Below are 57,671 nucleotides of genomic sequence, written 5' to 3'. Positions count from 1 at the left end.
CAATGCCGGTAAACAGGAACTGAAGGAGTTCTGAATGCAGCAATGGTTTGAACTCAAGCAGGGTAAACGTTTGTTTCTCGGTGGCAACAGCAATCTGCAGGCTGCCCGCGAGGTAGCCATCCAATGTGCTTGTTTTGCCGAAGACGACGAAGACGAGCAGATAGACGATATAACCCGCTCCTGTTACAACTGTCAGTATCGCCGTTGGTTGAGTGAAGGTTTTCAGTGTCTTGGCCCTATACCTGAGTGAGATTGGCATCATAAAGGCAAACTTTACCCCCTTAGGTGCATAGGCATTTCCGGATTTGGCTTCTAGAATACGGCAAAGCCGAGTGACATTTTTTGGAGAGTCGTTAACCCCTGACAAACGTTGTTCGGATGAGGACAGAAGCATTTGCCGGAGTGAAAGAATGACTGATGCGGTTCCGACAGCAGCCCTGTTGAAGTTGCCCGTTACCCGATTGGGGATAGGCATGTATGTGTCGGCCATTGAGAACAATGGCCGGTTAGCTGTCGCCAATGCCGGCCAGATCAGGAGCCGTCAGGCGATCACTCAACTCAGCAACAGCGGCATCCGTTTTGTCTGGGTTGATGTTGAGCGTTCCAGCGACAACTGCGGCCTGAAAAAACAGCGCCCCGTTTGCGATAACCATACTCGTAAAACCTCGGTTAATCCTGAATTGGCAAGAGGTCAGGCCAAACAGCTACTGACAGAAGCCAAGGGCTTGGTGCGTAAAGTCCTCAGTGAAACCTTCGAAGGCAAGGCGATAGAAGTCGAGCCGTTTGCGGCATTGGCAGACAATATGATCGAGTCGGTGATGCTCGACTCTGATGCGATGAAGTGCATATCGGCGCTGAGAACCAAAGATGCCTACTTACTGGAACATTCGGTCAATGTTGCCTTCCTGCTGATCACCTTTGGTAAATATCTCAAGCTGGATCGCGAGATGCTCAGGCAGCTGGCCATCGGCGGTATTCTCCACGATATCGGCAAGATCAAGGTGGATAACAAGATACTGCACAAGCCGGGCAAGCTGACGCCGGAAGAGTTTGAGCACATGAAGCTGCACCAAGTCTACGCCATCGAGATTATGGAACAGGCCAAGGGCTTGTCTCAAGTGAGCAAGGATGTGTGCCTGATGCACCACGAAAAACTCGATGGTCGTGGTTACCCACAGGGCCTGACTGGAGATGCATTGCCGCTGCATGGGCGTATGAGCTGTATCGTGGATATCTATGATGCCCTTACCGCCACCCGCTGCTATAAAGAGGCGATGAGCCCGGCAGCTGCCTTTAAAATTCTGCTCAGTCTGACGCCCTTTCATCTGGATGAGAGCCTGGTGTATGAGTTTATTCGTTGTATCGGTGTCTACCCGGTCGGTTCATTGGTGCAACTGTCCGATGGCCGAGTGGGCATAGTCTGGGAATCCAAAGACAGGGATGTGTTGCACCCCATAGTCAAATGCTTCTATTCATTGAAGTTTAAGCGATATACCGATGTGACCATGGTGGATCTGCAAAAGTCGGATCTCAACATAGACAGAGGTGTATCGCCCAGCTCTTTGGATGTCGACCCCAAGCCCTTCTATTGATCTGGCGGTAAACTGGGTAAACTGATGGGCCCGCCGAGTGGTGGGCCTTTTTGTTGAGTTTGTGGAGTGACCCCGATGCGCCGAATTTTACCTATCATGACCCTATTATTGTCGCTGGCCTTGCTGATCCCCGGGGTGACTCAACCTATTTTGACTGTCAGCGGCACGGTAGAAAAGGCCGAGCTGACCGAAGCCGGGTTGGACATGATTGCCGAAGCCGTCAGTGATGGTTCCGGGCGCGACAGTGCCAGGGGAATGCTGGCGATGATTAGCGGTATGTTGGGGCTTAACAACCTTCAAGGTGAAATGGAGGTGTTCAACAAGACCCGCAGTATCTGGGGCACAGTGACCGAGCTGCATCAACACGGCAATAACCTGGTGGCGGCGCTGGTGATGCTGTTTTCCGTGATAGTGCCGGCCTGCAAGCTGGGGCTGATGCTGCTGGCTCAGGCGCCGCTGTCCAGTAAGGTGCGGCAGATCATCGACAGTATTACCGCGGCCATCGCCAAATGGTCCATGGCCGACGTATTTGTGGTGGCACTTATTATCACTTATATGGCCGGCAACGCCTCGGCCGGCATGGGCGATTTGGTTCACACCCACGCCAGCCTGGAGTCGGGCTTTTGGTTCTTCCTCGGTTATTGCCTGTTGGCTATTGCCGGCCAGTATTGGCTTAAACCCCGTCAGTCCTGACCCAGCACGCCGTCTGTCGCTATCGGTACTATCCAATAGCGGCAGGGGTTGTGGCGGCAGACCTCCGCCAGGGTTTGCAGCAGCGCCTGCTGTGACTCTTGCGGATGCATCACCTCGAACTTGTAGAATTCCCGATAACCTTCCACCTGTTCCTTGAGATTGAAGTGGCTGTGCTCGCGGCTGAAGCCACAGATATTGATCAGGCTGAAGCCGGAGAGGTAGTCCAGCGACATCAGGGTGTCGACCACATCGTCTTTTAGATTGTGCTGCACTATCAGCACCAAGAGTTGTTTCATTGGCGTTTCTCCAGGGTTTGATACAGCAGCGGCAACAAATAGAGGGTGGTGATAGTGGAGGTGATCAGCCCGCCTATGACCACGATTGCCAGCGGCCTTTGAATTTCGGCGCCGGGCCCGGTGGCAAAGGCCAGCGGGATCAGGCCGAACATGGCGGTGGTGGCCGTCATCAGAATCGGCCGCAGTCGGCGGGCGGCACCTTGTTCGACCCGTTCACTGAGGCTGGCAAACAGATGCCGCGACTGTTCATAGTAACTGACCATCACCACGCCGTTGAGCACGGCTACCCCCAGCAGGGCGATAAAGCCCACTGAGGCCGGCACCGACAGGTATTCGCCCGAGATAAACAGGCTGAAGATACCGCCCATCATGGCAAAGGGGACGTTGGCCAGGATTAGCAAGGCTTTGGAAATATTGCCGAAGGTGGTGAACAGGATCAGGTTGATCAGCATCAGCGCCACGGGCACCACCAACAGCAGGTTACGGGTCGCCCGTTGCTGGTTCTCGAATTCGCCGCCGAAATTCAGGCTGTAACCGCTGGGCAGAGATAGCTCAGCGGCCAGCTTGCCCTGTAGTTCTTCGACAAAGCCGACGATATCGCGGCCGCTGACATTGGTGGTGACCACGGCAAAGCGGTTGCCTTGCTCGCGTTCAATCAGTATTGGCCCTTCGCGATAGCTTATTTGCGCCAGTTCACCAAGGGGCCTGAGGCTGGCATCCGGCATCACCAATAGCCTTTGCTCCAGTTGCGGCAGGCTGTTGATGCCATCTGCTGCCTGGGCGATCAGCACGGGAGTTCGCTTCTTGCCCTGGATTATCTCAGTTATGGCCAGGCCTTCCAGTTGGCTCTTGAGATATCGACCAAATTCATCGGCACTCATGTTGTAACTGCGGGCCAAACCCTCCTTGAGACGGAGGTTGATAAAGGGGCTGCCTTCGGTCATGGCGGTTTTGACATCCTGGCTGCCGCGAGTGGCGCTGGTCAGGTGTGCTGTCTCGCTGGCCAATCTTGAAAGCGTCTCAAGATCTTCACCGAAAATTTTAATCGCCACATCGCCTATGCTGCCGGTAAGCATCTCGGAGACCCGCATCTGGATAGGTTGGGTGAAGTTGAAATTGATCCCCGGAAACTTGAGCACTTCGGTGCGTATGGCATCAATAAGCTCCTCCTTGCTGGCAAAGCGCCACTCCTCCACGGGTTTAAGTTCCATGAAAACATCGGTTTCATTCAGTCCCATGGGATCCAGACCCAGCTCATCGGCGCCGGTGCGGGCGACCAACTGGCGTATCTCGGGTACAGTGGTCAGCAGGTGCTGCTCTATCTGAGTATCCAGTGCCAGCGAGGCCTGCAGCGAAATCGACGGGGACTTCTCCAACTGCAGAATAATGTCACCCTCATCCAGGGTCGGCATAAAGGTTTTACCCACCTGAGTAAACAGCCCCAGGCTCAGTACCAGTGCCACCAGTGCCGTGGCGCAAAAAGCCTTACCGTGCAGTAACACCCACTGCAGACTGAGCAGGTAGCGCGCCTTGAGCCAGCCAATGGCCTTGGGTTCGTTGGCCGCTTTTTCATTGACCAGATAGGAGGCCAGCACGGGGATCACCGTCAGCGACAGTGCCAGTGCCGACAGCATGGCAAACACTATGGTGATAGCCACTGGGGTGAACAGCTTGCCTTCGAGGCCGCTGAGGGTCAGTAGCGGTGAGAAGACTATGATCACTATCAGGGTGCCGGACACCACAGGCACGGCCACATCTTTGGTGGCGCGGTAGATGAGGTGCAGCCTGGGCAGGCGTTTGCCGCCGGCAATTTGGTTGACCATGTTCTCCACCACCACCACGGAGGAGTCCACTAACATGCCGATGGCGATCACCAGGCCGCCGAGACTCATCAGGTTGGCCGACAGATTGAAGTAACGCATCAGCATAAAGGTGGCCAGCGCCGCCAGCGGCAGCGACAGTGATACCACCAATGCAGCGCGCAAATTGCCGAGAAACAGCGCTAGCAGCAGAATAACCAATACCACGGCCTGAAACAGGGCATCTGAAATGGTGCCTATGGCTGTATCTATCAGGTTGGCCCTGTCGTAGAACACATTCAGCTGGCTGCCGGGAGGCAGAGTTTTTTCTATCTGGGCCAGCTTTTCCCGTACCAGTTTGATGACCTGATCGGTATTGGCATCCTTGAGGCCGACGATCAAGGCCTCTGTGGTTTCTTCACCATTACGGGTCACGGCGCCGTAGCGGCTGAGATGACCTATTTCGACTTTTGCAAGGTCTTGCAGGCGATAGCTGCCGCCCTGATTGGTGGCAATCACCAGTTGTTGCAGGGCCTCCAGCGAGTCGATGCGCCCTTCGGTGCGAACCGTCAGGTTATCTGTCCCGAGCGTGATGCGTCCGGCACCCGTGTTGCTGTTGTTGCTCTCAATACGGGCTATCAACTCTTCCTGGCTGATACCGGCCTGAGCCAGAGCGACGGGATCCGGGGTGATCTGCAGTGTCTTGGCAAAACCGCCGAGAATGTTGACATCGGCGACTCCGGGCACGGTACGCAGCAGCGGCCTGACTTCCCATTCCAGCAACTGACGGCGCTCCAGTAGCGACAGCGAGGGATTCTCCAGCGAAAACATAAAGATTTCACTGAGCGGGGTGCTCATGGGGGCAACGCCGCCTTCCAGATCGGCGGGCAACTTGTCCCATACCGCCGCCAAGCGTTCACTCACCTGTTGTCTGGCCCAGTAAATATCTGTGCCTTCGTTGAAGTCCAGGGTGATATCGGTAATTGCATACTTGCTGGTGGAACGCAGTATCGCCTGCTTGGGGATCCCCAGTAGCTCAGTCTCAACAGGTACTGTCACCTGGGCTTCTATCTCTTCGGCTGTCATGCCGGGAGCCTTGAGGATGATTTTCACCTGGGTCGGCGAGATATCCGGGAAGGCGTCCAGCGGCAGCCCCAACCAGGAATAGGCGCCGGCACCACAGAGCAGCAGCGCTGTTATCAGGGTAAACAGCCTTTGAGTCAGGGAGAAACGGATAATGGCACTGAGCATGCTATTCGCCCCCCAAACCCAGGAGTATGCCTTTGACGGCCGCCACTGAGTCGCTCAGCACCTCGGCACCGACCAGAGTTTCATTGGGTGCCAGGAAGTAGCTGTCGGCGCTGGCACCTATAACCTGCACGTCGGTTGGTCGCAGTTTATTTTGGCTGTGACTCAGCACCTGGCTGCCAGTGCCCCAGGAATAGAGACTCTGCTTGGGCACCACCAGGGCATTGATGGCCTGCAGCGGAATAACCTGCAACTGCTGCCCGGGTTGCAGGCCGCAGCTTGGGGGAACGGCCTGGCTCCAGGCATCGACAAAGCCCTGTTTGGCCAACTGGTCCTTGCGGCTTATCAGCAGCTGGCACTCTCCGGCCATCACGGCATTGACACTGTCTTTCTGGGCCAGGGGTAAACGCAGCTTAAGCCTGAGTTCGTCGGCGGGTAGTATCCCCAGCAGTGGGGCGCCGCTCATCAGCGGTTCACTGCTATCGCCATATTGCAGCAGTCCGGCCATGGGCGCGTGCAATATCAGAGCCTCGGGATTGTTCCCCGGCTTAAGCAATTCACTGAAATGCTGCAGGTGTTCATATTGCAGCAAAGCGTCGAAATACTGGCGGCTTATCTGCGACCAGGTTTCGGCACCTATGGCGCCGTTGGCCCGCAGCTTTTGGTTGCGATCATAGCGTTGCTTGGCGAGCTTGAATGCCGCTTCGGCGGCGGCAAATTGCAGTTGAAAGTGGGCAATTTCGGCGCCCTTAAGTTGCACCAGTGCTTGACCTTCATCGACCCATTCTCCTTCGGCCACCAACCAGCGTCGCTGTTGGATGGTTTCCGGTGCCGTGAGATAGAAGCTGCTGCCGGGCTGAGCCGCCAATATTGCCGGTACAGGGGCGGCCTCTATCTGTTGTACTTGGTTCACTGAGGTGAAGCTGAGTGTCAGCTTGCCGAGGTCAGCAACCGAAATTTCCTGCGCCCACAGCGGGGAGAAGAACAGGGTCGACACCAGTGTGCCAACCAGGGTTTTAGGGGTCATAGGGTAACTCCGAGCGCTTGCAGTTGTTGGGAATGCAGCTGGGCTTGTGCCAGATGGTTGAGCGACAGCCTGGCTTGGGTATCCAGGGCCTCAAGGTGGCGCCGCAGCCAGGATTCATACTGGGCTGGGCCTTGTTCGGCCGTGGTCAGCAGGGTTTGGCTGAGCTGTTTGCTCAGCTGCACGGCTTGTTCCAGCCCTTGCTGCTGTTGTTGTAGTTGGGCTTGGCGCTGTTTGAGTTGTTGCAACTGCAGTTGGCTCTGCAGTAGCTGCTGTTGTTGCTGTTGCTCCAGTTGCAGTCTTTGTTGCTGCAACTCGCCAAGCTGTTGCTGGTTCAGGCCGTTGCCAACAGGCAAAGGGATCTCCAGTGCCAGACCCAGAGACTGTTCATCTTGTCCCAGAGTTGCAGTGTTTTTGGCCGTGACTGAAACCAACCAAGGAGTGTCATCTCCTTCGAGTTGGGTGTTTGTGGTGAGCTGTTGACGTTGCTGCTGCAGCGCCAGCAATTGCCACATGGGATGCCCGGCACCGGCATCATTCGGCAGTGGGGTGTCACTTTCATCCAGCGATGGCAGCTGTTGCAGCCCGGTCAGGCGCTTGAGTGCCTCATTGGCCTCTTGTCGCTGCTGCTCCAGTGGGAGCTTTGCGAGCGACAACTCCAGCAGTTCACGTTTTAATAGCAGTACCGCAGTTGCCGGCATTTCACCACTTCGGCTCAGGGCTTGTTGCCGCTGCAACAGTTGCTGCAGTACTTGTTGCTTGTGGCGCAGTTGCGCCAGTTCCTGCTCGGCTTGTGCCTGTTGCCACCAATACTGACGCAATAGTCCAGAGAGATAGAGGCGCTGCAATTGGCTCTGCAATTCCAGCATGCGTTCGTTAATGGGCTTGAGTTTGGCGTTCTGGCGCTGCATGGCCGGCGACTGAAAAGGCAGGTTGAGCGAGAGCTCCTGCTCATAGTTGTTGTGGCTTTCCAGGCTGCCAAGATGGCTCAAACTGATGCTTGGCAGCCCTGCCAGCCAGTCCGAGCTGTGATATATTGGAGCCAATTGTGCCGAAGAGGTGTGCAGCCTGTTTTGACTTAGGGACAAAAGGGCGTCTCTGTCTGTTTCCGGGGCCGCTCTCAGCTGAAACACCATTAACAGCAGGCTACAGCCCAGGTAGAGGGGGCGGATTTTCATGGGAGTTTCTCTTGGGGAAATATCTGCCGCCAGCCTGGCACTGATTTGGCTTGTCGTCTTCGGCAACATGTATCATATTTGGGCTTATGGGACATATGTACCATAATTTAACTGTATGTTTTTGAAGATTATTAGTCGGGAGTTGTGCCAATGAAGGATCTGGTGATGATAGGGCTGCTCAGTGTGATCATGACGCTGAATTTGCTGGATGTGTTGTCAGATATGCAGCTCGGAGTGCCGACTTATCATATAGTGCAGGAGAGCATTCTGGTGGCTCTTTCTGCCTGTGGTGCCTTGTATATCAGTTTTGATCTGATCCGCCGTAGCCGCGAGATGCAGCTACTCAAGTCAAAGTTGGCCAATGCCGACGCCAGGATCTGCAACATCTCCAGCCGAATGCAAGCCGCCCGCCAGGAATACACTCAGGCGGTACAGCAACAATTTGAACTCTGGTCGCTGACCCGCAGTGAGCAGGAAGTGGCTTTATTACTGTTGAAAGGCTTGAGTTTCAAGGAGATTGCCAGTGTTCGCAGTACCAAGGAGAAGACGGTGCGACAGCAGGCCTCGGCAATTTACGCCAAGGCGGATGTCGATGGCCGCCATACCTTCTGTGCCTGGTTTATGGAAGATTTTATTCAGCCCGTTGCTAGCACCGATGCTTCACAGGCGGCCTAAGACACAATTGGCATCTGTCGTTTTGAAAGCGGTTTTATCCGCGTTTATTGAAGCCAATCCAGTGGCTGCTGAGCGAGTAGGATTAGGCATTTCCCCGGCAACTTTTCTTATTGCTACCAGACTATCGCTGTCACAGAGAGCAGGTCTTCTGCCATAAAAAGGTATAAAAAATTTTTTCTTAGTGCTTTGGGTTATTTATTATCGAGAATCGATATTGGCACCCAGGCTCCACAGACACCAATAATAGCGGCATTATTTAACTGTGGAGGTGGCGGTGAAGCCTGGCTATATCTTGCTGTTTCTCTTACTGGTGGTACTGGCATCGACCCAGACCCAAGGCTTGTTGCGGGCCCTGATTGAACTCAGCGCCTTCGCAGGCTTTTGTTACCTGTTTTCAACCCTGCCAGAGAATATAACCAAGAGACGAACTGCCGATAAACAGCCAGAGGATCACGCCGATAAGTAAGGGCTTACTACCACTTTGCTGTAGTTTCCTGAAGGTGATACCGCAGCCAATCAGGAACAAACACACCACCAGGGCACGCTTTGCCAGCGCAAATAGCTCCTGATAGATAAATTGGCCTTGCGGCAACAAACTGGTGATGGCGATAGCCAGGCAGTAAAACAGAATAAATCCGGGAATATTGAGTTTACCCTTGCCACCAAATAACAAGGCGCTGATAGCCGCCAGAGGCACTATCCACAAGGCACGTGCCAGTTTGATGGTGGTTGCTGTCTTAAGTGCTTCTTCACCATAGGCGGACGCGGCGCCCACCACGGAAGAGGTGTCATGAATGGCGATGGCGCTCCAAACCCCGAAGTCATGTTGACTTAATTGCAGCAGATGACCTATCACTGGAAAAATGAACAGCGCAACCGAGTTGAGTACAAAGACGCAGGCCAGTGCAATGGCGGTTTGTTCGTTGCGGGCATTGATAGCCGGTGCCACAGCTGCGATGGCGCTGCCACCACAGATGGCGGTGCCACTGGCAATCAAGTGACCGACTCGCCTATCCAACCCCAAAACCCGAGTCAACGCCGTGCCCGCCAGCAGGGTCAGCAATATTGATCCCAGGATTAACGGCAAATTGCCTACAGAGGCGTCGATCGCCTGTTGCAGCGGAATGCCAAAACCCAGGCCGACAATGGAGATGGCCAGCAGTTTTTTGGTCAGTTTCCCCAGATCCCAGTCCGATGGCAACCAGCCGAGATTAGCCAGCACAAATCCCACCAAGAGTGCCAGAGGTGAGGAGATGGCGGGGTGTAGGCAGGCGAGGGCAAGCAGGCAAAACAGCCACTTTTTCTGCAGTTGGCTCATGGATAAGAGATAGTAAAATTCCGGGAGCGTTAGTATAAGTGAGGCAAAATGCTAGGAAAACTAAAATTAACTTAATATCCAGCGTAAGTTTTGCTGAATCTCTGACTAAAACAACAGGACCAGGGAAGCCAGTTCCCCGATCCTGAGTCGATGTTATTTCTGGCACAAGTTTCGGGCCAAGTGCCTATGACGCTCTGTTGCGATTAGACCCGTGAAGACAACTGATATTCATGGCCATCTTTAGTGGTAAAGCGCTTGCAGCACTTATTGCTGCGTGGCTGACCGCCATCATTGTGCAACAGGCTAATCCACTCACGTTTGAGTCTGTTGTCCTGACAGCGGCCATCGATAAGACAGCGTTCCAGCTGAATGTCTTCAATGGCGGCGCAGTCGCGGCTGCCGACACAGCCTTGGCGGTCGAAACTTAGCTCCAGGTGACAGTCGCGATCATCCTTGAGCAATATGGCTTCTGGTTCGCTGCGGTGGCCGCTTAGGGCAACAAACTGTTGTGGCTGTTTGAGGCCACACTGGCTGCCATCGGCAAAGCAGGCCAAGAGATGCTGATAGTAGACTACATAGCAAACCACCTCGGCATGTGAGCCGTTTGCCAGTGGGAACAGCCGGTCAAGCAGTTGCTTGGCATTGGCCATCTTGTCGGCGATATGGCGTTCACCGAGTGCTTCCACGGCAAAGACGGCTTCGGCGATGAAAGGGTTGTGCTCTTGATTGATTTTTTGCTGCATAGTGGAGATGTTCATCGTCTCGCCCTCGTGTTTTGCTTTCCTTGACCAGGTGGCACCTTTGCCTCATGGCCGGACAATTCCGGTGAATTGCTTAATTTGTAGGCTAGCGGTTTTTTGATTACAATTTCACAATAAAAATTTTACAGTGTGAATTTTACAAAATGCGCCAAGACCAAAGCCTGATCCGTAAGTCACATTTTCTGGGAACTAAAATAAGAAACCTCAGAAAACGCAATCACTTAACTATGGAAGATTTGTCGGCACGCTGTGTCAGGGTCGATCCTGAGTCGGCGCCGTCTGTGTCATACTTGTCGATGATCGAAAGGGGCAAGCGTGTTCCCAGTGCAGGTATGCTGGCGGTCATAGCTGCAGTTTTTCAAAAAGAGGTGAGTTGGTTTCTGGACGATGCGCCGGAGGAGCAAGCTATCACCCCGGACAAGGGGCGACGCGGTGGTGTCAGTGGTATGCCGCTGGAGCCCGGCTTCCTGTTTTCCAATGATATTCTGCAGATAGCCATTCCCGAGATGCTGTCACAAACGGGGATCAGCGGCCGCCAGTTTGCCCACCTATTGATCCGCGCCCATCAGGAACATCATCAAAACCATTTCCCCGATCTGGAACGGGCCGCCGAAGAGGTGGGTAAGAAGCGTCTGCCCTTGTCGGTAGAAGAGATGCTGGATCTCGCCGCGGCGCAGGGACTGAAGATCCAATGGTTCGCCCGGCCGGCAAAACAGCTGACGGATGCCCAGGGGATATGTACCGGAGAGTTGGTGACCTCTTACATGGAGCCGCCGGGAACGCTATTTCTCAACGAGATCCTCAAGTCTCAACCAACCAGGCTCAAGTACGATTTGGCGGTGCATATAGGTCACTGTGTGCTGCATAACCGCGATGGGCTGAGCAATGTGTTGACCGTGGGCCGCAGTGGTTTCAGTGAAACCGATCCCCAGATCCAGAGTTCGTCTCTTAATGCCCAGGATATACTCCAGGCCTGGCGTGGCTTTGAGGCCAGTTTCTTTGCCGGGGCCTTGCTCTGCCCCAAGGTGGCATTCAGACAACTGCTGGACAGATATGGCTACGAGATAGATGCTCACCGATTGGCGGGGGTTTCTCCCTCGGTAGCGATGCGGCGTATGACCGGGGTTTCACCTTATCCTCACTGGCACTATTTCGATGCCTATGCTCCGGGCAAGCTAAAAGCTGTGTATCGGGGCAACGGTATTCCGCTACCCTGGGGGAATATGCGGGCGGTGGCCGACCCTTGTCAGCACTGGGCGGTATTTCGAATGATCACCGAGCCCAAGGAGGGCAGTTCGGCGCAGATATCCATTCTGGATGTGGAGCAACAACCCAGGATCTATTGTTGTGAATCGGTCAAGGTCAAAGACTTGGCCGGCAATCACCATGTGCTTTGTGCCGGGATAGATCTCAATCCTGCCATAGAGGCCCAAGGGGAAGATGCCTTGTCATTGGCGCAAGATCTTAAACAGGCTTGTGTCGAGCAGGGCGGAGAAGGCGCCATTCCCAGAAAGATAAAACAGCAACTGCTGACGGTTGCGCGGATCCTCAATATCAATTGGGTCGAGCGTGGGATTGCCGGCGATGCCAGATTGATCTGCTCCAGAGGTGCGGTTTGCCCAAGACGCCCCACCTGTTATGGCGAGCAGCCTGAGGTGAGCTTTCCCTGGCCCAAACAATAACCTTGGAACACTAGCAGAACTTTGGGTTGATAAAACAGACCATAGATAACTTATATTCATCTATGGTCTGTTTTGAATGACGCAGTTACTAACGGGTTTAGCTCACTCGAATATAGCCATTACAAAGCCAATAGTGAGTAAAATGGCCATAATAAGCCTAAGGCTGCTCTGTTGTTTCTGATAGCGAATAATCACAGGATCCTGGCTGTTGGCCAGAGTGCCAGAATCCAGCGACTGTTTGACTCTTATCGCTATATTGGGTGAATCATTTTCATCTGTTTGAACCAGTTCAGGATACTGAACCCGTATATGTTTCAATAGCTGCTGCCAACGCCAAAGCTGCAAGACAAAGAAGAGTCCTGCCAGAATAAACATCAGCCAGGCGATATGTGACAGCGCCCATTCTATCTGTGGTTCCATGAATACTCTTTTATTAGCCGAAAGATAGTTGCGGCTATGTTATACCAATCAGCAGCAAGATTCAGGAGTTGCATGTGTACTCAAGGTTTTGCGGGAATGAGGTTCAGTATTCCCAACGGCAGTTGCAAGGCTGCCGTTGGGGAACCTGAGGCTAAACCTTGAAGCGGGCGACTAAGGTATCCAACCTGTAGGCCAGATTATTGAGCGCGTCACTGGCCGCGGCGGCAGCTTCGGCGGTCTGGGCTGTGCGCTGGGTTATCTCATTGATCTCACTGACGTTACGATTAATATCTTCCACTACAGTGGATTGCTCCTCTGTGGCTGCCGCCACTTGGATATTCATATCGCTTATCTGGGCAATTTGCCCCGAGATACCGCTGAGCGCCTGGCTGGCTTCATCCACGGCCTGAACGCCTTCATGGGATCGATTGCGACTCAGCTCCATGGCACTGACGGCTCTGGCGGCTTCGGCCTGCAGCTTATCTATCATTACCTGCACCTCATCGGTTGAGGCGGCAGTGCGGGAAGCCAGGTTGCGAACTTCATCGGCCACAACTGCAAAACCACGGCCGGCTTCGCCGGCCCGAGCCGCCTCAATGGCGGCATTCAGTGCCAGCAGGTTGGTTTGCTCTGAGATGGCACGGATCACATCCAGAATGCTGCCTATCGACTTGGTATGGGTTGCCAGTGATTCGATCACCTCGCCGACCTGAGCCACATCCTGCGACAACTGGTTAATGGTATTGCGGGCACGGGTCACCACCTGTTGGCCGGTGGCCGATTCGCCGTCGGCATCTTTGGCTGTTACCGCCGCCTGGGCCGCATTGGCGGCAATTTCGTTAACGGTTGCCCCCATTTCGTTGATGGCGGTTACCACCATCATGGTGCGGTCTTTCTGATCCTGGCTGTCGCTCATGGTCTGTTTGGCTTGCGCCGAGACATCCTTGGCGGATAGCCCCAACTGTTCGCTGGTGGCGGCCACTTCGACCACAGAGTCCTGTATTTTGGAGATAAAGCTGTTGAAGCCCTTGGCCAGTTGGGCTATTTCATCCTCACCCTCTACCGGCAGACGTTGGCGCAAGTCGCCTTCGCCTTCGCCTATGTCGCGGAACATTTCTGCCACCTTGCTGATGGGACGGCTAACCGAGCCAGCCACTATCACCGCCAGGAAGATGAAGCCAGCGGCAATCAACACTGTCCATAATAAAATTTGATAGGCTGCCTCTTGCAACAGGGCAAAGATTTCCCCCTGAGGAACCTGGGCTACCAGATACCAATCCATTGATGGAATATAGCTACTGGCAACCAGCATGTCGGTACCATTAACTTTGGTTTCGAGCAGCTGGAAGTCGCTTTTATCAAGCAGCTTGCTAAGATTGCCTGGGTAGAGATCCTGCAGGCTGCGCTTGCCTGTCAGGCTCTTGTCCGGATGCAGTTGGATCTTGCCCTGATTGTCGGTGAGGAACACATAGCCGCTTTGCTCTATCTTGAAGGAGTTGAGCAGGCGCACCATATCGTCGAGTGACTTGGCCAGCCCCACCAGGCCGCGACCGTTGGGCTGTTGATAGTTAATGAAGAGTTTGACCTCGCCGTTGGCTTCGGTGAACACATTCAACATGCGTTCCTGGCGGCTGTCTCTGTAGTTGAAAAACCAGCTGTCCTGCTGTTGATTGAGGATCCGCAAAAAGCCGTCCTGGGTGTAATAGGCCGCTGTTTCCCGATCGGCATAGGAAGCTTGCGCCAAGTGATACTGGCGAGTCATGTCCTTGAGTTGTGAGATGACCAAAGGGAGTTCGGCTTCGGGGCGTCCCTGTTCCAACCAGTGCCTGAGCATTTGACTGTGGGCCAGTTGCTCGGCGCCATTCATCAGCGTGCTGATTTCCAGATCTAATTTATTGCGGATCTGTAGCATTAAGCTGGGCAGTTCGGAGTCGAGCATACGTTGTTCAACGACCTTACGGGCACTGCGTTGACTGAGAACACCGACTAAAATCGTCGACATCAGTACCGCCAGAGTCACTGTCAGTAGAATCTTTTGTTTGATGGTGAGTTTGAGTTTCATAGCGACCGCCTATCCATATCCTTATAGTGTGGACAACAGCATTAACTGATTTAACGTTAATTACACTTGAGCATAGTAATTAACGCATTGGCAGGGATTTCCCCGTAAGTCTTTGTAGAGTATAGGCAGGCCAGCTGTTTTATGGGGCTGGATCTTATTGTAGAACCGGGATTATGACCAAAAAGCCTTAATGTATCAATAGGTGCTAATATTGCTTTTGCGTAAATAAAAAACGCGTCTTAAAAGACGCGTTCTTATGGCTTACAGTCACTAATTACATATTGGGATAGTTAGGGCCACCACCCCCTTCGGGGGTCACCCAGGTGATGTTCTGGCTGGGGTCCTTGATGTCACAGGTCTTGCAGTGAATGCAGTTCTGGCTGTTGATCACAAACTTGGGTTGCCCCTCGTCTTCAACCACCTCATAGACACCCGCAGGGCAATAGCGCTGCGCCGGTTCATCGTATTTCACCAGGTTGACTGCAATAGGGACATTGGCATCTTTCAAGCGCAAATGGCAGGGTTGGTCTTCCTCGTGGAAGGTATTGGACAGATAAACTGAAGAGAGCTTGTCGAAGCTAAGCTTGCCGTCCGGCTTGGGGTAGTCAATCTTGCTGTAGGCGCTGGCTTCAGCCATCTGGGCATAGTCGGGATGCTCGTCTCTCAGGGTCACAGGGAACTTGCCGCCAAACCAGTTTTGATCGATGTAGTTAAAGGCGCCCCCCAGGAAGGTGCCGAACTTGTGCATGGCCGGGCCGAAGTTACGGGAACGGTAAAGCTCATCAAAGAGCCAGCTCTGTTCCAGCCGCTCCTGGAAGCAGTCGAGATCTTTTCCGCCTTCAACTCCGGCGATAAGGCCTTCTGCCAGGGTCTCGGCCGCCAGCATACCGCTCTTGATGGCGGTGTGAGTGCCCTTGATCTTGGCGAAGTTGAGTGTCCCGGCATCACAACCTATTACCAGACCACCTGGGAAGCTCATCTTGGGCAGAGAGTTTAGTCCCCCTTTGGTGATGGCGCGGGCACCATAGCTCAAACGCTCGCCGCCGCTTAAGGTCTTGGCGATGACAGGGTGGGTCTTGTAACGCTGAAATTCATCAAAGGGGCTCAGATGCGGGTTTTTGTAGTTGAGATCGATGATCAGCCCCACGGCAACCTGGTTGTCTTCCATATGGTAGAGGAAACCGCCGCCGCTGGCGCCTTCCTGTAGCGGCCAGCCGCCACTGTGAACCACTTTACCTTGTTGGTGTTGTTCGGCCGGGATCTTCCAAATCTCTTTGAAGCCTATGCCGTAATGTTGTGGTGTCTTGCCGTTATCCAGGTGGAATTTTTCTATCAGCTGCTTGCCCAGATGGCCACGGCAGCCTTCGGCAAACACAGTATATTTGGCGTGTAGCTCCATACCCGGCATATAGCTGTCTTTGGGCTGGCCATCGGCGCCTATGCCCATGTCGCCGATCAATATTCCCTTGACGCTGCCGTCTTCATTGAGCAGCAATTCGCTGGCAGCAAAACCGGGGAATATCTCCACTCCCAGGCCTTCGGCTTGCTCGGCCATCCAGCGGCAGAGATTACCGACGCTGATAATATAGTTGCCATGATTGTGCATGGTCTTGGGTACCAGGCTGTTGGGCAGATGTTTGCCATCTTCGGCCGACTTGAGCAGATAGATTTCATCTTCTGTAACCTGGGTATGCAGGGGGGCTCCCAGTTCTTTCCAGTCACCGAAGAGTTCTTCCAATACGCTGGGTTCAAAGACGGCACCGGAGAGAATATGCGCGCCGACTTCAGAGCCTTTTTCGACCACACAGACACTGATCTCTTTGCCGCTGTCTTTGGAGATCTGCATCAAACGGCAAGCCGTAGCCAGTCCGGCGGGGCCTGCACCAACGATAACAACATCGAATTCCATTGATTCGCGTTCCATCATGTCACCTCTATCCTTCAAAGTCCCCCGATGTAAACGGGTGTTTTATTTTTATCCAGCTCCAACCTTACCTGAAAATCTATTCAGGGCACAGTATTTGATCGGAAAGCAGCCGTTAGTTTTGATGAAATTTATGAGTGAAGCTTGTCACAAAAAGTCCACGCAGATTTGAACCAGATCGGGAAATCCATTTTTAGGGGTATGGTTCACCCCCCTTTTCGTCCTATAATTGGCGCAGACGGTTCTCCGAGCTTTTGGTCCTACGTCAGTGAAGATATGGTCCTTTAGCCGTGGCAATTTTGCCACCGGGGTGAGTAAAGAAATGCTCTCACCTCCCTGACTTGGAAAGGTGATCATGTCCCAATTACAAGACAATTTTGGTCGAAGATTTCACTATTTGCGGATGTCAGTTACTGACGTCTGTAACTTCAAATGCAGTTACTGCCTGCCGGATGGTTATCGCCCGGAGGGCAAGCCCTCTTTTCTGACGCTCAGCGAGATTGAGAATCTGGTTGCTGCCTTTGCCAAAGTAGGTACCCGCAAGGTACGGATCACAGGTGGCGAGCCTACGCTGCGCAAAGACTTTACCGATATCATTCGCGCAGTTGCCGACAACAGCGAAATTCACACTATCGCCACTACCACCAATGGTTATAGGCTCGAGAAGCACGCCAAAGAGTGGTACGACGCCGGACTGAGGCGGATCAACGTGTCTGTGGACAGCCTGGACCCCAGGATGTTTTATCAGATCACCGGCGAGAACAAGTTCGATGAGGTCATGCGCGGTATAGATACGGCGCTGGAAGCCGGCTTTGAGCGGGTCAAGATCAACGCTGTGCTGCTCAAGGATCTCAACGACAAGGACCTGCCACGTTTCCTGCATTGGATCAAACATACCCCCATAGATCTGCGTTTCATCGAGCTGATGGAAACCGGTTTGGGTCACGACTACTTCAAGGCGCATCACCTGGCTGGAGCCGATATCAAGGCCAGACTCGAGGCCGAAGGTTGGCAGTATGATCAGCCCGCGGCCGAAGATGGCCCGGCGCAAAACTTCAGCCACCCTGATTATCGTGGCCGTATTGGGCTGATCATGCCTTATGCCAAAAACTTCTGCGCCAGCTGTAACAGGTTGCGGGTTTCTGCCAAGGGTAAGCTGCACCTGTGTCTGTTCACCGAACATGGTGTCGATCTTCGGGATCTGCTTCAGAGTCCTGAACAGCAGGATGAGTTGATTGCCCGTTTGCATCAGCAGTTGCAACAGAAGAAAGAGACTCACTATCTGCACCAAGGCATTACCGGTGTAACCCAACATCTGGCCTCTATCGGCGGTTGAGGGTGGCGCTCGTCTGGGCGCCAGATACTTATCATCGCCATCTCGGTAGCATTCAGCAGCAGGAACTGACATGGGACATTGCATTCATACCCATTTTGAGCCCTTGAATATCGCCATTCTTACCCTTTCAGACAGCCGGGATCTGCAAACAGATACCTCCGGGCGTTTTCTGGTACAGGCACTGCAGGAGGCTGGGCATAACTTGGTCGAGCGTAAGCTATGCCCGGATGATAAATACCAGATGCGCGCTATCGTCAGCCAATGGATAGCCGCCGCCAATGTCCAGGTGATCATCACCACCGGCGGCACCGGCTTTAGCGGCAGAGACAACACCCCAGAAGCGCTGCGGCCGTTGTTTGATGCTGAAATAGAAGGCTTTGGTGAACTCTTTCGCCACATCACTTACACTGAGCTGGGCACTTCTACTGTGCAGTCGCGGGCATTGGCCGGTATCGCCAATCAAACGGCACTGTTTTGTTTGCCCGGTTCCACCGGCGCATGTCGTACGGCCTGGAGCAAGATCCTCAAAGAGCAGCTGGATGCCCGGCACCGGCCCTGTAACTTCGTATCCAATTTGAAAAAGGTTGCTATAGATGACTAATGCCTTTACCCATATCAATGCCGACGGCAACGCCCATATGGTGGATGTGACCGAAAAGTCGATCACTGAACGCGAAGCCCGTGCCGAGGCTTATATTGAGATGTCAGCCGAGACGCTGCAGATGATCATGAGTGGCAGCCACCATAAGGGCGATGTGTTTGCCACTGCCAGAATCGCCGGCATTATGGCCGCGAAGAAAACCTCAGAGCTGATCCCTCTGTGCCATCCCTTGATGTTGACCAAGGTCGAGGTGGATCTGCAGGCCGAGCCGGAGCAAAACCGGGTCAGGATCACCAGCCTGTGTAAGCTGGCTGGCAAAACCGGGGTTGAAATGGAAGCCCTGACGGCGGCCTCGGTTGCGGCGCTGACTATCTACGATATGTGTAAAGCGGTGCAGAAAGATATGGTGATTACCCAGGTAAGACTGCTGGAGAAACGCGGCGGTAAATCCGGTCATTTTAAGGTGTAACGATATGATTAAAGTGCTGTTTTTTGCTCAAGTACGCGAATTATTGGGAACGGCTGCCATTGAAGTCGAGAGCCAGCCGGGTTTGACGGCCGAGGCGCTGCGTGCCCAACTGGCGGCCACAGACGACAAGTGGGCCAGAGTGATGGCGTCCGACAAGCTGTTGGTAGCCGTCAACCAAACTCTCAGCCCTTGGCATACAGAGATCAAAGCGGGTGATGAGGTGGCCTTCTTCCCACCGGTAACCGGAGGTTGAGATGCAAAGCGATCGTATTTTGGTACAAACCGCCGACTTTGATGTCCCGGCCGAATATGCCCGCATCGCCGCCGATAACAGCGATGGCGCCGTGGTGACCTTTGTCGGCAAGGTACGCGACTTCAACGATGGCAGTGCGGTTACCGACCTGACGCTGGAACACTATCCCGGGATGACAGAAGCCGTTTTGGGGCAAATCGCCACTCAAGCCCGTGAGCGCTGGCCGCTGAATCAGCTGACCATCATTCACCGGGTTGGCACTATGCATCTTGGCGAGCAGATAGTGTTTATCGGTGTCAGCAGTGCCCACCGCAAGGCGGCGTTTGCGGCTTGTGAGTTTCTCATCGATTTCCTCAAGACCAAGGCACCATTCTGGAAGCTGGAGGCCGGTGACAGTGGCCAACACTGGGTTGAGGCCCGCGATGCCGATGAGCAGGCCGCCAAGGCCTGGGAAAAGTAACCGGAGCGTTTGATGGTGCTATTGGAGCGATTGCTGAATTCGACGACCAAGGCCGTGCTGACCGCACTGGCGCTGCTCGGTCTGTGTCTGCCGGCTGCGGCGGCGCAAAGCGTTCATGTGGCTGCGGCGGCCAATATCAAGTTTGCCCTGGATGATATCGCCGAGCGCTATCAGCAACAGACAGGACGCCAACTCAAGATCTCCTACGGTTCTTCCGGTAACTTTGTAGCGCAGATAAAGCATGGTGCGCCGTTCGAGCTGTTTCTCTCGGCCGACGAGCGTTATGTCGAGGCGCTGGCTGACGCCGGCATCACCCGTGACAAGGGTGTGGTCTACGCTTACGGGCGCTTGGCACTGGTGGCTCCCAAGAATTCGCCACTGAAACTGGATCAAGAATTACTGGGGCTGCAACAAGCACTGGCCGCCGGGCAGATCAAGCGCTTTGCCATCGCCAACCCGGATCATGCTCCCTATGGCGAGCGCGCCCGTGCGTTGCTCAAGCAAAAGGGTTTGTGGCAGGAGTTGCAGGCCAACCTCATCTATGGCGAAAACGTTTCCCAGGCGGCGCAGTTTGCCTTGAGTGGCTCGACTCAAGGCGGCATAGTTGCCTTGTCGCTGGCGGTAGCACCGCAGTTTCAGGCGAGAGGTCGCTATCTGGCGTTGCCGGTAGATTCCCATGCCCCGCTGACCCAGCGGATGGTGCTGCTTGAGAAAGCCGGCGACGATGCCAAAGCCTTTTACGACTATCTGCAGGGGCCGGAAGCGCGACAAGTGTTCAGCGCCTATGGCTTTGCCCTGCCCGAGGGAAGCTGAATGGATTGGCAGTCGCTATGGCTCTCGGTCAAACTGGCTGCTATCAGTGTCTTGGTGCTCTTGCCGCTTGCCATCTTGTTGAGCCGCTTGCTGGCCTACCGTGAGTTTCGCGGTAAGTCCTGGATAGAAGCGCTGATCATGGTGCCCCTGGTGTTGCCACCTACAGTGATCGGTTATTACCTTTTGGTAGGGCTTGGCAGTGAAAGCTGGCTGGGCCTATGGCTGCAGCAAACCTTGGGAGTGCAGCTGGTATTTCATTTCTCCGGCCTGGTGGTCGCCTCGGTACTGGTCAATATTCCCTTTGCGGTGCAGCCTATTCAAAGGGCCTTTGAAGCTATTCCACAGGATGTGCGTGATGCCTGTGCCTGTTGTGGCATGAGTCGCACCAAGCAGCTATTCAAGGTGGAGTTGCCCTTGGTATGGCCGGGGATCCTGACGGCCCTGGTGCTGTGTTTCTCCCATGTACTCGGCGAGTTTGGTGTCGTCCTGATGATGGGGGGCTCCATCGCGGGAGAGACCAAGACGATTTCCATCGCCATCTATGACAGTGTCCAGGCATTTGACTTCGCCTCGGCCGGTACCATGTCGCTGGTACTCTTGCTGTTTGCCATCACCACATTGGCATTGACCACAGGGTTGTCGCGGCGGCTCGGGAGATTGAAATGACCCCGACAGATCTGCATGTCAGCGTCCATCAAACCAAGGGGATCCCACTGCAGGCAGACTTTGTTTGCCGAGCCGGTGAAGTCCTGGCCGTGGTGGGGCCCTCCGGTGGCGGCAAGACCACGCTGCTGAGGATGATTGCCGGTCTCAATAAGCCGCAATCCGGCAGCATCCGCTATGGTGATAAACCCTGGTTTTCCGAGACGGTGAACCTGAGCCCACAGCAGCGCCATCTGGGGTTTGTGCCGCAACACTTTGGCCTGTTTCCCAATCTGAGTGCGGTCGACAATGTTATCGCCGGGCTTGACCATCTGCCCAAGGCCGAACGCCGGGCCAGGGCGCTGGATTGGCTGGAGCGGGTTAATCTGCAAGGTTTGCCGGATCGTTTGCCTGAGCAGTTGTCCGGTGGTCAGAGACAGAGAGTGGCACTGGCCAGAGCGCTGGCGCGTGAGCCTTCGGTATTGCTGCTGGATGAGCCTTTTTCTGCCGTCGATCGCGAAACCCGTGAGCGCCTGTATCTGGAGCTGGCACGACTTAAATCGCAGCTGCATATTCCGGTGATCATGGTGACCCATGATCTCAACGAAGCCTTGTTGCTGGCCGACCGCATGGTGCTTATCAGCCAAGGGCAGTTGCTGCAACAGGGTGTGCCCCATGAAGTGTTGGCTAAACCTCGTAACGAGGCGGTTGCCCGGCAGATGGGTCTTAGAAACCTGTTTGACTCCGAAGTGGTGGCCCTGGAGCAGGAGCGGCAACTCACCTGGCTTAAGTTTGGCGAGCAACTGATTGCCTGTGACTATGATGCGCGCCTGAATCCGGGAGATAAGGTGCGTTGGGTCGTGCCTAATCAAGGCGTCAGATTCAACTCCATCAGTCGTGGCCGCCTGTGCCGCAGCTTCAACAAACTCAATGTCAGGCTCGAATCCCTACTGGTGATGGGCGAGTCTGTGCGCTTGCTGGCAGTAATCGAAGGCGTGGATCAGACTCTCAGCGCCGAAGTGCCGTTACATCTGGCACGTAAGCTGGAGTTGGTTGCCGGTATGCAGACTGAAGTAGCCCTCAAATCCGAACAAATTCATATTCTCGAACACTGATAAAGACGGTCTTTATGCCTGTTGTCGGTTAGATGATCAAAACTTAATTTAGCTTCAATCCTGAGTTCAAGCGCTGAAATCTATACTGCAGCCATTGAAACAACCTCAGGAGAGAAACAAGATGCAAAAGTTGGCATATTTACTGGTATTATCCTCACTCTGCAGTGGTGCTGCTCTTGCGGCCTATAGCGGGCCGGGAGTCGAAAATCGGGTCATTACAGCGTCTCAGGTCGAGCAGGCCAAGGACGATACCCTGGTTGAGCTGACAGGTTACCTGGTGAAGAGTCTGGGCGACGAAACTTATCTGTTCCGTGATGATTCCGGCGAGGTTAAAGTCGAAATCGACCATAAGCTGTGGCGCAATATCAATGCCGATGTGAAAGAAAGCACTCTGGTGAAACTGACCGGCGAGGTTGACAAGGAGTGGAACGGCAATGAAGTTGAAATTGAAAGTATCACTTTGATTGGTGACACTGCGAAATGAATCTTGGCTTGTATGAGTAGCTGGCCTTCGGTGCCAGCGCTCGGATGGAGGCAAAATGAGACGTTTATTGGCGGGGCTGGTGCTGTTTTCTTCGGTGGCAGTCGCGGCTCCCTCGCTGCTGGAATTGTTGAATGATAATGACCGTATTCAACCTATAGAGCTGATGCAGCGTATTGAGTCCCAGTTTCCCGGGGTGATCGTCGAGTTTGAAACCGATGTGGATAATGGGGTCCTGGTCTATGAAATTGACTTAATAAACCCGGATGATCACACTACCACTGAGCTGGATATACTCGCCGGTAGCGGCGAGATCCTCAAACGCAAAGTCGATCGTCTGGAGGCTGACGATATGGCCGAGTTGGCCGCGGTCAAACTCTTGGTGCAGAAAAAGCTCAGTTTTTCCCAACTGGTGGCAATGGCGATGCAAAACAGTAAGGCTCATCTGCTGGAGGCTCAGTTGGACAAAGATCTGGGGATTGCTTACCTGGAGCTGAAAGTAATGGATGAACGAGGCAAGCATAAGCTGGCGTTTGATATTGAAAAACAGCGGCCATTGCCTCTACTGAAATGGGACTGACAATGAAGATATTACTGGTCGAAGATGACGTAACCACTCAGGATTATATCGTCAAGGGCTTTCTGGAGCAGGGACACAACATTGAAACTGCGGCCGATGGCCATCAGGGGTTGCTGCTGGCGACCAGTAGTCAATACGACTTGGTGATCCTGGATCGTATGTTACCCGGGCTCGATGGTCTCAAGGTTTTGGCGGCACTTCGGGCCACCGGTAATCAAACCCCGGTGTTGATCCTCTCGGCACTCAGTCACGTTGACGAGAGGGTCAAGGGACTGCGAGCCGGTGGTGACGACTATATGACCAAGCCGTTCGCCTTCTCCGAGCTGCTGGTACGGGCTGAGAAACTGATGTTGCGTGGCCAGTCACTGCCGGCTAAAACAGAGCTCAAGGTGGGTTTATTGGAGATGGAGTTACTGACCCGTAAAGTGACCCTGGACGGCACTGAACTAATGCTGCAACCCAAGGAGTTCCAGCTGCTCAAGTACCTGATGGAACATGCCAATCAGGTGATCAGCCGCACCCTGCTGTTTGAAGCCGTATGGGACTACCACTTTGACCCCAGAACCAATGTTATTGATGTGCATATCGCCAAGCTGAGACGTAAGTTCGAAGAGTTGGGGCATGGCGAGCTGATTGAAACCATAAGAGGGGCTGGTTATCGTCTCCGCCAAAGCCATTAAGCCGTATCAGAGCAGCGTATGGCGTATCACCATCTTCTTCTCTGTGCTGGTGACTCTGATCATCGGCGCGTTACTGTTTGCCCTCTATCAACAGCTGGTAACCGAACAACAGTCTCAGGTTGAGAAGCATCTGGCATCGGAGGCGCAGCGTTACCAGCAACTGGCCTTGAGCGTAGATAAGCGTAGCTTTGCGGCGCAAATTCATGCCGCTGATCCGCAAACGGCACTGATTGCCTGGCAGGGTAGCCCGGATATGGTCGGGGCGTTGACCTTTATGCCGGACAATATGCCGCTGCTGCCGAAAACCCGCGATTTCCCCATCCTTACCGGTGGCCCGGATAAGCTGCATATTCTCACCGGCGGCGTGGTAATGACACGCTATGGCCCTGTGCTGATCGCCACCCGTACCGACCACTTGGCGACCTTGATCGAAAAGTTTCTCAGCGCGGCAGCCACCGCTGTGATGCTGACAGTGGTACTGACGCTGGCTATGGGGTATCTGTTTTCCAAGGCGCTGCTCAGGCGTCTGGTGCAATACAACCGCTTGAGTGAACGCATAGAGCGAGGTTACTACAACACCCGCTTGCCTGTGAGTCGCAACAGTGATGAATTCGATATGCTGGCGCGCCAATTCAACCGAGTGTTGGATACCCTGGAACGCAACCTTGCCGCCGTGCGCGGGGTGACAGACAATATCGCCCATGACCTGCGAACTCCTCTTTCGCACCTGAGGATAGGGTTGGAGCAGTTGCCGCAGTATCCGGCAGAGGAACTCCCTGAACGCAGCGCCATCTTGATCGAAAAGCTGGATCACTGCTTGGCGACCTTCAACGCCATGTTGTCGCTGACCCGTATTGAAGAAGGGCAACAACAACTGGAGCTGGAGCGCTTCAGCTTGCAGCAGATGTGTCACGATCTGCTGGATATGGCCGATGTATTGGCCGAGGCACAAGAGCAACAACTCAAGCTGGAAACCAGTGAGGATTGCCCTATCACAGGCGACAAGCACCTCTTGTTCCAGGCGCTGTTCAACCTGGTCGACAACGCCATTCGCTATGCAGGCGAGGGAGCCTGTATCACCATTTTGCAGCAAGCCAACCAAGTCATCATCAGCGACAATGGCCCCGGGATCCCGGAAGCGGAGCGTGAGCGGGTCTTCGAGCGGCTGGTGCGGCTGGATCCCAGCCGTCATAAGCAAGGCACCGGCTTGGGGCTTTCTATGGTCAAGGCGATTCTTTCGCGGCATAACGCCAGTATTTCGCTGCAGGATAACCACCCCGGCCTTAGGGTCATAGTCACATTTCAGGTTTAACCCATGTATTCAGTGATAGCCACAGAGCCCGACTTTATCCTGCTGGACAAGCGGCCCGGGGTTCATTTTCACAGCCAGCACGGTGAGACAGGTTTAGTGGCCAGTGCCGAGCGAGAATTGGGCTATAAGCTCTATCCTGTACATAGGCTAGATACCTTGACCTCCGGCCTATTGCTGTTGGCCCGTTCATCCGAGGCGGCGGCCGAATTTACCCGCATGTTCAGTGAACACAAGGTGCAGAAATATTATTTGGCGTTGGCCAAGGGTAAACCGGGTAAGAAACAGGGTTGGATCATAGGTGATATGGCCAAGTCCCGCCGTAGCCAGTATAAACTGCTGCGTTCCACCGATAACCCGGCCGTTACCCAGTTCTTTTCCTGGTCGGTCGCCGAAGGGCTGCGCTTGTATCTGCTCAAGCCTCACAGCGGCAAGACCCATCAGCTGAGGGTGGCGCTTTCCAGCCTGGGAGTGCCGATTCTGGGGGATACTCTCTATGGCGGCAGCGCTGTTGATGCCGACCGTGGCTACCTGCACGCTTATGCGCTGGAGTTTGTATGGCGCGGGCAAGTGCTCAGATACCTGAGTTTACCATCGCAGGGCGAGGCTTTTATGCAGCCGGGCGTTTTGAGTCAGTTGCAAACGCTTAAGCAACCCTGGGATTTGCACTGGCCCAAGCGCAAATAAATACTGGTAGCTGACATTTAGGTTCACTCTCGGTGGAAGGGAAAAGGTTGCAAGCTGGGCATCATGCTGCCAAGTTAAATGGGTTGTCCCTTTAATTCCTCGCCAGGAGTCATACCATGGATACCAACAAACTCTTGCTCGTCATCATCGCCATTTTATTGCCGCCGGTGGCGGTATTTCTCAAAGCGGGTGCCGGTAAAGACCTGCTGATCAATATCATTCTCTGTCTGTTCTTCTGGTTCCCCGGGCTGCTGCATGCGCTCTGGGTCGTAACCAAGGACTGAGAACAAGCGCTGAGACTGCGGCATTGGCCGGTCTTTGTTCGCGGCCAATCCGGGGTTTGGTTTCTCAAACGCAGTGGTTTGATTGCTAAATTTTTAGGGCCAGCTCCGTCAGTGAGGCGCTGGCCGCTTTGATGGAAGCCTGATGGCGCTCGTCGGCAAACTCCTGGTATTCGCTGCGCACTTCATAAAACTGCTCCACCCCAAGATAGTGGCTCAGGGTCTTGATATGGGGACCCAGGTGATTCATTCCGGCGCGAATGCCTTTCTCACTAAAGCCAAATTCGCCGCAGGAGTAAACCAAAACCAGTTTTTTGCCGCTGAGTATCGGCCGCAGCGGAAAATCGCCGCGCTTTAAGTCGAAGCTGAATGTGCGGTTGCTGCGTATGACCTGATCAAACCAGGCCTTGAGTGCCGCCGGCATGCCATAGTTGTACATGGGCGTTGAGATCAGAATGATATCGGCCCGCTGCAGCTCGTCGATAAGGCAGTCCGACAGTGCCAGCAGCCGTTGCTGCTCTGTACTTTGGTGTTCCTCCGGAGTGAATACGGCGGCAATCCAATCTTGGGTGATGGCCGGCGGTACTTGGTCACCCAGATCACGATAGATGAATTCTGATAGATTATTTTGGGCTTGCCAGTGATCGCAAAATAGCTGCGCCAACGACTTGGAAATCGAATTATAGCTGGGCTTGTCATTGTCGGTTCTTCTCGCGCTGGCATCTATTCTTAAAAGGGTTTTCATCACTTTCTCCGTTTGTTTGCTCAGGGCATAACTATCTGGAATACCGCTCGAGTTGACAAAGGGTCATTTCTCACTTATAGATGAGTAAAATTCACTTATTTGATCGCAATGTTTGCCCATTTACCCACACTGAATAACTTGAGAGTGTTCGAAGCCGCCGCCAGGCATCTGAGCTTCAAGCTGGCTGCGGAGGAGTTGAGCCTGACTCCGACTGCCGTTTCCCATCAGATAAGAAATCTCGAGACTCAGCTGGACACCCGCTTGTTTATCCGCCAGACCCGGGCGGTATCACTGACACCGGCCGGAGCCGAGTTGGCAGAATCCTGCCGCCAGGCCTTGCTCGGTATAGCCCAGGGGATTGAACGTTTGGGAGTGACACCAAACCAGCTGAGAGTTTCCACCACCCATGGCTTTGCCGCCCTATGGCTGGCGCAGCGATTGCCGGACTTTCAGCAGCGTTTCCCCGATATTCGGGTGTCGGTCAGCAGCGATGAGGGGCTGCAGCCTAGCGACCCTCTGGGTGAGACAGATCTCTGCATACGCTACGGCAAAGCGGCAGAAGGCGAAGAGGTGCTGTTCAGTGAGACCTTCGGCATTTACGCCAGTCCCGGTTATCTCAAGAGCAAGCAACCTCAGGTGACGCTGTTGCAGACCCGCTGGCAGAACCCGGCTCTCGACGGGCTCGATTGGCAGCAATGGCAACAGACCTATCACGAGTTCAAGGGTGCCAGATTGCTGGAGTTTACCCAGGAGGATCACCTGGTGCAGGCCGCTCTGGCCGGTGAAGGCCTGGCGCTTGCCAGTTCTGTGCTGGTGGCCTCTTTGGTGGAGCGGGGTTGGTTGAAACCTTGCTTGCCGGGCAAGGTGTTGCCTGGACTCAGTTATCGGCTGCTGCCGGCTCCCGGCCGCGAGCAGAGCCACAGAGTCAGGGTGTTTCTCGAATGGCTCAGGCAGCAGGCACTCAGCGGGGCGCCAGATAGGTCACAGGATTGAGATAAAACGCCTTCTTGTATCCCTGGGGCGCGTCATCCATCAACCAAGGCATGGGCATCAGGCTGACTATGCTGTAGTGCAGATGGGGCGGCTTGCCTTTGGCATTGCCCGAGTCGCCGACTGTGCCCAGTTTGCTGCCCTGAGGTAGATATAGACCGTTCGGCTCCAGGCTGTCCAGATGGGCGAAATAATGCAACTTCCAGCCTGGCCCCAAGGCCAGCACCACCTTGCCGCCGAGACGCCACTCCCCTTGATAGAGGCGCAGCATGGGCGTCGGGGCCTGCACTTGAGTGCCGCGGGCGGCGAAGATGTCTATGCCCTTGTGTACCCCTGAGGTGCCCCAGGGATAATACCAGAAACTGTCTTTATGCCAGTCTTTGGCGCTGGCTTGGTGAACCGGCACCTGTGGGGTTTCCGGGATCAGGGCACCGACAAAGATCAGCAGTAGCAGCAGGATAAAGCCATAACGTTTCTTCATTGCCGACACCTTCCTTAGCTTCAAAATTGAAAGCAGATCGTTATTCGCGCTATCGAGCTTTGGTTCATCACGAACCGAACAAGATAGCGCTTAGATGCAAAACCTATCCTGGTTCTGGAGCTTTACACTTGGCTTGCGTCCGGGAATTCTATCACCGTTCAGAGAGCAAAAAGCCATAGACAGCAGCAACAGCAAGAGTAAACGCATGGGTTAATTTCTTCTTCCCAGAATGCTCAGGATCCGCAGGAACAGGTTGATGATATCCATATAAAGCGCGGCGGCGCTGTCGATGGCGTTGTCGACCGTCTTTTCCTTGGCGTTGGCTCGGCCCCAGTCATAGCCAATGTAGCCGCAGAAGATCAATACCACTATCCAGTCGGTAATGCCGTGATGGCTCTTGAAGATAAATAGTTCCACCAGTTCGACAATGATCACCAACAGCAGGGCTATGGCCAGGGCGCCGGCTATGCGGGCAAAAAAGGCGGGAAATAGGGTGCCCAATATCATCATTGCCAGAGTCACGATAGTCGTTATCCGCAGTGCCTCCAACACCAGAGTTGGGTCATAGCTGCTGACCACCAGGTTAATTATCAGGCCGAAGGGAACAACGACCAGGTTGTAGCCGAGAAAGCTGACGGCAGGCATCTTTGACGTTTCAAACAGATAGACGCCTGCCATACAGCAGACGAAGTAGCCGATAAAGAACAACCAGATTGGAATCGTGGCGATGATTTCGGGATCGATATTCAACACCATCAGATAGTTGACCACAAAACCCCAGATCAGAGTCAGGCCAACGACCAGGTTGTATTTGCCGGCACTGATCTGGCCCTTATCTGTGCCAAAGTTGCGTCGCAGGCTATTGTCCATAGTGGGAAATTTCCTTGTTTGTGGATGTCAGGCGAGATGAAAGCGCCACACAATATAGAAAAATATTAAGCTCAACAAGCCGCTATCACCCAAAACTCTGTACGACATTTTCCAACCATCAAGCACTTGCTGCAATAGTGACTTATGTTGCCAATATGTTTATTTTGGTGTTTTGTTGTAACTTAATGATTTTGAAATAAAAGTATTTATTTTGCTTCATCTGTCCTTGTTTAAATTCAGACTTTCTTACTAGCCTGAACTGGAGAGATTTAATGCGTTACTCAATTGGAGCACTGGTTCTGGGCGCCGTGCTTGGCCTGACCGGGTGTAACTCAGATAGCGACAGTGGCACTCAAGCCGCAGCCGAGAGTTATACTCTGGTGGTCATGCCCGATACCCAGAAGTACTCCCGCTATAATCCCGAGCGCTACAATGCTCAAACTCAATGGATTGCCGATAACTACCAGCAACAAAATATCGTTTTTACGGCGCATCTGGGGGATGTGGTTGACCTGCCTGACTCAGAGCAGGAATGGCTCAATGCCCGCGCGGCCATGAGCATTTTGGAGGCCAATCCAGCCACTCCATACAGCATATTGGCGGGTAACCATGATGTGCTGGCTTACCGTCAGTCCGGGGTTGATATCAACAGTAACCTCGACAGCGACAGAACCCTGGCGGCAGAGCCTTTCCTCAAGCATTTCCCGGCGTCTTTGCAGCAAAATAACTTTGCCAGTTTCCAGGGGGCGGATGCCACCGGCTTCAACAGTTATCACCTCTTCAAGGGCGGTGAGCGCGAGTATCTGTTGCTGGCGCTCGATTGGCGTACCTCGGCGGCCAGCATCGCCTGGGCACAGTCGGTATTGGATGCTCACCCGGAAACACCAACCATACTCACTACCCATCAGTTATTAAATGTGGCCGATGATGGCAACAACGCCATATTTACCGACAATGGCGCCATGCTGTGGGACAAGTTGATCAAAGACAATGACCAGATCTTCCTCACCTTTAACGGCCATCACCATGGTGAGGCCAAGATGGTGGCCAAGAACCGCTATGGCCGCGATGTGGTCATGATCTTGGTGGACTATCAATCGGGATTCTGGGGTGGCAACGGTATGCTGCAACTGGTGAGTTTCGATGAAGCCAACAAGCGGTTGCAGTTCCGTTCATTCTCACCTTGGGTAGCTGCCATCCCGGAGGCAGAGAGGCAGCCGCAGGATGTGCTGCAACGCTGGGAATTTGAACAGCCGCTGGACTTTGAAAAACGTTTTGCCAAGCTGAATCAGGAAGTGGAAACCGAAGGCCCGGGTAAGCTTGAAGGAACACTCGCTTACTGGATATTCGATGCTGAGCACAAGTTAACCAGCACAGATCCGACCAAGGTGCTGTTTATGGATCTATCCGGGCGCGGCAATACCTTGAGCCTCAAGGCCAAGGGGGGCAGCAGTGGCACTCAGGAGCAATTGTTTGAACTGCTCGATGAAGCTCCTGGCTTTGGCCACGCCACTGGGGCGGCTCGTTTCAAGGGCGGCAATACCCAGGGCGGCTATTACCTCTCCAGCCAGGCACCGACGCTGGTTTCTGCCGATGGTCAGGCGGGTGTTCTGCCGCAGTATACGGTAGAGATGATAGTGCGCCTGGCACCAGAATGGCAGGCATCGGAAAATGCCTGGGGCGCAGTCTTTGCTCATAAACCCAGCCAGAGCCAGGTGTGTGAACACCATAAGCTGGATTGTGGCGGCGGCGATCCTTCGCTGGCGTTGACTGCTTCCAGTCTCAAGGAGTTTCAGTGGATCTCCACCTCCAGCAATGGCGTGGGGCCCAGCAATTGGTCATGGGAAGTGGACAGGGATTATTGGTATCACGTGGCTATAGTCAATGACGGCCAATACGCCACCATGTATGTGGATAACTCCAGGGTAATGCGTACCGCCGAAGCCGAGCAGCATGGGCTGGTGAGTATTCCCGGCGGTGAATGGATGGTGGGGGCCTCCAGTTGGGACGGTGAGGTGGCCGATCTGTTCCGCGGTGATATTGCCGAGATCCGGATTGTCGACAGGGTATTGCCTGAGTCTGACTGGCTTAACGCCAAGTAAAAATACTGAAAATTAAAGAGGCTGCCCAGGCAGCCTCTTGTTATATCTGTTCAACCGCAGACGGGACAGTTGGAGATCTGCGGCAGCTTCATCTCGCGAAACTCCATGGTCATGGCATCGAACATCAGCAAACGACCATAGAGTGGTTTGCCAATACCACTGATCACCTTGATGGCTTCTACTGCTTGCAGGCAGCCCATCATACCAACTACCGGCGCTAAAATGCCCGACTCGACACAGCTGAGCTGCTGCTCGCCGAACAGGCTGCTGAAACAGTGGTAACAAGGCATTTGTTGCTGATAGCCGAAGACGGAGATCACCCCTTCCATACGGATGGCAGCGGCAGACACTAAGGGCACCTTATGCCGAAAACAGCTGCGATTGAGCTGTTCGCGCACCGCAACATTGTCGGTGCAGTCCAGCACCAGATGGTGCTCGACAACCAGTTGATCCAATTCGGGATCATCCAACACCCCATTGATGGCATTTATCTGCACATGGGGATTGAGCGCACTCAGGCTCTCTTTGGCCGATTCCACCTTGGGCTGGCCTATATTGTCATCCTGGTGCAGTACCTGGCGCTGCAGATTGGACAGTTCGACAGTATCGAAGTCCACCAGGGTCAACTTGCCGACCCCGGCTACAGTCAGATACTGACCGGCAGCGCAGCCTAGGCCACCGGCACCTATCATTAGCACCTTGGCCTGTTTGAGCTTCTCCTGCCCTTCAATGTCCATTGCCTTGATGGAGATCTGCCGGCTGTAGCGCAACATCTCGGCATCTGTGAGTATCTCGTCGCTCATATCGGCCTCAGCACAGCACGCTGTTAAAGGGTTCAACCGTGACTCTGGTACCAGCAGGTGTGTCGCCCTGCATCTGCTCCAGAATAATAAAACAGTTAGCCAGGCTCATGGAGGTCAGCATGCCTGAACCCTGTGAGCCGGTGACCGCCACTTCCAGTTCTCCATCCTGGTTGCGGCTCAGAATACCGCGCTGGTATTCCACCCGTCCTGGCTGTTTACGTATAGGGGCGGTCAATTTAGCATCCAATAGTAGCGGGGTTGGTTGTGGCAGCCCCTGCAGTTTATGCAGTAAAGGCCACACCAGCTTGTAGAAAGTCACCATGGATGAAACCGGGTTGCCCGGCAGACCGCAGAACACTGCCTTGCCTATGTGGCCGAGGGCAAAGGGTTTGCCCGGCTTGATCGCCAGTTTCCAGAAGCTTATTTTGCCTTCCTCATCGAGGATCTGCTTGGTGAAGTCGGCCTCACCGACCGAGACACCACCTGAGGTGATCACCATATCGGCGCTGGCTGAGGCGTTGCGAAACGCCTGACGGATAGCCTCAGGATCATCCGCAATCACCCCAAGATCCTGCCACTCGACACCGGCGCGGCTGAGCAGGCCCTGAATCGAGTAGCGATTGGAGTCATAGATCTGACCGGGCGCCAACTCTGAACCCACGGGGCGTAATTCATCACCGGTGGAGAAGAAAGCGATTTTAACCTTGCGGATCACTCTAAGGCTGCTGATACCTATGGTGGCCATCACCCCCATTTCGGCAGCACCTATCAGAGTGCCGGCCCTGAGGACCTTGGTGCCGGCCAGCAGCTCTTCGCCGCGGCCACGCACATTGTCTCCGGCCTGCTTGCAAGGTTCTATGGTGATCTGCTCGCCATTGGCTTCGGTTTTCTCCTGCATCTGCACTGTATCGAAACCCGCAGGCACAGGAGCGCCAGTCATGATGCGAACACAGCCGCCTGGCTGATATTGGCCTTCAAAAGGGTGGCCGGCAAAGGAGCTACCCAGTAATTTCAGGCTGGCCTTCTCGGGCAGGTCGGCATAACGATAGGCGTAGCCGTCCATCGCCGAGTTATCGAACGGCGGCAAGTCTATGCTGCTGGCCAAGTCTTCTGCCAATACTCGTCCCAGAGAATCCGACAGTTGCACGGTTTCGGTATCTTCCAACGGGGTGACCTGCTCGAGTAGCAGGGGCAGAGCGAGATCCGGATGCATCAGCCCTGGATGGGCACAGACGTCTTGCGGCTTGGACATAGAGCAACCTTATTTGAGCTATTACTGAACCTGGTTGGCTATTATGCCACGCTGAAAGTGGATGACTATGATCTGCATGCCAGTTTTCGTGCACTGGGTGCAGGCTTTTCCTTTTACAGTCAGCGGATTGCGCCAAATAGCAAATGAGAATTCAAGTTAAATGAAAAGTGTTTTCATTATAAATCATTGCGTTAGGTAAAGATTCTTGCATTTGTTGTGTCCCTTGATAACAATAGCGCCCATGAAACAGATACCCGAAATGAGAGGCAAGGATATGTTGGCACAAGCCATGATTGATAAGTTGAACGAGCAGATCAATATGGAGTTTTTCTCCTCTAACCTGTATCTGCAGATGAGCGCCTGGTGTGAAGACAAAGGCTTTGAAGGCGCGGCCAAGTTCCTGCGGGATCACGCCGATGAAGAGATGCAGCATATGCGCCGTCTGTTCACCTATGTGAGTGAAACCGGTGGCATGCCTCTGCTGGGCGCCATTGAAGCTCCAAAGGCCAATTTTGAATCCCTGCTGTCCCTGTTCGAGTACACTTACGAGCACGAGCAGCTGATCACCAGCAAGATCAATGCTTTGGCTCATACCGCCTTCACGACTCAAGATTATTCTACCTTCAACTTCCTGCAGTGGTATGTGGCCGAGCAGCACGAAGAAGAGAAGCTATTCAAGTCGATTGTCGACAAGATCCGCCTGGTGGGCGAGGATGGCAAGGCGCTGTTCCTGGTGGACAAGGACCTGATGCAACTGGCGAGCGAAGGTGGCGAGACAGTGATGAATGCACAGATGGCTTAAGGCTATCCGCTGATGACAAGAGCAGCCTTAAGGCTGCTTTTTTATGCCAGAAGCTGACGAATGAAAGTTTCACCCTGAGCGAGGATCGGAGTCAGGCTCTTGGCCGGCAGCGGTCTTGAAAGCAGATAGCCCTGGCCAAAATCACAGCCCATGGACTTGAGCAAGATCCATTGCGCGCGGGTCTCTATGCCTTCTGCCACCAGTTGTAAGTCCAGGCTCTTGCCCATCATGACTATTGCCCGCACTAGGCTGGCATCGGCCTCATTCACCAAGGCATTATCGACAAAACTTTTGTCGATTTTGATCACTGAGATAGGGAACTTACGCAGATAGCTCAAGGAGGAGAAGCCGGTTCCAAAATCATCCATATGAATCGTCACCCCGAGTTGGCGAATGCTGTTGAGCACCTCCAAACAATGGGGACTGTCGTCCAGCAACATGGATTCGGTGATTTCTATGTGCAGTCTCTCGGCGGCTATGCCGTGACGTTTGATGGCGTCGGCCAGCAAGGTGTCGAAGCGTACCCCACTGACATTGATACACTGGCGGCTGGAGACGTTGATCGCCATATCCAGCTTTATTCCCTTGGCATGCCAATGGCTTAGGTCTTTCAGTGCTTGTTCCAGTACCCATTCGCCTATCGGCTCTATTAGGCCGTTGTTCTCTGCGATAGGAATGAATTTCTCCGGCGAAACCCAGCCATATTCGGGGTCATTCCAGCGTATCAACGCCTCGACAGAGGTGATTTGGCCGGTTTCCATAGAAACTATGGGTTGATAATGCAAGCAAAACGCTTGATGCAACACGGCGCTTCTTAGATGTTGCTCCAACTGCAAGCGCTCCAGCATGCTGGCGTTCATGCTGGGAGTGAAATACTGGTAGTTGTCGCGGCCGTTGTCTTTGGCGCTGTACATGGCGGTTTCTGTGTTGCGGGTCAAGGCATCTATGTCATCGCCGTCCTCGGGATAGACACCTATACCAAAGCTGACCGAGATCAGGGTGTCCTGACCATCGATATCGAAGCTATTGCCGAACAGGGCTTTTACTCTGTCGGCTACTGCTGTCAGGGCGGCATCATTCTTATAGTGTGGCAAGATCACGGCAAATTCATCGCCCCCTATGCGGGCGACAAACTTCTGTTCATCCGGGAGTGACTCCAATCTTCTCGCCACCTGTTGTAACAGTAGATCACCGCGTTTGTGGCCCAGTACATCATTGATATATTTGAACCTGTCGAGATCGATCAACAGAATTGCCAGTTTGTGACCATGAATACGGGCCTGTAACAGCTCGTGGTGCAGCCGCTCGTTGAACATCTTGCGGTTAGGCAGCTTGGTCAGAATATCGAAATGAGCCTGATACCAGATGTCCTGCTCGTATTTTTTACGGTGGCTGATATCGACAAACAAACCTATGTGTTTGAGTATATTGTTGTTATCGTCTCTAACCAGGGTGATGGCCAAGTACTCAGGATAAATTTCACCGTCTTTGCGCTTATTCCAGATCTCGCCTTCCCATTTGTTATTGGTCAGCAGGCTATCCCACATATTACTGAAGAAGGCATCATCGTGGCGATAGGAGTTGAGTATTGAAGGATTCTTGCCCTTGACCTCTTCCAGCTTGTAACCGGTAATGCGGCTGAATGCCGGGTTGACCAGTTCAATACGGTTATTGGCATCTGTGATGACAATCCCCTCGCCTGAGTAGTCGAATACCGCAGCGGCCTGTTTCAACTGTTGATAGGATTTTTGCCTTTCATTAAGCATTTGTCCCAGAGCCTTGGCCATGTCGGCCAATTCATCCTTACCCTCGACCTTGATATCCAGATCCAGATTAGGATCCTTGGTCATCAAGCGCATGTTGTTGGCTATAGCATAGATACGCCTGAGCAGATTGTGACTCAGGGCCCGGCCAAGAAACAACAGCAGGCCGATAGTGACGGCGGCTGAAAGGAGATAGAGGGCAATAAGGCGCAGCGACTGACTGCGCTGAGCGTTGGAAAGATTGAGAATATCATCGGAAACACTGTCGGCAATGGCATCCATTTGGCGGATCCTTTCACTGGTCAACTGCCACCAGACTTCGGGAGTCACAGGTGGCTTGGGTTGGGTCAGGGCCTTCAGAGCATTGAGCATCTGATCGTCGGAAATTTGCACCAGGGAGTCTATCTCTTTCACCTTGGCCCCCCGGCTTTGCATGGATGCTATCAGCTGCATCTTGTGGCGATATTCGTTGAGTTTGTCCCTGATTTGGGCAATCGCCAGTTGCTGAGTACTGCTGATCACCCAGTTTGAGCTTAGTTTATTGAGGATCTGCTCCAGTGATTCAAGTTTGATATAGAAGTCTTGTTGGTATCTGCTTTCTCCCCGAAGAAGAAAGTTTTTAAATTCATGCAATAGGCCACCATAACCCAGCTGGGAGCTGAACTTGTGCGCCTGACGCGTTATGGCATCTTGTTGGCGCAGTTGTTCCCTGACGTTATTCAATGTCTGACTCTTACTGTCCAGCAGCATAGCTTCCAGGCGTTGTTTGTGTTCCGCTATGGCACTGGCGCGGAACAGATCTATGCTCTGATCTTGCTCTGTTATTAATGCCAACAGCTGTTCATAACTGTCGGTATCAAACTGACGTTTCAGCAGCATGCCGTTGATCAGGCCGCGCTCACGCACCGCCAACTCCTGAATCCGCAACAGTGCAGCCAGATCGGCATAGGCTCTGGCCTGTTGCACATTGCTCGACAGGGATTGCAGATTGGCAATACCCAACAGGAGTTCGTAGTTGAAGTCGGAATAGAAATTCAGTGCGTCGCTTTCATTGCGACTCAAGAGTTCGCGCCGGTTATTTTCCAGCGCCTGCTTGCCGAGCCGCAGAGCTTCCAGCTTGGTTTGTAGCAGGTGCTGGGCTGCAGAAGACAGTTGTTCAGTGAGTTGCAATAAGTGGGGAGAGTTTTGCAGGGCGGTTATCTGTGCCGATACTCGCTGCTGCTGCACCTGGAGACTATCGGCAAAGCACTTACCATCGCAGGCGATATAGGCGGCGCTGAGACCCCGTTCCTGCTGCAATTCATAGATGAGATCGGCCAGACGACGTCCTACCTCGACGGCATGATAACTTTGGTTGGCCAAACGATAGTTATGCAGCAGTTCAAATAAACGTACACAACCCAGTAGGCTGAGAACCAAAACAGGCACTAAGGCAAACAAGAGTAATTTGCGCTTTAGGCTCAGTTGGCTTAACACCTATGGCTCTCCTCGAAATCCTAACTGATAAAGACCTGCCTGTAAGCTATTGGGATACAGGCAATAACTCTCGATAAGTAACACATTGCCTATCAGGGGGCGACCCGTTATTCAAGGATTTCTAATCTAGGTCACGAAAATAAACCTTAAAAAGAGGAGGGTTAATGTAAGCCTTGTTGTAACCTAGTTTGCCGGTTTGTTTAAAACAAAAGCGGCTATGTAGCCGCTTTTGATCAAATAGTTAGGGAGTGCTGGTTTATTAGCCTGCGTTGGCCAGCAGAGATTCGCGATAACTGACAATATCCTCGATGGAGAGAACCGGCAGGTTGTGTTGGGCGCCAAAAGCGATGATTTGTGGCAGTCTGGCCATGGTGCCATCCGGATTGGTCACTTCGCACAGCACTCCGGCGGGTTTTAGGCCTGCCAGTTGCATCAAGTCCACAGTGCCCTCTGTGTGACCGCGGCGGGTCATCACACCACCGGGCTGAGCCCGCAGCGGATAGACGTGCCCAGGGCGGGCCAGGTCTTCCGGTTTGGCGTTGTCGGCAATGGCGGTCTTGATAGTGGTCACCCGGTCGGCAGCGGAAACCCCGGTCGTGACTCCGACTTTGGCCTCAATGCTTACGGTAAAGGCGGTGCCGAATTGGCTGGAGTTGTTTTCCACCATGGGCGGCAACTGCAGCGCCTTGATTTTCTCGTCGGTAAGGCAGAGACAGACAATGCCGCTGCATTCGCGGATCAGCATCGCCATCTGGGCGTTGGTCAAGCTCTCGGCGGCAAAGATTAGGTCGCCTTCGTTTTCTCTGTCTTCATCGTCGACCACTAAAACACCGCGGCCTTGACGCAATGCTTCGAGGGCGGTTTCGACTCTTTCAATCGGGGTACCAAAAGGCGCTAATAATGACTGATTCATGGTAAAAATCCTTAAATTACGGCTTGGGTTTTCCAGAATCAGGGCAAAGAAAGGAATAGCGGTGTCTCTGCCACTGGCAGATACATATCACTAAGCGGATCGCCTGGCGGCAATCTGATTCTCTTTCATCCGGACTGAGCCATCTAAATGGCAACACCGTCGGCTCTGGAATAGTCACGCTAGGATGTGATGACACCAGATCTGCTGACCCCGCCAGAATCTGGCGGGCGCTCGCGGGCTTTCATGTCGCTGACACGATTTACCGCCGGTGGGGAATTTCACCCCGCCCTGAGAATTGACCTGTCACTTGTATGTGGCAGGCGGCACCAGCATGCGCCTGTTACATACAAATGACAAGCGGATAGGGTCACATTTTCTGCGGGTGAAGGGGAGCCTTAGAGATCCGGACTCGGGCGCCAGGGCTTGCCGTTGGCGCCGGTCGGCGTCACTATATGCAGACGGCCTGTAGTCGAGGGAGTAGGCCGTTGATATTAACGCTTCTCAGGCTAAGGAAGAGTGATGAGTCGAGCAGGATCCCTGATGTTGGTTTTAGGCACAGCCTTGTGGCTGTGCGGATGCAGTGGAATGAATTCAGAAAATAAGCTGGTGGCACCGGTTGCCGAAAAACGTCCCCACACCATGAGCCTTCACGGTGTGACCAGGACAGACGACTATTATTGGCTGCGTGACGATGAGCGTCAGGCCCCGGACGTTATCGATTATCTGGAACGGGAAAACGCCTATACCGCCGCACGTCTTAAGCCTTGGGAGCCGCTGAAACAGAAACTGTTTAAAGAGCTGATCTCCAGGCTGGAGCAGGATGAGAGCAGTGTGCCATATCGCTGGCATAACCATTGGTATTACCGCCGTTTCGAGGCCGGGCTGGAGTATCCGGTGATCGCCAGAAGCCGTGAGCTCAATGGTGAAGAGCAGTTGCTGCTAGATGTTAACCGGCGCGCCGAGGGGCAGGAGTTTTACGCCCTGGGCGGAGTGTCTGTCAGCCCGGATGAGCAGATACTGGCCTTTGCCGAGGATACCCTCAGCCGTCGTATTTACAGCGTTTATTTTAAAGATCTTGCCACCGGGGAACTGCTTGCCGACAAGCTGACGGGCGTCGATGGCCGGGTGGTCTGGAGCAATGACAACCGTTATGTGTTCTATATCGCTAAAGACCCACAGACTCTGCTGGGATACCAGGTTTTCCGGCACAAGCTGGGAAGCCCCCAGAGCGAGGATCTGCTGGTTTATGAAGAGCAGGACGATACCTTCTATATCTCCCTCGGCAAGAGTCTGGATGAATCCCTGATTGTATTGCACCACGAGAGCACCACGACCAGTGAAGTTTCCCTGCTCGATGCCAACGCCCCGCTCGGCGAATTCCGGGCGTTTCTGCCGCGGGAAGAGGGCCACGAATACAGCATCGCCAAGCGTGGAGATGAATTCTTCATCCTCAGCAACTGGCAGGCGACCAATTTCAGGCTGATGAAAACCACGGCTGCCGATGCCGGCGACAAGCGCAAGTGGCAGCAGGTACTGGCCCATGATCCCGAGGTGCGCCTCGAAGATCTGTTATTGCTGGACGATTATCTGATAGTACAGAGCCGCAGCCAGGGGCTGAGCCATATCAAGGTCTATCCCCATACCGATCTCAGCCGCGGCTATGAATTGGCCTTTGATGACCCGGCCTATGTGGTTGGTCTGGATATCAATCCCAGCCAGCACAGTCGCGAACTGAGGTTATATTACTCGAGCCCGACTACCCCCGAGAGTATTTACAGTTATCAACTGGATAAGCCGGGTGAGCGTAAACTGCTCAAACAGGAAAAGGTATTGGGGGATTTCGAGCCCGGCAACTATCAGGCCGAGCGCTTGCTGATCCCGGCCCGTGATGGTGCCCAGGTGCCCGTGACTCTGGTGTATCGCAAGGACAAGTTCCGTAAAGACGGTAGTAACCCACTGTATCAATACGGTTATGGTGCCTACGGCCATATCATAGAGCCGGATTTCGATGCCTCAGTTCTAAGCCTGCTGGATCGCGGCGTGGTTTATGCCATTGCCCATGTCCGGGGCGGAGAGATGCTCGGCAGGCCTTGGTATGATGATGGCAGGCTGTTTAATAAACGAAACAGTTTCAATGACTTTGAAGACACTACCCGGGCACTTTTGGATCTGGGTTATGCCGCACCCGGCAAAGTGGTTGCCGCCGGGGGCAGTGCCGGTGGTTTATTGATGGGCGCCGTGGTCAATCAGGCTCCGGGTCTTTACCTGGCGGTGGCCGCCCATGTGCCCTTTGTGGATATAGTCACCACCATGCTCGATGAGTCGATTCCACTGACGACCAATGAATATGATGAGTGGGGCAACCCCAATGACAAGCCCTACTTTGACTACATGCTGAGCTACTCGCCTTATGACAACATTCGCCATCAGGCCTACCCGCATCTGTTGGTGACCACAGGGCTGCACGATTCTCAGGTGCAGTATTTTGAGCCAGCCAAGTGGGTGGCCAAACTCAGGGATTACAAGACGGACGACAATCTGCTGCTGTTACAGACGGATATGGAGGCCGGCCATGGCGGCAAGAGCGGACGTTTCCGGCAATTTGAAGATACCGCGCTGGAATATGCCTTCTTCCTCGGCCTGTTGGGACTGGAATGAGTGGTGATAACTGGCAGCTGTATATCCTGCGCTGCGCCGGGGGCGAGCTGTACACAGGGATCACCAAGGATGTGCCCCGGCGCCTGCAGGAGCATCAGAGTGGCGGCCCCAAAGCCGCCAAATATCTGCGTGGTCGCGGGCCTTTGCAACTCGTTTATCGTGAAGAGATTGGTGGCCACGGTGATGCCCTGCGGCGGGAGATGGCGGTAAAAAAGCTGAGCAAGCGCGCCAAACTGAGTTTGATTGCCAAGTCCGCAGCTATGCCGGGGTGAGTGACCTTAAAAAAGAAAAAGGAGCAGGAGCGCCAATGGCCGGGCCAATACAGCGGGCGCTTCCTGCGGTCGGGAAGAGGGTCCCCAAGGAGGGGGTGATGGCGCATCAGCGATGGCCCATCAGCAAGATAGTGACAAAGAACCGCGGTCGGCGAGTTTCACAACGCCAGTCGACGACTGTTTCGCTACTCAGCTAGATAAAGCAGAAAACATGCCAAAGCAATAACTCATTGTTTATATTTGTTATTCTTGCGCTCGCCTTGCAGTAAGTGTCCGCACTAGTGTCCTCTTTTCTTAAAAAGTGACCGATTTGGCTATTCAGGTGTCCGCTGGACACTCAAACCGGCTCTTAAAGTGGTCCATTTAAAGGTGGGCTATTGAGGCGAACAGGAAACCAGGCGCATGCTTGATGTCACACTCTCAAACAGATAGAAAACTCGGTAGGTTATTGTTTCCGAGCGGACGAATTGATTTTCGAGCCTTTTTGGGAAAAGTATTGGTCCTGGATTTGGTTCTTGGCATCAAGGCGCTTAACTGTGCTTTTTGGTTAACTGACACAAAGAGTCCGTCTTTCTCTTGGTTTCGCCCTGTGTATCCTTGATAACAAAGTTGATTAAGAATACAATCTATGGCCGATTTTTGTGCCCTGAGCCGGAGAATTCTCGTCAGGGGCGAGTTCGAAAGCGGGCTGGCGCTGAATTAAGCCTTAAACTTACTCAGCTGTCCCTAGGCTCAGGTCGTAATGAGTAACGGAATTAACCGATGACAACAAATACTGAAAACCAGGGCAACTCTCTGGATATCGTAAAGTGGGTAGTAGCTATACTACTGGTGGCTGCAGCGATTGTTGGCAACCAGATGTACAACGACAGTGAAATCTTCACTCTGCCAATCCGCGCAGCGGGTGTGGTTGTCGTATTTGCGATTGCAGGTTTTATAGCCCTGCAAACGATTAAGGGTAAGCAAGCCTTGGCCTTTGCCCGTGAGTCACAAATCGAAGTGCGCAAAGTTGTATGGCCTACTCGCCAAGAGGCGTTGAATACCACCTTTATCGTACTGGCTGCGACAGGTATCCTGGCCTTGATCCTTTGGGGATTGGATGCGGTATTGCTGCGCATTGTCAACTTTATTACTGGCGTATAGGCACTAGAATGACTGAAGCTAAAGAAGCTAAGAAAAGATGGTATGTGGTTCAGGCTTTTTCCGGTTATGAAGGCCGTGTATGTAAGTCTTTGCTTGAACACATCAAGATGCATGGTATGGAAGAGTTCTTCGGCGAAGTACTGGTTCCTACCGAAGAAGTCGTGGAAATGCGTGCCGGCCAACGCCGCAAGAGTGAGCGTAAGTTTTTCCCCGGTTATGTGCTGGTACAGATGGAAATGAACGATCAAAGCTGGCACTTGGTGAAGAGTATTCCTCGAGTGATGGGCTTTATTGGTGGCACATCTGATCGCCCAGCACCTATTTCTGATAAGGAAGCCGAGGCTATCCTGCGTCGCTTGCAGGAGACGACTGATTCTCCGACTCATCGCGTTATGTTCGAACCCGGCGAAGTGGTTCGGGTTACCGATGGTCCATTTGCCGACTTCAACGGTACTGTTGAGGAAGTGGATTATGACAAGAACCGCGTTAAGGTGTCTGTGATGATCTTCGGCCGCTCAACTCCGGTTGAGTTGGACTTTAATCAGGTTGAAAAATCCTGATTAAATAAAATACAAAATCCGTTTGGCAACGGGTGCGGATTTCTATATAATCCGCACCCGTTGTTTTCGGGGAGCTCAAGGCATGTTGCCTGAGCGTTTGAACCCAAACTGAGGAAATGTCAGATGGCAAAGAAAATTGAAGCTTACATCAAGCTGCAAGTAGCAGCCGGTGCTGCAAACCCGTCTCCACCAGTTGGTCCAGCTCTGGGTCAGAAAGGTGTGAACATCATGGAATTCTGTAAAGCATTCAACGCTCGTACTGAAAAGTTCGAAAAAGGTATGCCAATTCCAGTAGTGATCACTGTTTACAATGATCGCTCATTCACTTTCGAAACCAAGACTCCACCTGCAGCCTTCTTGCTGAAGAAAGCCGCTGGCCTGAAGTCAGGTTCTGCCCGTCCTAACACTCAGAAAGTGGGTACTATCAAGCGTAGCCAGGTTCAGGAAATTGCTGAAACCAAGGCAACCGATATGACTGGTGCTGACATTGAAGCGATGATTCGCTCAATCGAAGGTACTGCGCGTTCCATGGGTTTGGTAGTAGAGGACTAATATAATGGCAAAGCTGACTAAGCGCATGCGCACCATCCGCGAGAAAGTGGACGTAACCAAAGCATACGACATCAACGAAGCTGTAGCTCTGCTGAAAGAACTGGCTACTGCCAAGTTCGTTGAGAGCGTAGACGTTGCCGTTAACCTGGGTGTTGATCCTCGTAAATCAGACCAAAACGTTCGTGGTGCCACTGTGCTGCCACACGGTACCGGTCGTGAAGTACGTGTTGCTGTATTCACTCAAGGTGCCAATGCCGAAGCTGCGAAAGAAGCTGGTGCTGAACTGGTAGGTATGGAAGATCTGGCTGAGCAGGTGAAAGCCGGCGAAATGAACTTCGACGTAGTTATCGCATCTCCTGATGCAATGCGCGTTGTTGGTATGCTGGGTCAAATCCTGGGCCCACGCGGCCTGATGCCTAACCCTAAAACCGGTACTGTAACTCCTAACGTTGCCGAAGCTGTTAAGAACGCCAAGGCAGGTCAGGTTCGTTACCGTAACGACAAGAACGGCATCATCCACACTACTATCGGTAAAGTGGACTTCGAAACTGTTCAACTGAAAGAAAACCTGGAAGCACTGCTGTCTGCACTGAGAAAGGCTAAGCCTGCTGCAGCCAAAGGTCAGTATGTGAAGAAGGTAAGCATCTCCACCACTATGGGTGCAGGTGTAGCTGTCGACCAGAACACTCTGGACGCTGCTAGCTAATTTTACAAAATGCGCGTGTTAGCCTATAATGCGCGCACTTTTGTGGGTTGGAACCTATGACGGGTGTTTTCACTCTGATGGGTTTCCGTCCAAGACCGCAGGTGTTGACCGTCTGGAATACTTAATTTCCTGCGTAGACGGTGTCAGGCCCCAGATAGATTTATTTCTGCTGGATTATCTGCACCGTAAGTAACTGAGTACGTTTGTATTCAGTATGGTAAACACTGGGGGAACCCCCAGGTAGAATCCAGGAGTAAAGCCAATGGCATTAAGACTCGAAGACAAAAAAGCGATTGTTGCTGAAGTCAACGAAGCTGCCAAAGGTGCGCTTTCTGCAGTTGTCGCCGATTCACGCGGTGTAACTGTAGGTGCTATGACAGTTCTGCGTAAGACTGCTCGCGCAAACGGTGTGTATGTACGTGTAGTACGTAACACTCTGGCTCGCCGCGCAGTAGAAGGCACTGCTTTTGAGTGTCTGACAGAGGTGTTCTCTGGCCCAACTTTGATTGCTTTCTCTAACGAGCACCCAGGTGCTGCAGCTCGTCTGTTAAAAGACTTTGCTAAAGAGCAAGCCGCTTTCGAAGTTAAAGGTGCAGCTTTTGAAGGGGAATTCATCCCTGCAGCTGACATTGATCGTTTGGCAAAACTGCCAACTTACGAAGAAGCACTGGCACAGCTGATGATGACTATGAAAGAAGCATCTGCTGGCAAGTTCGTTCGTACTCTGGCCGCTCTGCGCGATCAAAAACAAGAAGCCGCTTAATCTCAAGCTGGCTGCTTAACAGAATTGAATTCAGAACAATAGGAAACATTTGTTATGTCTATCACTAAAGACCAAATCCTTGAAGCCTTTGCAGCTATGTCTGTAATGGAAGTTGTTGAACTGATCGAAGCTATGGAAGAGAAGTTCGGCGTATCTGCTGCTGCTGCAGTAGTTGCTGGCGGCGCTGGTGAAGCTGCTGCTGCTGAAGAGAAAACCGAGTTCGACGTAGTTATGACTTCTCACGGTGACAACAAAGTTGCTGTGATCAAGGCTGTACGTGGTGCCACAGGTCTGGGTCTGAAAGAAGCCAAAGCTATGGCTGAATCTGCTCCAGTAGCTGTTAAAGAAGGCGTCTCTAAAGAAGAAGCTGAAGCTCTGAAGAAAGATCTTGAAGAAGCTGGTGCTCAAGTAGAGATCAAGTAAGTCATACTGACTTACAATCACCCAAGCCAATTGGGTGGAGGCTGGCGGTTTTTTGACCGTCGGCCTTTTTTGCGCTGTAAGCGTTGGCGATTTTTTTCACCGTTTGTCGCCAGATTTTGCAGTCCCTAGCAGTGATTATTGGTTAGGTTCTTGCCATCAACGGTGATGGGCAAACGTGCTGGATTAACTGTGTTGATTCAGTCTTGGTCACATCTCGCAAGCAGAGGAAACCCATGGTTTACTCCTATTCTGAAAAGAAGCGTATTCGCAAAGACTTCGGTAAGCGTCCACAGGTATTGGACATCCCTTACTTGTTGTCTATTCAGTTAGACTCTTTTAAGAAGTTCACCGATCAAGATCCTACCGGTGAGCGTGGCCTAGAGGCCGCCTTCCGTAGCGTTTTTCCCATCAAGAGCTTTTCTGGTAATTCAGAACTGCAGTACGTCAGCTATAAGCTGGGCGAGCCTGTTTTTGATGTGAAAGAGTGTCAAATCCGCGGTGTGACATACTCCGCTCCACTGCGCGTTAAGCTGCGCATGGTGCTGTATGATCGTGAAGCTGCCGCCGGCACTGTAAAAGATATAAAAGAACAAGAAGTCTACATGGGGGATATCCCTCTGATGACTGAAAACGGTACCTTTGTCATCAATGGTACTGAGCGTGTTATCGTATCTCAGTTGCACCGTAGCCCAGGTGTGTTCTTCGACCACGACCGTGGTAAGACACACTCCTCAGGTAAAGTGCTGTATAACGCGCGTATTATTCCTTACCGCGGTTCATGGCTCGACTTCGAGTTCGACCCTAAAGATGCGTTGTTTGTACGTATTGACCGTCGCCGTAAGCTGCCTGCCAGCATCATTCTGCGTGCCCTGGAATATTCTACTCAGGATATCCTCGACATCTTCTTCGAGCGTATTGACTTCAAGATCAAGAAAGATTCTCTGGTCATGACACTGGTTCCTGAGCGTCTGCGTGGTGAAACTGCCAGTTATGACATCAAGGACTCTGAAGGCACTGTGCTGGTAGAGAAGGGCCGTCGTATCACTGCCCGTCATATCCGCCAACTGGAAAAAACCAACACCACTGAACTGGAAGTACCGGTTGAGTATATTGTTGGTAAAGTGGCGGCTCAGGACTATATCGATCCTGACACAGGTGAAGTACTGGTTACCGCCAACAACGAGATCAGCCTGGAAGACCTGGCCAATCTGTCACTGGCCGGTATCAAAGAGGTCAGCACCCTGTACATCAACGAGCTGGATCACGGTGCTTACATCTCTGACACCCTGCGTATTGACTCAACCACCAACCGTTTGGAAGCGCTGGTTGAAATCTATCGCATGATGCGTCCTGGCGAGCCACCAACCAAGGATGCCGCCGAAGCTCTGTTCCAGAATCTGTTCTTCAGCGAAGAGCGCTATGATCTGTCTAAAGTGGGCCGGATGAAGTTCAACCGTCGTCTTGAAATCGACGAGAACGAAGGTACCGGTGTACTGACCAAAGAAGACATAGTTGCCGTAATGAAGAAGATCATCGAAATCCGTAACGGTTTTGATGAAGTCGATGATATCGACCACCTGGGTAACCGTCGTATCCGTAGCGTTGGCGAAATGGCCGAGAACCAGTTCCGTGTCGGTCTGGTACGTGTTGAGCGCGCAGTACGTGAACGTCTGTCTCTGGGCGATCTGAACGAGCTGATGCCTCAGGATCTGATCAACGCCAAGCCAATCTCTGCAGCAGTGAAAGAGTTCTTCGGTTCTTCTCAGCTGTCGCAGTTTATGGATCAGAACAACCCACTGTCAGAAGTGACTCACAAGCGCCGTATTTCGGCTCTTGGTCCTGGCGGTCTGACCCGTGAGCGTGCCGGCTTCGAAGTTCGAGACGTGCACCCAACTCACTATGGTCGTCTGTGTCCAATTGAGACCCCTGAAGGTCCAAACATTGGTCTGATCAACTCACTGTCTACCTTTGCCCGTACCAACTCATACGGCTTCCTGGAAACACCTTACCGCAAGGTGATCGACAGTGTGGTTACTGATGAAGTGGAATATCTGTCAGCCATCGAAGAAGGCCGCTATGTGATTGCACAGGCCAACATCGAGCTCGACAACGAAGGTCGCATTGTGGAAGAGCAGGTTGCCTGTCGCCACAAGGGTGAATCCACCTTTATGCGCGCTTCCGATATCCAGTATATGGACGTATCTCCACAGCAGATCATCTCTGTGGCGGCATCTTTGATCCCATTCCTTGAGCACGACGACGCTAACCGTGCATTGATGGGTGCAAACATGCAACGTCAGGCAGTACCAACACTCAAGTCAGAGAAGCCTCTGGTGGGTACAGGTATTGAACGTACACTGGCTGTTGACTCAGGCGTGGTTGTGGCTGCCAAGCGTGGCGGTGTGATCGACTATGTTGATGCCAGCCGCATCGTGGTTAAGGTTAACGAAGATGAGCTGCGCCCAGGCGAAGCCGGTATCGATATCTACAACCTGACCAAGTACACCCGCTCCAACCAGAACACCTGCATCAACCAGCGTCCATGCTGTAGCGTAGGTGAGCCTGTGGTGCGTGGTGACGTGCTGGCCGATGGTCCGTCAACCGACTTGGGCGACCTGGCTCTGGGTCAGAACATGCGCGTGGCGTTCATGCCATGGAACGGTTACAACTTTGAGGATTCCATCCTTATTTCCGAGCGCGTAGCGCAGGAAGACCGTTTCACGACTATCCACATTCAGGAACTGTCCTGTATCGCTCGTGACACCAAGCTGGGTAGCGAAGAGATCACTGCCGATATCCCTAACGTAGGTGAGTCTGCACTGAGCAAGCTGGATGAATCCGGTATCGTTTACATCGGCGCCGAAGTTAAAGGCGGTGACATTCTGGTTGGTAAGGTAACGCCTAAGGGTGAAACTCAGCTGACTCCGGAAGAGAAACTGCTGCGGGCTATTTTCGGTGAGAAAGCGTCTGACGTTAAAGACAGCTCTCTGCGTGTACCTAACTCAGTGAAGGGTACCGTTATCGATGTGCAAGTCTTCACCCGTGATGGTGTTGAAAAAGACAAGCGCGCCATCGAAATCGAAGAGATGCACATTGCTCAAGCCCGTAAGGACTTGACAGAAGAGTTCAAGATCCTTGAAGAAGGTGTTCTGAGCCGTGCCCGTAACTTGCTGCTGAGCGCTGGTTTCAGTGAAGCCAAACTGGCTGAACTGCCACGCAAAGACGTATTGGTTCAGGTTATCGACGATGAAGCCAAGCAAACCGAATTGGAACAGCTGGCTGAACAGCACGAAGAGCTGAAAGCCGACTTTGACAAGAAGTTCGAAATCAAGCGTCGCAAGATCACCCAAGGTGATGATCTGGCTCCAGGCGTACTGAAGATCGTTAAGGTTTACCTGGCGGTTAAGCGTACCATCCAGCCTGGTGACAAGATGGCGGGTCGTCACGGTAACAAGGGTGTGATCTCCAAGATCTGTCCTATCGAAGATATGCCATACGACGAGCAGGGTAACCCTGTCGACATCGTACTGAACCCTCTGGGTGTACCTTCGCGGATGAACATAGGTCAGGTACTGGAAGTTCACTTGGGTGCTGCGGCTAAAGGTATTGGTAATCGCATCAATGCCATGCTGGAAGAACAGCGTGAGCTGGCCGAACTGCGTGGCTACATCAAACAGGTCTATGAACTGGGCGATGAAGTGAAGCAGCGCGTGGATATCGATTCATTTACCGATGATGAAGTTCTGCGTCTGGCCAAACACCTGAAGGATGGTCTGCCAACGGCAACCCCAGCCTTCGACGGTGCCAAAGAGAAAGAGATCAAGCAGATGCTTGAGCTTGCAGGTCTGCCGACTTCTGGTCAGCTGAATCTGTTTGATGGTCGTACCGGTAACCAGTTCGAGCGTCCTGTGACCGTAGGTTACATGTACATGCTCAAACTGAACCACTTGGTTGATGACAAGATGCACGCCCGTTCTACCGGTTCGTACAGCTTGGTTACTCAGCAGCCTCTGGGCGGTAAAGCTCAGTTCGGTGGTCAGCGTTTCGGTGAGATGGAAGTGTGGGCCCTGGAGGCATACGGTGCTGCGTATACTCTGCAGGAAATGCTCACAGTGAAATCGGATGACGTTAACGGTCGTACTCAGATGTACAAGAACATCGTTGACGGTAACCATCAGATGCAGCCTGGAATGCCAGAGTCCTTCAACGTATTGCTGAAGGAGATCCGTTCTCTCGGTATCAACATCGAGTTGGATCAAGAGTAAGACGCGGTTTAAAGCCTGCGTTTGGCAACGAATTGGTGCTCCGCGAGAGCGGGGCACCGGGTTTAACTCCTTCAGGAGAGAAACGTGAAAGACTTATTAAAGTTTCTGAAACAGCAAAGCAAGACTGAAGAATTTGAAGGCATCAAGATCGGCCTGGCGTCGCCTGATCTGATCCGTTCTTGGTCATTTGGTGAAGTTAAGAAGCCTGAAACCATCAACTACCGTACATTCAAGCCTGAGCGTGAAGGCCTGTTCTGTGCCCGTATCTTTGGCCCGGTCAAAGACTACGAGTGTCTGTGCGGTAAGTACAAGCGTCTCAAGCACCGCGGTGTGATCTGTGAGAAGTGTGGCGTTGAAGTGACCCAGACCAAAGTACGTCGTGAGCGTATGGGCCACATCGAACTGGCCAGCCCAGTTGCCCACATCTGGTTCCTCAAGTCACTGCCATCCCGTATCGGTCTGATGCTGGACATGACTCTGCGTGATATTGAGCGGGTACTCTACTTCGAATCTTATGTGGTTATCGAGCCAGGCATGACCAGCCTGGAGCGCGGTCAAATGCTGACCGAAGAAACCTACCTGGATGCGCTGGAAGAGTATGGTGACGAGTTTGAAGCCAAGATGGGTGCCGAAGCGGTTCTGGAACTGCTGCGCGCTATCGATCTGGAGAAAGAAGTTGAGCAGATGCGCGAAGAGCTGCCATCTATTAACTCTGAGACCCGTCGCAAGAAAGTCACCAAGCGTTTGAAGCTGGTTGAGGCCTTCTACCATTCAGGCAACAAGCCAGAGTGGATGATCCTCAAGGTGCTGCCGGTTCTGCCACCTGATCTGCGTCCTCTGGTTCCATTGGACGGCGGTCGTTTCGCGACTTCAGATCTGAACGATCTGTATCGCCGCGTGATCAACCGTAACAACCGTTTGAAGCGTCTGCTGGATCTGGCCGCTCCGGATATCATAGTTCGCAACGAAAAGCGTATGCTGCAGGAATCTGTTGATGCCCTGCTGGATAACGGTCGTCGCGGTCGTGCCATTACCGGTTCCAACAAGCGTCCTCTGAAGTCCTTGGCCGATATGATCAAGGGTAAGCAAGGTCGTTTCCGTCAGAACCTGCTGGGTAAGCGTGTTGACTACTCAGGCCGTTCGGTAATTACCGTGGGCCCAACTCTGCGTCTGCACCAGTGTGGTCTGCCGAAGAAAATGGCGCTGGAACTGTTCAAACCATTCATCTACGGCAAGCTGGAAGGTCGTGGCCTGGCCACTACCATCAAAGCCGCCAAGAAGATGGTTGAGCGTGAAGTTGCCGAGGTTTGGGACGTACTGGATGAAGTGATCCGCGAACACCCTGTGATGCTGAACCGTGCACCAACACTGCACCGTTTGGGTATCCAGGCGTTCGAACCTGTACTGATCGAAGGTAAAGCGATTCAACTGCACCCACTGGTGTGTGCGGCCTATAACGCCGACTTCGACGGTGACCAAATGGCGGTACACGTGCCTCTGACGCTGGAAGCCCAGCTGGAAGCCCGTGCGTTGATGATGTCAACCAACAACATTTTGTCACCTGCCAACGGTGAGCCGGTTATCACTCCTTCTCAGGACGTGGTACTGGGTCTGTACTACATGAGCCGTGAACGCGTAAATGGCCGCGGTGAAGGTATGGCCTTTGAGTCTGTTGCCGAAGCCGAGAAAGCCTATCGCACTGGTGCCGCCGAGCTGCACGCCCGGGTTAAAGTTCGTATCACCGAAACTCATATCGATGAGAACGGTGAGCGCACCCAGCAGCGCCGCATTGTCGACACCACAGTAGGTCGTGCTCTGTTGTCACTGATCCTGCCAGCCGGTATGTCTTTTGATCTGGTTAACCAGAACATGGGCAAGAAGCAGATCTCCCGTTTGCTGAACACCTGCTACCGTCAGCTGGGTCTGAAAGATACTGTTATCTTTGCTGACCAACTGATGTACACAGGTTTCCAATACGCCACTATCTCTGGTGCCTCTGTCGGTATCAACGATATGGAAATCCCGGAAGCCAAGTACAAGCTGGTTGCCGACGCAGAAGCCGAAGTTCTGGAAATCCAGGAACAGTTCCAGTCTGGTCTGGTTACTGCCGGTGAGCGTTACAACAAGGTTATCGATATCTGGGCCAGCGCCAACGAGAAAGTCTCCAAGGCGATGATGGAAAACCTGTCTTCCGAAGTGGTTATCAACCGCGACGGTGAAGAAGAGAAACAGGCTTCCTTCAACAGCATCTACATGATGGCCGACTCAGGCGCTCGTGGTAGTGCCGCTCAGATCCGTCAGTTGGCGGGTATGCGTGGTCTGATGGCCAAGCCAGACGGCTCTATCATCGAAACGCCCATCGTGGCGAACTTCCGTGAAGGTCTGAACGTACTGCAGTACTTTATTTCAACCCACGGTGCTCGTAAGGGTCTGGCGGATACCGCACTTAAGACAGCAAACTCAGGTTACCTGACTCGTCGTCTGGTGGATGTTGCCCAGGATCTGGTCGTTATCGAAGATGACTGTGGTACTCACGAAGGTCTGATCATGAAACCGCTGATTGAAGGTGGTGACGTGGTTGAGCCACTGCGTGAGCGCGTACTGGGTCGTGTTGTTGCCGAGGATGTTTACTATCCTGGTTCCGACGAAGTCCTGGCGCCACGTAACACTTTGCTGGATGAGGCATGGTGTGACAAGCTGGAAGAGTACAGCGTTGACGAAGTTAAAGTTCGCTCTGTGATCTCCTGTGATACCGACTTCGGTGTTTGTGCCAAGTGTTATGGTCGCGACCTGGCCCGTGGTCACCTGATCAACCAAGGTGAAGCAATCGGTGTTGTTGCTGCTCAGTCAATCGGTGAGCCTGGTACACAGCTGACGATGCGTACCTTCCACATCGGTGGTGCGGCATCCAGGGCTTCTGCAGAAAACAACGTTCAGGTGAAGAACGCCGGTAACCTGAAGCTGCATAACGCCAAGTTCGTTAAGAACAGCGATGGCAAGTTGGTTATCGTATCGCGCTCGTCTGAGCTGGCGATTATCGATGAACTGGGCCGTGAGAAAGAGCGCTACAAAGTGCCTTACGGTACTGTGCTCGAAACGCTGGAAGGCGCTGAAGTTAACGCTGGCCAGACCATCGCTAACTGGGATCCACATACTCACCCAATCATCACTGAAGTGGCGGGTTATGTGAAGTTTGAGCAGATGATTGACGGTGTCACCATCTCGCGTCAAACCGACGAGCTGACCGGTCTGTCTTCCATCGTGGTATTGGATGTGGCCCAGCGCCCAAGCGCCGGCAAAGAAATGCGTCCAATGATCCGCTTGGTGGATGAAAACGGTAATGACCTGACTATTCCTGGTACCGACGTACCTGCGCAGTACTTCCTGCCCAGCAATGCGATCGTAAACCTGGAAGATAATGCTCAGATCAGCGTCGGTGATGCACTGGCTCGTATTCCTCAGGAATCGTCCAAGACACGCGATATTACCGGTGGTCTGCCAAGGGTTGCTGACCTGTTCGAAGCCCGTAAGCCGAAAGAGCCTGCGATTCTGGCTGAGATCAGCGGTACCATCTCCTTCGGTAAAGAGACCAAAGGTAAGCGTCGTCTGGTTATTACTCCTGCCGAGGGCGGTAACCCATACGAAGAGATGATCCCTAAGTGGCGTAACCTGAACGTGTTCGAAGGTGAAAAAGTCGAACGCGGTGAAGTGATCGCCGATGGTCCAGAGTCTGCTCACGATATTCTGCGTCTGCGCGGTATCCACAACGTAGCCAACTACATTGTGAATGAAGTACAGGACGTATATCGTCTGCAGGGTGTGAAGATTAACGACAAGCACATCGAGGTGATCATTCGCCAGATGCTGCGTAAGTGTCTGATCACTGAAGCCGGTGATTCTGAGTTCCTCGAAGGGGAGCAGGTTGAGGTGTCCCGCGTCAAGATCGCTAACCGCGAACTGGAAGAGCAGGGCAAGATTCCGGCCAAGTTCGAACGTGAACTGCTGGGTATCACCAAAGCCTCTCTGGCGACTGAGTCCTTCATCTCTGCGGCCTCGTTCCAGGAAACCACTCGCGTACTGACCGAAGCGGCAGTAGGTGGTAAGAGTGATAACCTGCGCGGTCTGAAAGAGAACGTGATCGTAGGTCGTCTGATCCCGGCTGGTACGGGTTATGCTTACCACAACAACCGTAACCAGGCTCGCGGTGAAGTAGCGACTGAAGCACCTAGCATCAGCGCCAGCGAAGCCGAACAGAACCTGGCCGATCTGTTGAACCTGGCTGGCAGTCAGGAATAAGTAGCATAGATGTTACAAAAGGCGCCGAAAGGCGCCTTTTTCATTGGAATACGCTGCAAAAGTTGGCTATTTCTTGACAGCCAAGCCTTACCTTTCTAAAATTCCGCGTCCCACTATTGTGGGATTAGATTTTTCACACCTTATTGTTGAGTTGAAATCAACTGATTCGGAGCTATACATGGCAACTGTAAACCAGTTGGTACGTAAGCCTCGCGCACCTAAAGTCGAAAAGACTAACGTGCCTGCGTTGAACGCGTGCCCACAAAAGCGTGGTGTTTGTACTCGTGTGTACACCACTACTCCAAAAAAACCTAACTCTGCACTACGTAAAGTAGCTCGTGTGCGTCTGACCAACGGTTTCGAAGTATCTTCGTACATCGGCGGTGAAGGCCACAACCTGCAGGAACACAGTGTAATCCTGATCCGTGGTGGTCGTGTTAAAGACTTACCTGGTGTGCGTTATCACACTGTTCGTGGCGCCCTGGACTGTGCTGGTGTGACTTCACGTCGCCAAGCTCGTTCTAAGTACGGTGCTAAGCGTCCTAAGTCTTAATGGTTTTCCGTTAAGTAAGGCCAAGCTAAATATAAATTCCAGTTTTGGAAATACCTGAAGCATACGGAGAATAGTTATGCCAAGACGTCGCGTAGTAGGACAACGTAAAATCCTACCTGATCCAAAGTTTCAAAGTGAGTTGCTGGCTAAGTTCATCAACGTCATTATGCAGGACGGCAAAAAGTCGACTGCTGAAAAAATTATCTACAAAGCACTGGATGTTGTCGCCGATAAGAAAGGCGAAGAGCATCTGGTTATCCTTGAAGCAGCCCTGGAAAACGTTCGCCCAGCGGTAGAGGTTAAGTCTCGCCGTGTTGGTGGTTCTACTTACCAGGTTCCATGTGAAGTTCGTCCAGTTCGTCGTAACGCACTGGCGATGCGCTGGTTGGTTGAAGCTGCTCGTAAGCGTGGTGAAAAATCTATGGCTCTGCGCCTGGCAGGTGAACTGCTGGACGCTTCCGAAAACAAAGGTACTGCCGTTAAGAAGCGCGAAGACGTGCATCGTATGGCAGAAGCCAACAAAGCGTTTGCTCATTACCGTTGGTAATATCGGGCGCGGGCTTGCCCGCGCTTTCTCTGACATTGCTAAGATTTTTATCTTAGTCAAGAGGGTATAATCGTGGCTCGTACAACTCCAATTGAGCGTTATCGCAACATAGGTATTTGTGCTCACGTTGACGCAGGTAAAACCACTACCACAGAGCGAGTCCTGTTCTATACAGGGGTAAACCACAAGATGGGTGAAACCCATGACGGTGCGTCTACCACTGACTGGATGGTTCAGGAGCAGGAGCGGGGTATTACTATTACCTCAGCGGCTGTTACCACGTTCTGGCGCGGTATGGATGCCCAGTTTACTGAGCATCGTATCAATATCATCGATACCCCAGGTCACGTCGATTTTACTATTGAGGTAGAGCGTTCTCTGCGCGTACTTGACGGTGCTGTAGTGGTCTTTTGTGGTTCTTCTGGTGTGGAACCTCAGTCTGAGACCGTATGGCGTCAGGCCGACAAGTATCATGTCCCCCGTCTGGTGTTCGTCAATAAGATGGACCGTGCCGGTGCCGACTTTGATCGCGTAGTAGGACAGATCCGTAACCGTCTCGGTGCAACTTGTGTGCCTATTCAATTGAATATTGGTGCAGAAGAAAACTTTAGCGGGGTTATCGATCTCATCAAGATGAAAGCCATCAACTGGAATGAAGAAGACCAGGGCCTGACTTTCACTCACGAAGAGATCCCAGAGCATTTGCTTGCCAAGGCAACCGAAATGCGCGAATACCTGGTAGAGAGTGCCGCAGAGGCTTCTGATGAGCTGATGGACAAATACCTTGAAGAAGGTGAGCTCACAGAAGAAGAGATCAAAAAAGCGCTTCGTCAACGTACTATCAACAACGAAATTGTGCTGGCTACCTGTGGTAGTGCCTTTAAAAATAAAGGCGTACAGGCAGTTCTCGATGCTGTTGTTGAATACCTTCCTGCTCCGGTTGATGTTCCTGCGATTAAGGGCATCGATGACAGAGAACAGGAAGTTGAGCGTGTTTCTGATGACAATGCACCTTTCTCTGCGTTGGCATTCAAAATCGCAACAGACCCATTTGTGGGTACTTTGACCTTTATCCGGGTTTACTCAGGTGTCCTGGAGTCAGGTTCAGCCGTTTACAACTCTGTAAAAGAGAAGCGTGAGCGTATCGGCCGTATCGTGCAGATGCACGCCAACGACCGTAAAGAACTGAAAGAAGTGCGCGCAGGTGATATAGCTGCTGCTATCGGCCTGAAAGATGTGACAACCGGTGACACCCTGTGTGACCCAGACCATAAGGTAATTCTGGAGCGGATGGAATTTCCCGAGCCGGTCATTACCATTGCTGTGGAACCTCGTTCCAAAGCCGACCAGGAAAAGATGGGCATTGCGCTGCAGAAGCTGGCAATGGAAGATCCTTCTTTCCGGGTTGAGACTGATGAGGAGTCGGGTCAGACTCTGATTTCAGGTATGGGTGAGCTACACTTGGACATTATCATCGACCGTATGCGCCGTGAGTTCAGCGTTGAATGTAACGTTGGTAAACCTCAGGTGGCTTATCGTGAAACTATCCGCAGTGCTGTGGAAGTGGAAGGTAAGTTTGTGCGTCAGTCTGGTGGTCGTGGTCAATTCGGTCATGTCTGGCTGAAACTGGAGCCTCGTGAAGAGGGTGCCGGTTATGAGTTTGTCAACGAAATCGTTGGTGGTGTCGTTCCTAGGGAATACATCCCTGCGGTTGACAAAGGGATCCAAGAACAGATGAAGAACGGTGTTGTCGCCGGCTTCCCTGTATTGGACGTGAAGGTCACTCTGTTCGATGGTTCATATCATGATGTGGACTCGAACGAAATGGCGTTCAAAGTTGCAGGTTCTATGGGCTTCAAGAAGGGGGCGCTGCAAGCTAACCCTGTGTTGCTCGAGCCTTGCATGAAGGTTGAAGTGACAACCCCAGAAGACTACATGGGTGACGTAGTAGGTGATCTGAACCGTCGTCGTGGTCTTATCGAAGGTATGGATGACGGCGTCGCCGGTATCAAGATTATTCGAGCTGTGGTACCTTTGGCTGAAATGTTTGGTTATGCAACAGATTTGCGCTCAGCGACTCAGGGCCGGGCTTCATACTCCATGGAGTTTTTGAAGTACTCTGAAGCGCCGCAAAACGTTGCTAAAGCAGTTATCGAAGCTCGTACCTGATTTAGGTAACGGCATTAACTGTTATTTTGATTGATGGTGTCCGGCAAAGCCGGACTCTTCTGAAAAGAAAGGAATATATCGTGTCTAAAGCTAAATTTGAACGTTCCAAGCCCCACGTTAACGTGGGCACCATTGGTCACGTTGACCATGGTAAAACCACTCTGACTGCTGCTATCTCAACTGTACTG

Annotated in this window: 53 protein-coding genes and 2 riboswitches (1 of these 55 running past the window's edge); of the genes, 37 read left to right on the top strand and 16 right to left on the bottom strand. The window is 52.9% G+C overall.

Going from position 1 to position 57,671, the window contains the following annotated elements:
- From CX650_RS04075 to CX650_RS04060, 4 genes are all read left to right on the top strand, one after another.
- Window positions 1-34: the 3' end of a DNA-binding protein gene (locus CX650_RS04075; RefSeq protein WP_039034600.1), read on the top strand. 698 nt of this gene lie to the left of the window's left edge; only the last 34 of its 732 coding nucleotides appear in the window; its start codon lies off the left edge, out of view; its stop codon occupies window positions 32-34.
- On the top strand, window positions 35-250 hold the full coding sequence (locus tag CX650_RS04070; RefSeq protein WP_039034601.1) for a hypothetical protein: 216 nt from the start codon (window positions 35-37) through the stop codon (window positions 248-250).
- 160 nt (window positions 251-410) lie between these two features.
- Window positions 411-1,592: a cyclic di-GMP phosphodiesterase gene (locus tag CX650_RS04065; protein WP_101095086.1), complete on the top strand. Its 1,182-nt coding sequence runs from the start codon at window positions 411-413 to the stop codon at window positions 1,590-1,592.
- A gap of 75 nt (window positions 1,593-1,667) precedes the next feature.
- Window positions 1,668-2,285, top strand: a complete 618-nt coding sequence (locus CX650_RS04060; RefSeq protein ID WP_101095085.1) for a paraquat-inducible protein A — start codon at window positions 1,668-1,670, stop codon at window positions 2,283-2,285.
- Here CX650_RS04060 and CX650_RS04055 read toward each other — a convergent pair.
- Genes CX650_RS04055 through CX650_RS04040 form a run of 4 tightly spaced genes read right to left on the bottom strand, consistent with a single transcriptional unit; the run spans window position 2,276 to window position 7,830 of the window.
- Window positions 2,276-2,581, bottom strand: a complete 306-nt coding sequence (locus CX650_RS04055) for a DUF3240 family protein (RefSeq protein WP_025009174.1) — start codon at window positions 2,579-2,581, stop codon at window positions 2,276-2,278. The two genes, CX650_RS04060 and CX650_RS04055, sit on opposite strands and share 10 nt — an antisense overlap.
- Window positions 2,578-5,631, bottom strand: coding sequence for an efflux RND transporter permease subunit (locus CX650_RS04050; RefSeq protein WP_101095084.1), 3,054 nt, complete (start codon window positions 5,629-5,631; stop codon window positions 2,578-2,580). Before CX650_RS04050 ends, CX650_RS04055 begins: the two co-directional genes overlap by 4 nt.
- A gap of 1 nt (window position 5,632) precedes the next feature.
- Window positions 5,633-6,655, bottom strand: coding sequence for an efflux RND transporter periplasmic adaptor subunit (locus tag CX650_RS04045; protein WP_101095083.1), 1,023 nt, complete (start codon window positions 6,653-6,655; stop codon window positions 5,633-5,635).
- Window positions 6,652-7,830: a TolC family protein gene (locus CX650_RS04040; protein ID WP_157822988.1), complete on the bottom strand. Its 1,179-nt coding sequence runs from the start codon at window positions 7,828-7,830 to the stop codon at window positions 6,652-6,654. Before CX650_RS04040 ends, CX650_RS04045 begins: the two co-directional genes overlap by 4 nt.
- Before the next feature lie 150 nt (window positions 7,831-7,980).
- Here CX650_RS04040 and CX650_RS04035 point away from each other — a divergent pair, with 150 nt between their 5' ends.
- Complete coding sequence (locus CX650_RS04035; protein WP_039034606.1) at window positions 7,981-8,505, top strand: helix-turn-helix transcriptional regulator; 525 nt, start codon at window positions 7,981-7,983, stop codon at window positions 8,503-8,505.
- A 394-nt stretch (window positions 8,506-8,899) separates the two neighbouring features.
- Here the strand turns inward: CX650_RS04035 and CX650_RS04025 are convergent, their stop codons facing one another.
- Together CX650_RS04025 and CX650_RS04020 are read right to left on the bottom strand one after the other, a co-directional pair.
- The gene (locus CX650_RS04025) at window positions 8,900-9,823 is read right to left on the bottom strand and encodes a YeiH family protein (RefSeq protein WP_101095080.1); all 924 of its coding nucleotides are present in this window, start codon (window positions 9,821-9,823) and stop codon (window positions 8,900-8,902) included.
- Window positions 9,824-10,026: 203 nt separating this feature from the next.
- The gene (locus CX650_RS04020) at window positions 10,027-10,581 is read right to left on the bottom strand and encodes an aldolase/citrate lyase/malate synthase family protein (protein ID WP_071476330.1); all 555 of its coding nucleotides are present in this window, start codon (window positions 10,579-10,581) and stop codon (window positions 10,027-10,029) included.
- Window positions 10,582-10,727: 146 nt separating this feature from the next.
- On the opposite strand from CX650_RS04020, the gene CX650_RS04015 reads away from it, so the two are divergent.
- Window positions 10,728-12,266, top strand: coding sequence for a DUF3612 domain-containing protein (locus tag CX650_RS04015; protein ID WP_101095079.1), 1,539 nt, complete (start codon window positions 10,728-10,730; stop codon window positions 12,264-12,266).
- A gap of 102 nt (window positions 12,267-12,368) precedes the next feature.
- Here the strand turns inward: CX650_RS04015 and CX650_RS04010 are convergent, their stop codons facing one another.
- From CX650_RS04010 to CX650_RS04000, 3 genes are all read right to left on the bottom strand, one after another.
- Window positions 12,369-12,686 carry a hypothetical protein gene (locus tag CX650_RS04010; protein ID WP_101095078.1) on the bottom strand — a complete coding sequence of 106 codons (318 nt, stop codon included), beginning with the start codon at window positions 12,684-12,686 and terminating at the stop codon, window positions 12,369-12,371.
- 151 nt (window positions 12,687-12,837) lie between these two features.
- The gene (locus CX650_RS04005; protein ID WP_039034609.1) at window positions 12,838-14,748 is read right to left on the bottom strand and encodes a methyl-accepting chemotaxis protein; all 1,911 of its coding nucleotides are present in this window, start codon (window positions 14,746-14,748) and stop codon (window positions 12,838-12,840) included.
- A gap of 274 nt (window positions 14,749-15,022) precedes the next feature.
- A complete protein-coding gene (locus tag CX650_RS04000; protein WP_071476346.1) occupies window positions 15,023-16,672 on the bottom strand; it encodes an electron transfer flavoprotein-ubiquinone oxidoreductase in 1,650 nt (549 codons plus the stop codon).
- Window positions 16,673-16,904: 232 nt separating this feature from the next.
- Window positions 16,905-17,040, top strand: a riboswitch (molybdenum cofactor riboswitch).
- 35 nt (window positions 17,041-17,075) lie between these two features.
- On the opposite strand from CX650_RS04000, the gene moaA reads away from it, so the two are divergent.
- The 14 genes from moaA (at window position 17,076) to CX650_RS03930 (ending at window position 26,382) form a co-directional block, all read left to right on the top strand.
- Window positions 17,076-18,008, top strand: coding sequence for a GTP 3',8-cyclase MoaA (gene moaA, locus CX650_RS03995; protein ID WP_229800075.1), 933 nt, complete (start codon window positions 17,076-17,078; stop codon window positions 18,006-18,008).
- 70 nt (window positions 18,009-18,078) lie between these two features.
- Window positions 18,079-18,609, top strand: a complete 531-nt coding sequence (moaB, locus tag CX650_RS03990; RefSeq protein WP_101095077.1) for a molybdenum cofactor biosynthesis protein B — start codon at window positions 18,079-18,081, stop codon at window positions 18,607-18,609.
- Window positions 18,602-19,078, top strand: a complete 477-nt coding sequence (gene moaC / locus CX650_RS03985; RefSeq protein ID WP_025889198.1) for a cyclic pyranopterin monophosphate synthase MoaC — start codon at window positions 18,602-18,604, stop codon at window positions 19,076-19,078. The genes moaB and moaC overlap by 8 nt, the downstream gene beginning before the upstream one ends.
- A gap of 4 nt (window positions 19,079-19,082) precedes the next feature.
- Entirely contained in the window at window positions 19,083-19,331 is a 249-nt protein-coding gene (gene moaD, locus CX650_RS03980) for a molybdopterin synthase sulfur carrier subunit (RefSeq protein WP_025889200.1), read from the top strand.
- 1 nt (window position 19,332) lies between these two features.
- Window positions 19,333-19,791, top strand: a complete 459-nt coding sequence (moaE, locus tag CX650_RS03975; RefSeq protein WP_039034613.1) for a molybdopterin synthase catalytic subunit MoaE — start codon at window positions 19,333-19,335, stop codon at window positions 19,789-19,791.
- 12 nt (window positions 19,792-19,803) lie between these two features.
- Window positions 19,804-20,604, top strand: a complete 801-nt coding sequence (gene modA / locus CX650_RS03970) for a molybdate ABC transporter substrate-binding protein (RefSeq protein ID WP_039034614.1) — start codon at window positions 19,804-19,806, stop codon at window positions 20,602-20,604.
- Window positions 20,605-21,270: a molybdate ABC transporter permease subunit gene (gene modB / locus CX650_RS03965; protein ID WP_039034615.1), complete on the top strand. Its 666-nt coding sequence runs from the start codon at window positions 20,605-20,607 to the stop codon at window positions 21,268-21,270. It abuts the gene before it with no gap.
- Complete coding sequence (locus CX650_RS03960; RefSeq protein ID WP_052248137.1) at window positions 21,267-22,361, top strand: ABC transporter ATP-binding protein; 1,095 nt, start codon at window positions 21,267-21,269, stop codon at window positions 22,359-22,361. The genes modB and CX650_RS03960 overlap by 4 nt, the downstream gene beginning before the upstream one ends.
- Before the next feature lie 121 nt (window positions 22,362-22,482).
- On the top strand, window positions 22,483-22,845 hold the full coding sequence (locus CX650_RS03955) for a YgiW/YdeI family stress tolerance OB fold protein (RefSeq protein WP_101095076.1): 363 nt from the start codon (window positions 22,483-22,485) through the stop codon (window positions 22,843-22,845).
- 55 nt (window positions 22,846-22,900) lie between these two features.
- A complete protein-coding gene (locus CX650_RS03950) occupies window positions 22,901-23,422 on the top strand; it encodes a PepSY domain-containing protein (protein ID WP_039034617.1) in 522 nt (173 codons plus the stop codon).
- A 2-nt stretch (window positions 23,423-23,424) separates the two neighbouring features.
- Window positions 23,425-24,102 (top strand): response regulator transcription factor, encoded by a 678-nt coding sequence (locus tag CX650_RS03945; RefSeq protein WP_039034618.1) that lies wholly within the window; start codon window positions 23,425-23,427, stop codon window positions 24,100-24,102.
- A gap of 49 nt (window positions 24,103-24,151) precedes the next feature.
- Complete coding sequence (locus CX650_RS03940; RefSeq protein WP_101095104.1) at window positions 24,152-25,414, top strand: sensor histidine kinase; 1,263 nt, start codon at window positions 24,152-24,154, stop codon at window positions 25,412-25,414.
- Between the two features lie 3 nt (window positions 25,415-25,417).
- On the top strand, window positions 25,418-26,098 hold the full coding sequence (locus tag CX650_RS03935; RefSeq protein WP_101095075.1) for a TIGR01621 family pseudouridine synthase: 681 nt from the start codon (window positions 25,418-25,420) through the stop codon (window positions 26,096-26,098).
- 116 nt (window positions 26,099-26,214) lie between these two features.
- Window positions 26,215-26,382 carry a YqaE/Pmp3 family membrane protein gene (locus CX650_RS03930; protein ID WP_039034620.1) on the top strand — a complete coding sequence of 56 codons (168 nt, stop codon included), beginning with the start codon at window positions 26,215-26,217 and terminating at the stop codon, window positions 26,380-26,382.
- An 85-nt stretch (window positions 26,383-26,467) separates the two neighbouring features.
- Here the strand turns inward: CX650_RS03930 and CX650_RS03925 are convergent, their stop codons facing one another.
- Window positions 26,468-27,124, bottom strand: coding sequence for an FMN-dependent NADH-azoreductase (locus tag CX650_RS03925; protein WP_101095074.1), 657 nt, complete (start codon window positions 27,122-27,124; stop codon window positions 26,468-26,470).
- 108 nt (window positions 27,125-27,232) lie between these two features.
- Between CX650_RS03925 and CX650_RS03920 the strand changes: the two genes are divergently transcribed.
- On the top strand, window positions 27,233-28,117 hold the full coding sequence (locus CX650_RS03920) for a LysR substrate-binding domain-containing protein (protein WP_071476339.1): 885 nt from the start codon (window positions 27,233-27,235) through the stop codon (window positions 28,115-28,117).
- Here the strand turns inward: CX650_RS03920 and CX650_RS03915 are convergent.
- Together CX650_RS03915 and CX650_RS03910 are read right to left on the bottom strand one after the other, a co-directional pair.
- Complete coding sequence (locus tag CX650_RS03915; protein WP_101095073.1) at window positions 28,086-28,595, bottom strand: M23 family metallopeptidase; 510 nt, start codon at window positions 28,593-28,595, stop codon at window positions 28,086-28,088. The genes CX650_RS03920 and CX650_RS03915 overlap by 32 nt on opposite strands.
- A gap of 210 nt (window positions 28,596-28,805) precedes the next feature.
- Entirely contained in the window at window positions 28,806-29,465 is a 660-nt protein-coding gene (locus CX650_RS03910) for a Bax inhibitor-1 family protein (RefSeq protein WP_039034623.1), read from the bottom strand.
- Window positions 29,466-29,737: 272 nt separating this feature from the next.
- On the opposite strand from CX650_RS03910, the gene CX650_RS03905 reads away from it, so the two are divergent.
- A complete protein-coding gene (locus CX650_RS03905; protein ID WP_101095072.1) occupies window positions 29,738-31,567 on the top strand; it encodes a LamG-like jellyroll fold domain-containing protein in 1,830 nt (609 codons plus the stop codon).
- Between the two features lie 50 nt (window positions 31,568-31,617).
- Here CX650_RS03905 and moeB read toward each other — a convergent pair whose 3' ends face one another.
- Both moeB and moeA read right to left on the bottom strand, forming a co-directional pair.
- Window positions 31,618-32,370 (bottom strand): molybdopterin-synthase adenylyltransferase MoeB, encoded by a 753-nt coding sequence (gene moeB / locus CX650_RS03900; protein ID WP_101095071.1) that lies wholly within the window; start codon window positions 32,368-32,370, stop codon window positions 31,618-31,620.
- 7 nt (window positions 32,371-32,377) lie between these two features.
- A complete protein-coding gene (moeA, locus tag CX650_RS03895; RefSeq protein WP_039034625.1) occupies window positions 32,378-33,622 on the bottom strand; it encodes a molybdopterin molybdotransferase MoeA in 1,245 nt (414 codons plus the stop codon).
- A gap of 274 nt (window positions 33,623-33,896) precedes the next feature.
- Between moeA and ftnA the strand changes: the two genes are divergently transcribed.
- Window positions 33,897-34,424, top strand: coding sequence for a non-heme ferritin (gene ftnA / locus CX650_RS03890; RefSeq protein ID WP_028780740.1), 528 nt, complete (start codon window positions 33,897-33,899; stop codon window positions 34,422-34,424).
- 41 nt (window positions 34,425-34,465) lie between these two features.
- On the opposite strand, the gene CX650_RS03885 is transcribed toward ftnA, so the two are convergent.
- Window positions 34,466-37,663, bottom strand: a complete 3,198-nt coding sequence (locus CX650_RS03885) for an EAL domain-containing protein (RefSeq protein ID WP_101095070.1) — start codon at window positions 37,661-37,663, stop codon at window positions 34,466-34,468.
- A gap of 259 nt (window positions 37,664-37,922) precedes the next feature.
- Window positions 37,923-38,576 (bottom strand): 3,4-dihydroxy-2-butanone-4-phosphate synthase, encoded by a 654-nt coding sequence (gene ribB / locus CX650_RS03880; RefSeq protein WP_101095069.1) that lies wholly within the window; start codon window positions 38,574-38,576, stop codon window positions 37,923-37,925.
- 113 nt (window positions 38,577-38,689) lie between these two features.
- Window positions 38,690-38,876: riboswitch (FMN riboswitch) on the bottom strand.
- Window positions 38,877-39,095: 219 nt separating this feature from the next.
- On the opposite strand from ribB, the gene CX650_RS03875 reads away from it, so the two are divergent.
- The 14 genes from CX650_RS03875 to CX650_RS03810 all read left to right on the top strand — a co-directional run.
- Window positions 39,096-41,234: a S9 family peptidase gene (locus CX650_RS03875; protein WP_373297539.1), complete on the top strand. Its 2,139-nt coding sequence runs from the start codon at window positions 39,096-39,098 to the stop codon at window positions 41,232-41,234.
- On the top strand, window positions 41,231-41,506 hold the full coding sequence (locus tag CX650_RS03870; RefSeq protein ID WP_101095067.1) for a GIY-YIG nuclease family protein: 276 nt from the start codon (window positions 41,231-41,233) through the stop codon (window positions 41,504-41,506). Before CX650_RS03875 ends, CX650_RS03870 begins: the two co-directional genes overlap by 4 nt.
- Before the next feature lie 762 nt (window positions 41,507-42,268).
- The gene (secE, locus tag CX650_RS03865) at window positions 42,269-42,649 is read left to right on the top strand and encodes a preprotein translocase subunit SecE (protein WP_039034630.1); all 381 of its coding nucleotides are present in this window, start codon (window positions 42,269-42,271) and stop codon (window positions 42,647-42,649) included.
- Between the two features lie 8 nt (window positions 42,650-42,657).
- Window positions 42,658-43,209 carry a transcription termination/antitermination protein NusG gene (nusG, locus tag CX650_RS03860; protein WP_025012047.1) on the top strand — a complete coding sequence of 184 codons (552 nt, stop codon included), beginning with the start codon at window positions 42,658-42,660 and terminating at the stop codon, window positions 43,207-43,209.
- Between the two features lie 123 nt (window positions 43,210-43,332).
- A complete protein-coding gene (gene rplK, locus CX650_RS03855) occupies window positions 43,333-43,761 on the top strand; it encodes a 50S ribosomal protein L11 (RefSeq protein ID WP_101095066.1) in 429 nt (142 codons plus the stop codon).
- 4 nt (window positions 43,762-43,765) lie between these two features.
- Complete coding sequence (rplA, locus tag CX650_RS03850) at window positions 43,766-44,467, top strand: 50S ribosomal protein L1 (RefSeq protein ID WP_039034632.1); 702 nt, start codon at window positions 43,766-43,768, stop codon at window positions 44,465-44,467.
- Between the two features lie 262 nt (window positions 44,468-44,729).
- On the top strand, window positions 44,730-45,230 hold the full coding sequence (gene rplJ / locus CX650_RS03845; protein WP_039034633.1) for a 50S ribosomal protein L10: 501 nt from the start codon (window positions 44,730-44,732) through the stop codon (window positions 45,228-45,230).
- Window positions 45,231-45,284: 54 nt separating this feature from the next.
- A complete protein-coding gene (rplL, locus tag CX650_RS03840; RefSeq protein ID WP_039034634.1) occupies window positions 45,285-45,653 on the top strand; it encodes a 50S ribosomal protein L7/L12 in 369 nt (122 codons plus the stop codon).
- A 233-nt stretch (window positions 45,654-45,886) separates the two neighbouring features.
- Window positions 45,887-49,918, top strand: coding sequence for a DNA-directed RNA polymerase subunit beta (gene rpoB / locus CX650_RS03835; protein WP_071476345.1), 4,032 nt, complete (start codon window positions 45,887-45,889; stop codon window positions 49,916-49,918).
- 84 nt (window positions 49,919-50,002) lie between these two features.
- A complete protein-coding gene (gene rpoC / locus CX650_RS03830; protein WP_039034636.1) occupies window positions 50,003-54,214 on the top strand; it encodes a DNA-directed RNA polymerase subunit beta' in 4,212 nt (1,403 codons plus the stop codon).
- Between the two features lie 178 nt (window positions 54,215-54,392).
- Window positions 54,393-54,767, top strand: coding sequence for a 30S ribosomal protein S12 (gene rpsL, locus CX650_RS03825; RefSeq protein ID WP_039034652.1), 375 nt, complete (start codon window positions 54,393-54,395; stop codon window positions 54,765-54,767).
- Window positions 54,768-54,843: 76 nt separating this feature from the next.
- The gene (gene rpsG, locus CX650_RS03820) at window positions 54,844-55,314 is read left to right on the top strand and encodes a 30S ribosomal protein S7 (RefSeq protein ID WP_025012041.1); all 471 of its coding nucleotides are present in this window, start codon (window positions 54,844-54,846) and stop codon (window positions 55,312-55,314) included.
- Window positions 55,315-55,386: 72 nt separating this feature from the next.
- Window positions 55,387-57,483 carry an elongation factor G gene (gene fusA / locus CX650_RS03815; RefSeq protein WP_039034637.1) on the top strand — a complete coding sequence of 699 codons (2,097 nt, stop codon included), beginning with the start codon at window positions 55,387-55,389 and terminating at the stop codon, window positions 57,481-57,483.
- 80 nt (window positions 57,484-57,563) lie between these two features.
- Window positions 57,564-57,671: GTP-binding protein (locus CX650_RS03810; RefSeq protein ID WP_157822971.1), on the top strand; the 108-nt coding region annotated here is incomplete at its 3' end.

It is taken from the genome of Shewanella indica (genome assembly GCF_002836975.1).
GTDB classification, from domain to species: domain Bacteria; phylum Pseudomonadota; class Gammaproteobacteria; order Enterobacterales; family Shewanellaceae; genus Shewanella; species Shewanella indica.
Note: the sequence above shows the minus strand (reverse complement) of the source record. Positions and strands in the feature narration are given on the sequence as shown.

Coding starts and splice junctions, on each gene's coding strand:
- CX650_RS04005 (WP_039034609.1), bottom strand. CDS start 14,748: ATGAAACTCAAACTCACCATCAAACAAAAGATTCTACTGACAGTGACT.
- ftnA (WP_028780740.1), top strand. CDS start 33,897: ATGTTGGCACAAGCCATGATTGATAAGTTGAACGAGCAGATCAATATG.
- modB (WP_039034615.1), top strand. CDS start 20,605: ATGGATTGGCAGTCGCTATGGCTCTCGGTCAAACTGGCTGCTATCAGT.
- CX650_RS04055 (WP_025009174.1), bottom strand. CDS start 2,581: ATGAAACAACTCTTGGTGCTGATAGTGCAGCACAATCTAAAAGACGAT.
- moeB (WP_101095071.1), bottom strand. CDS start 32,370: ATGAGCGACGAGATACTCACAGATGCCGAGATGTTGCGCTACAGCCGG.
- CX650_RS03930 (WP_039034620.1), top strand. CDS start 26,215: ATGGATACCAACAAACTCTTGCTCGTCATCATCGCCATTTTATTGCCG.
- CX650_RS03950 (WP_039034617.1), top strand. CDS start 22,901: ATGAGACGTTTATTGGCGGGGCTGGTGCTGTTTTCTTCGGTGGCAGTC.
- rpsG (WP_025012041.1), top strand. CDS start 54,844: ATGCCAAGACGTCGCGTAGTAGGACAACGTAAAATCCTACCTGATCCA.
- modA (WP_039034614.1), top strand. CDS start 19,804: ATGGTGCTATTGGAGCGATTGCTGAATTCGACGACCAAGGCCGTGCTG.
- CX650_RS03870 (WP_101095067.1), top strand. CDS start 41,231: ATGAGTGGTGATAACTGGCAGCTGTATATCCTGCGCTGCGCCGGGGGC.
- CX650_RS03925 (WP_101095074.1), bottom strand. CDS start 27,124: ATGAAAACCCTTTTAAGAATAGATGCCAGCGCGAGAAGAACCGACAAT.
- CX650_RS04050 (WP_101095084.1), bottom strand. CDS start 5,631: ATGCTCAGTGCCATTATCCGTTTCTCCCTGACTCAAAGGCTGTTTACC.
- moaD (WP_025889200.1), top strand. CDS start 19,083: ATGATTAAAGTGCTGTTTTTTGCTCAAGTACGCGAATTATTGGGAACG.
- CX650_RS03920 (WP_071476339.1), top strand. CDS start 27,233: ATGTTTGCCCATTTACCCACACTGAATAACTTGAGAGTGTTCGAAGCC.
- CX650_RS03910 (WP_039034623.1), bottom strand. CDS start 29,465: ATGGACAATAGCCTGCGACGCAACTTTGGCACAGATAAGGGCCAGATC.
- CX650_RS04025 (WP_101095080.1), bottom strand. CDS start 9,823: ATGAGCCAACTGCAGAAAAAGTGGCTGTTTTGCCTGCTTGCCCTCGCC.
- ribB (WP_101095069.1), bottom strand. CDS start 38,576: ATGAATCAGTCATTATTAGCGCCTTTTGGTACCCCGATTGAAAGAGTC.
- CX650_RS03955 (WP_101095076.1), top strand. CDS start 22,483: ATGCAAAAGTTGGCATATTTACTGGTATTATCCTCACTCTGCAGTGGT.
- CX650_RS04070 (WP_039034601.1), top strand. CDS start 35: ATGCAGCAATGGTTTGAACTCAAGCAGGGTAAACGTTTGTTTCTCGGT.
- CX650_RS03875 (WP_373297539.1), top strand. CDS start 39,096: ATGAGTCGAGCAGGATCCCTGATGTTGGTTTTAGGCACAGCCTTGTGG.
- CX650_RS04060 (WP_101095085.1), top strand. CDS start 1,668: ATGCGCCGAATTTTACCTATCATGACCCTATTATTGTCGCTGGCCTTG.
- CX650_RS04000 (WP_071476346.1), bottom strand. CDS start 16,672: ATGGAACGCGAATCAATGGAATTCGATGTTGTTATCGTTGGTGCAGGC.
- moaC (WP_025889198.1), top strand. CDS start 18,602: ATGACTAATGCCTTTACCCATATCAATGCCGACGGCAACGCCCATATG.
- CX650_RS04065 (WP_101095086.1), top strand. CDS start 411: ATGACTGATGCGGTTCCGACAGCAGCCCTGTTGAAGTTGCCCGTTACC.
- CX650_RS03960 (WP_052248137.1), top strand. CDS start 21,267: ATGACCCCGACAGATCTGCATGTCAGCGTCCATCAAACCAAGGGGATC.
- moaB (WP_101095077.1), top strand. CDS start 18,079: ATGGGACATTGCATTCATACCCATTTTGAGCCCTTGAATATCGCCATT.
- CX650_RS03945 (WP_039034618.1), top strand. CDS start 23,425: ATGAAGATATTACTGGTCGAAGATGACGTAACCACTCAGGATTATATC.
- CX650_RS03935 (WP_101095075.1), top strand. CDS start 25,418: ATGTATTCAGTGATAGCCACAGAGCCCGACTTTATCCTGCTGGACAAG.
- CX650_RS03915 (WP_101095073.1), bottom strand. CDS start 28,595: ATGAAGAAACGTTATGGCTTTATCCTGCTGCTACTGCTGATCTTTGTC.
- rpoB (WP_071476345.1), top strand. CDS start 45,887: ATGGTTTACTCCTATTCTGAAAAGAAGCGTATTCGCAAAGACTTCGGT.
- CX650_RS04020 (WP_071476330.1), bottom strand. CDS start 10,581: ATGAACATCTCCACTATGCAGCAAAAAATCAATCAAGAGCACAACCCT.
- rplL (WP_039034634.1), top strand. CDS start 45,285: ATGTCTATCACTAAAGACCAAATCCTTGAAGCCTTTGCAGCTATGTCT.
- CX650_RS03905 (WP_101095072.1), top strand. CDS start 29,738: ATGCGTTACTCAATTGGAGCACTGGTTCTGGGCGCCGTGCTTGGCCTG.
- CX650_RS04035 (WP_039034606.1), top strand. CDS start 7,981: ATGAAGGATCTGGTGATGATAGGGCTGCTCAGTGTGATCATGACGCTG.
- moaA (WP_229800075.1), top strand. CDS start 17,076: ATGTCAGTTACTGACGTCTGTAACTTCAAATGCAGTTACTGCCTGCCG.
- rplJ (WP_039034633.1), top strand. CDS start 44,730: ATGGCATTAAGACTCGAAGACAAAAAAGCGATTGTTGCTGAAGTCAAC.
- nusG (WP_025012047.1), top strand. CDS start 42,658: ATGACTGAAGCTAAAGAAGCTAAGAAAAGATGGTATGTGGTTCAGGCT.
- moaE (WP_039034613.1), top strand. CDS start 19,333: ATGCAAAGCGATCGTATTTTGGTACAAACCGCCGACTTTGATGTCCCG.
- rplA (WP_039034632.1), top strand. CDS start 43,766: ATGGCAAAGCTGACTAAGCGCATGCGCACCATCCGCGAGAAAGTGGAC.
- CX650_RS04010 (WP_101095078.1), bottom strand. CDS start 12,686: ATGGAACCACAGATAGAATGGGCGCTGTCACATATCGCCTGGCTGATG.
- CX650_RS04045 (WP_101095083.1), bottom strand. CDS start 6,655: ATGACCCCTAAAACCCTGGTTGGCACACTGGTGTCGACCCTGTTCTTC.
- moeA (WP_039034625.1), bottom strand. CDS start 33,622: ATGTCCAAGCCGCAAGACGTCTGTGCCCATCCAGGGCTGATGCATCCG.
- rplK (WP_101095066.1), top strand. CDS start 43,333: ATGGCAAAGAAAATTGAAGCTTACATCAAGCTGCAAGTAGCAGCCGGT.
- secE (WP_039034630.1), top strand. CDS start 42,269: ATGACAACAAATACTGAAAACCAGGGCAACTCTCTGGATATCGTAAAG.
- CX650_RS04015 (WP_101095079.1), top strand. CDS start 10,728: ATGCGCCAAGACCAAAGCCTGATCCGTAAGTCACATTTTCTGGGAACT.
- CX650_RS04040 (WP_157822988.1), bottom strand. CDS start 7,830: ATGAAAATCCGCCCCCTCTACCTGGGCTGTAGCCTGCTGTTAATGGTG.
- rpsL (WP_039034652.1), top strand. CDS start 54,393: ATGGCAACTGTAAACCAGTTGGTACGTAAGCCTCGCGCACCTAAAGTC.